We start from the raw sequence: 57,567 nt of genomic DNA on the forward strand, positions 1-57,567 counted from the left end.
ATAAGCTTGCTGGAACATAGCCTTTCCTCCTGACCCAATGAATCATCAATCTAAAAAGCGCGAAATGCCAACAAATATCACCCTCTTTAACGATTCAAAATAATCGCCCCACGCTCTAATACGGACACCGGAATTGCCGACATAAACTGTGTAGCCAACACATGCTCCTCTCCTTCAATCTCGAAGCTCGGATTGAGCCGCTTCGCCGGGATGGGGGCCAGCGCTTTAATAATGAGCGGGATGACAATACGTGTTTTCAGCTCATCCAGTAGATCAGCCTGTACGTCGAGCGCATAGCCGCCACTCGGATTGGAGTAAACGTCATATCTCGCCATTAGAATTGGCGATAACGTTCAAGAGGTAAGCCATTTGCTTCGACGTAAGCATTAGAACTTTGCATCGCTGGACGATTATCTTCTTTCCAAAGTGCTGACTTGGCAGCAGCTAGCGCCTGCGCAATTCCACTCTCGGCTGCACGCGAAATATTTATCTTATGTCGGCGCGCTTCAGAAAGAAGCTCACTATCGATTGAAAGATTGGTTGCGCGCTTGGATGTCCGGGTAGATTCCAGTTGTGGCATAGGACATGCTCCTTTGGTCGATAGTTATATGCGCATATTTATGTGCATTCAACCGGAATCTGTATGTAACTCGTAGTCAGATAATAGCTCCGGACTGGTCGCATTTATGTGCGTGGCCACTGTCTCACATTGTATCGCCCCGCGTTCCAATAAAGACACGGGGTTACTCGATATAGGAACGACTGACGCGATCCGGTCGGGAGCGAGATACGCGAAACTCTGGCTGGCAATCTCGACGACAGGCTAGCTGCAAGCGTCTCTTACGGTTGGAAGCACCTTGGTGCAGCAGTATTCAGCCTCGGAAACGTGACGATCGCAGTTCTCGACCAACGTGTCTAATTCATGGAAGGAAATATAATACAGGACGCGTCGCGAAATGGCGTTAGACACTTGTGAGCGGGTTGATCTCCCATCGGGAGCTTAGCTCTAGCCCCAATCCGCCCAGTTTCTTCGACAAATGTGTGCAAGCACAGCGTTACGTCACACTTGATGACTGCTTGAAGAATATGTTCAACCAAATCCCTTGATCGCATATCAATTGCCACATGGCAGTTCGAGGAATGCATGGTCGGCACGTTTTCCAATTTTTGGGGGGCATGCCGCGGGTCGGGCCGACGCCGATCGCAATCTCCACGTGGCAACGCCGGTAGTTGATCATTTCAGGAGCGTTGAAGGGGATGAAATCGGCGTGGTTGTCCTTGGTTGAGAAAGATCGAAAACGGTTTAATAAACAAAAATCGAACAGGCGGACAGAATAAGTCGTTGGACGCACCGGCCACCATTCTTCACCTTGTCCTCAAACAAAAGGGGAGTGACTGATGGCACGTTCGACCAACAGAAAATTGGCTTTTCTGGCAAGCCTAGCGTTCAGTGTTTCGGCAATGAAAGTTTTTGCGGCCAACGCTGCGGAAATCACCGTGATGGGTTATCGCGGCGCATTCCAGGACAATTACGTCAACGCCGTCATCGAACCGTTCCAGAAGGAACATCCCGACATCAAGGTCACTTATTACGGGGTGCAGAATGCAGCGACATCGCTCGGCAATATGCGCGCCCAGAAATCTTCACCTCAAACGGATGCGGTAATCTATGACCTTTCGGTCGCCAAGATTGCCGATGAGGAAGGGCTGGTCGAGAAACTCGATCCGGCGTCTCTCAAAAATTATGCGGATATTGCCGATCTTGGTAAGGAACTCGCTGGCGGCGCAATTCCGATCACATATGACACGCTTTCGCTTCTTTATAATCACGATGCATTAGCGGAAAGTCCACCGGATAGCTGGGAAGCGCTCTGGGACAAGCAGCAAAGCGGTAAGGTCATCATCCCGGCACAGGGCGGCGGCGATATTCAAGCCATCCTGCTTACGATCATCGCGAACCGTCTCGCCGGTGAAGATGATTATACGAAGACCGTGGAACCGGGCGTCGACAAGCTGGTGGAACTTGCACCTGCCGTGCAGACATGGGAACCGAAACCCGATGCCTATACGCTGGTTGCAAACGGCACCGCCACGTTATCGATCGGCTATAATGCTCGCGCCCAGTTTTACTTCGACCAGACCGGCGGAAAGCTTCAATCCGTTGGACCGAAGGAAGGTACGGCCGCGCAGGTGAATGTCATCAGTGCGATTGCCAATGGCAAGAATATGGATGCAACCAAGACATTCATCGATTATGCAATAAGCCCCGAGGCACAGGCCCGCTTCGCCGAGATCATGTTCTATGCGCCGTCGAACACGAAAGCGGACGTGCACGACGAAACGAAAAAGCGCATTCCCTACATGGATACAGCTCAACGCGAAAAGCTCATTCCGGTCAATTGGATGACAATCGGCGATATGCGCGACAAGCTGCTCAATCCCTGGCGTCGTCAGATCATTCCGGCTGGTCGTTAAAACCCTACCTCACCCTGAAATTAACACTCTCGCCCCGCCTTGTCCGGGCGGAACGACCCCTCACAGGTTTCGATATGGTAGCAGAAAGCTCATTTCTACAGTTGAAAGCCCTCACCAAGCTTTACGGTAACAACTACCGAGCCGTGGACGATCTTCATCTCGATCTGCCGCGCGGAAAACTGCTCGGACTCCTCGGCCCGTCGGGCTGCGGCAAGACGACGACATTGCGCATGATTGCCGGTCTAGCATCGATCTCGGACGGCAACATCCTGATCGATGGCAACGATATTTCGCACAGCCCACCGCATCAGCGCGACATCGGTCTGGTTTTCCAGAACTACGCTCTGTTCCCGCATATGACCGTGGCCGAAAATGTCGCTTTCGGCCTCGATATGCGTAAGATCGGCAAGGCCGAGGCAAAACAGCGCGTCGAAGAGGCGCTTGAGATGGTGCGGCTTCCGGGCTACGACTCGCGCAAGCCGAAAGAAATGTCCGGTGGCCAGCAACAGCGTGTGGCACTGGCGCGCGCTCTGGTCATCCGTCCTCGTATTCTTCTTCTCGACGAGCCTCTGTCCAATTTGGATGCGAAGCTGCGTGACGACATGAGGATCGAAATCCGCGAGATTCAGAAGCGCCTCGATATCACGACGGTTTTCGTCACTCATGACCAGGTCGAAGCGCTCACCATGTGCGATGTCGTGGGTGTGATGGATAATGGCAAGCTGGCACAGCTCGGTTCGCCGGAAGAAATCTATGAAAAGCCGTCCTCCCTGTTTGTGGCGAAATTCGTCGGGCGCGCCAATGTCCACAATTGCGAGGTCGTCGACGAAAATGTCTGCCGTCTGGGCAGCGCCACCTATCGCTGCAACACGCATAGAAAGTCACGCGGGACCGGGCAAATCGCCATTCGACCGCACCGCATCAACCTGACGCCCAACCGTGATCGCAATCTTGTCAGTGTTGTAACCAACAGCGCACATGGGGTGGTGGAACGCACAACCTACATCGGCGACATCGTTCAATACGACATTGAGATCGAGGGCGCGTGCCTGAAAGTGGAAGTGCCGACAGCCAGTGCGGGACACGCATTCCATACCGGCGACCGGCTGCTATGCGAATGGAAACCGGAAGACATGCTGGTTTTCGGGAGCTGATGTCATGACGGCGATCACATCAACCGAAATTATTCCGGCAAAGTCATCGAAAAGCAGACGCTACGGCCTCGTCGCCATTGCGCTTCTTCTGCCGATGGCGCTGATCAACTTCATCGCATTCATCGCTCCGGTTGCGCATCTGGCTCAAATATCTTTCCTGCAGAGCGAAAGCGGCGGTGTCCTGACAGACCGCTACACGTTCGAAAACTACATCAAGTTCTTCACCGACAGTTTCAATTGGGGGCTAGTGTTCAACTCGCTCTGGCTGAGCGCGGTGATCACACTGGCAACGCTCATCTGCGCCTATCCGATTGCGCTTTTCCTGCACCGTGTTTCGCCGGTCTGGCGCAACTTCCTTTTCGTGGTGACGGTCTCGCCGCTACTCGTCAGCAGTGTGGTGCGTACCTATGGCTGGATGGTACTTCTCGGCGATCAGGGGCTCGTCAACGGAGCTTTAATGAACCTTGGCATCATTTCCTCCCCCATCAGGCTCGTCAACAATACGCTCGGCGTATTCATCGGCATGGTCGAAATCCTGATCCCCTATATGGCGCTGTCGCTGATTGCCGGTTTCGGGCGTCTGAACGCCTCGCTTGAGGAGGCTGCGGCATCACTCGGTGCCAATGCCTTCACGCGGTTTCGCCGGATCATCCTGCCGCTCACCTTGCCGGGTATCGCACTTGGCTGCCTGCTTTGCTTCGTGCTGGCGATCAGCTCCTTCATCACGCCGAAATTGCTGGGTGGCGGGCGCGTGTTCCTGCTGGCGACGGAAATCTACGATCAGGCTGTGATCCAGCTTGAATGGCCGCGCGCCGCCGCAACCTCCGTCATTGTCCTGATCATCTTCGGTCTCGCCTTGATGGTCTATTCCCGCATCGCACGTCGCATCGACTGATTGGCAAAGGAGAAACGAGATGGTTGGTTCAACTTCATTGCCATTCCGCCTTCTGGTCGGCCTGCTGTATCTGTTTCTGCTGGCCCCCATTCTGGTGGTCGTGCCGCTATCGTTCAGCAACGATAACTATCTCACTTTCCCGCCGCAGAGCTGGGGCGTGCGGTGGTATGCGGAAATGCTGCACCATGAAACGCTCATTCAGGCGTTCTGGATTAGCCTCGGCATTGCATCGGTCGTCACCGTCCTGTCGCTTCTGGCAGGTATCCCGGCGGCCTATGCGATCCGCCGATATCAGTTCCGTGGACGCGAAGCTGTGCTGAACCTCTTCACCGCGCCGCTGCTTCTGCCGTCCATCGTGCTTGGCCTTGCCATTCTGCTGGTCTTCGTGCGGCTGGAACTGCTTGGCACATTTACGGGCCTTGTGATCGCCCATCTGATCGTGACGACCCCTTACGTCATCCGCATCATGATAACGGCGTTCTCGACCCTGCCGCCATCGGTCGAAGAGGCCGCCACAATGCTGGGCGCATCGCCATTCACCGTGTTTCGTCGCATCACCCTGCCGTTGATGATGCCGGGTCTGGTTGCAAGTGCAGCTTTGTCCTTCCTCCTGTCATTCGACGAGGTGGTGATCTCGCTCTTCATCACCGGGCCGCGCATGACGACGCTGCCGGTGGAAATCTTCAACTATGTCGAAAGCCGCACCGACCCGATGACAGCAGCCATTTCGGTGGTGCTGATTACGGCGACGCTGCTCATCATCTTCGTCATCGAACGCACACTCGGATTGTCACGCGCAATCGGCAAATAACCTCCCAACTGAAAGTGACTGCAAGCATGGAAAATATCGCCCTCTGGATGTCGCAACCGCATTTCAGCTATCTGGAAATTGCCCGGACCTGCGGCTTCTCATCCTTCGTTCTCGAACTCGAACACGGAACATTCGATCTGTCGACGCTGGACCAGTTTCTGGCTTTCACCAAGGCGCAGGGTCTCTCCACCCTGACTAAGGTGCTGGCACCGACGCCAGAGGCGATCCAGCAGGCGCTGGACTTCGGATCGGACGGCGTCATCGTTCCGCATATCCTCGGCGTGGAACATGCGCATCAGGTGACAAAAGCTGCGAAATATCCGCTGGTTGGCACGCGCTCTTATACCGGGGGCCGTATTTTCGGCTATGCCCGCCCGGCGACCGATGCCTTCGAAAAAGAGAATAAGCGCACCAAATGCTTCGCCATGGTCGAGACGGCGGAAAGTCTAGCCGACGTCGAGAAGATCATTGCGCTCGATACGGTCGATGGTTTGTTTCCCGGCCCCTCGGATCTGGCGCTTGCGCGCGGACGGGGAGCCTACGCTTTCAATGATGACGACAAGGCCGATCTGCGCCGCTGTGCAGCCGCTGCACGCGCTGCCGGGAAGCCATGGATCATGCCCGCCTGGACCGAAGCCGAGCGGCGCTTCGCACAGGAAGAGGGTGCCGCGATGCTGGTCGTCGCCACCCAGAACATGACGCTTCGCCAGGGCATGGTCTCGACTGTGAACATGCTGAAAAGCGAAGCCCTCGTTGCCTGACGATTACCTGAACTGAATACCCATTCATTCGCTGGAGGAAAAAATGAAGATTAGCCTGATCCAAACGAGCCCGCAGACCGACAAGGCAGAAAACCTGCGCATTACGCGGGGATTGATGGAAGATGCCGTGCGCACGGATTCTCCGGACTTGATCGTGCTGCCCGAATATTTCGAATATTACGGTGGTACTCCGGAAGAAAAGCTTGCGGCGGCAGAGAGCGTTCCCGACGGTCCTGCCTACAAGATGGCGCAGGATTTTGCCCGCGAGCATAAGGTCTTCGTCCATGCCGGAACCCTGATGGAAAAGGTTCCAAACGAAAAGCGCATCTACAATTCCACCTTTGTCTTTAATCGCGAAGGCAAGGAGATCGCGCATTATCGCAAGATCCATATGTTCGACATCGTCGGACCGGACGGGACGGCCTATAAGGAATCCGCAACCGTCAAGCCGGGCGAGAATGTCGTCGTCTATGACCTCGACGGGTTCAAGATCGGCTGCGCGATCTGCTACGACATTCGCTTTGCCGAGCTTTATCTGGAGCTGGAAAAGGCCGGTGCCGATGTCGTCGTTCTTCCCGCCGCATTCACACTGCAAACGGGCAAGGATCATTGGGAGGTACTAGCGCGTGCCCGTGCTATCGAAACCCAGACCTATTTTGCCGCCTGCGGCCAGACCGGCAGCACGGTTTCGAACGGCGAACGGCGTCATACCTATGGTCACTCGCTGGTCTGCGATCCGTGGGGCCATGTCGTGGCGCGGGCGTCCGACGGCGTCGGCTTCGTGACGGCACGCGTCGAGCGTGCACAGATCGAGCGTGTGCGTTCGCTTATCCCCATGGTCAGCCATCGCCGCATCGGCAAGCAACTGCAAGCCTGCGCATAGGAGGCGTTATATGTATACGATCAATCCCATGCCGGAGCAGGTTGCTGCGGGTGACCTCCAGCTCCTGTCGGGGGTCGAAACGGCCACTGTCGGCCACTGGCGTTTCTTCGGCTTCATGCACCGTTCCATCCAGCCGCTCCTCCCGAAGCGCCGTGTGGTTGGCACCGCCGTTACCATCGCCATACCAGGTCCGGATTCTACCCTGCTTCACCACGTAACCGGAATGCTCCGTCCCGGCGATATTCTGGTGGTGGACCGGATGGGTGACGACCGCTATGCGTGCTGGGGCGGCGGTGTGACCATCGCAGCAAAGGCCTCGGGTGCAGTTGCCGGCATCGTGGATGGTCCCTGCACGGACCTGACGGAAATCGAGGATTCCGATTTTCCGATGTGGGCAAGGGGCATCTCGCCCATCACCACCCGGCTCTATGATCTGGGCGGCGGCATCAACATTCCGGTTTCCTGCGGCGGTGTCGTCGTCAATCCCGGTGATGCCATTCTGGCCGATGAGAGCGGGGTTCTGGTCCTGCCGCGTGACGAAGTGAACAAGGTCGCCTCGCGCGCGCTCGACATACAGGACAAGGGCAAGGTGCGGGAGGCTTCGGTGAAGACCGGTCTCAAGCTCGGTGACGTGTCCGGTGCCACCAATAAAATTCTCGCCCACGCGGGAAGCTGATCCGATATGGGCCGGTTTCGACCGGCGCCGATCATTTGTGGGATGGAACATGACTATTTGCTTATTTTCATCCCGCAAGTGCCTTAGAAGGAAAGGATGAATCTGGTTGCCCGAAGCGCAATAAGGGACTTCAAGAAACGCAGGCGTGCGGGTAATTGAAATGGGAAGGGACATATCCGTCCATGAATATCCGTTTTCTGGAAACGGTGATCTGGTTGTCGGAACTGCGTAATTTCCGGGCGACGGCGGCTCGCCTCAACATGACGCCGGCAGCAATATCCAATCGTATCGGCGCGATGGAGCAGGAGCTCGGTTTCCGGCTCTTCGACCGTGATGCCCGCGATGTCAACCTGACGGCGGAAGGCGAAGCTTTTGTCGAGGGCGCGCGCGATGTGGTGCGCCGTTATCATGATCTGGTGGAAAGCCTGAGCCCGCAAAATGGGCTTGAAGGAACGCTGAAGATCGGCATCGTTCCAAGCCTTGCCATGACAATATTGCCGGGCATTCTCGATATTGTCCGGCAACGCTACCCGCAGATCCGTATCTCGATTACGACCTCGTCATCAAAAGGGATCGTGCAGAAGCTGGAGCAGCGAGAGCTCGATATCGTTTTCGCCATAAGACCTGAGCCGACACCCAACTTGCGTATCGTCGACATATGCACTTTCGGCATGTTCTGGATATCGCGCAGCAATCAGTTTCCGGGCGGGGCTGAAGACGTGCTGTCACGGGATGATCTGCTTGGCTGCAATCTCATTTCCTATGAGAGCGGTTCCTACAATTATCAGCAGATCATCAATTATTTCACGGAAGAGCGCCTGAAAGACGCGACCGTTCACTATTCCAACTCGCTCACCACAACGATCAACATGATTTCGGCAGGGGTCGGGATTTCCGTCATTCCGCCGGTGGTGATCCAGAAAGAGCTGCGGACTGGCGAGCTGCAGGTGCTGAATACCAATGCTGCTTTCCCGGCGACGAGCTATAGCGCTATCTATCTGGAGAGCGCGGCAACGCGCCTGATCACGCTTGTGGCCAATATCGCCCGTGAAGCCGGGCGCAACTTCAGCGACGATTTCAGCGATGGCCTTGCTTTTCAGGACTAGGATCGCTCCTGGGGTGTCTCAACCGAAAGGAAGTATCGCGTGCTGTCGAAGAGGTGCATCATTGCTTCTTTGTAACTTCGGGCACTGGGTGCGGTTGTAGCAAAGGCAACCGGTCCTATTGCCACCAGTTTGCGGGCCAAGCAACCAATGTCTGCTTTGCGCGCAATGCACAAACCCGTTACGCGGGAGGGGCACTTTTCCTTGATAAGGTGTATTATTTTAGCCTTCGAGCGTCACCCCCGATCATACCACTTCGCCAGCGCATGCAGCAAGACATGCTGATGCGCGAATTGAGATCCCATATGCAACATGAGAACGTTCGACATGTTCGGCGCTGCGCTGCTTTTCTCGGGCGCCCTTCGGACACAGCGACTGCGGAAGAGGTTCGGCACTATCTGTTACATCAGCATAAAAACGGCATGGGGACCGCCACGATCAACAGCACGGTTTCGGCACTGCGCTTTCTGTTCACTCATACGCCGTTATCGCCGGACATGTTTACACTCACGTTAAGGTAACGGTGCCCTATTTCTTATTGACCCAACACCCTGAGTTTACTTCTACTTTCGGTAGAGTCTGTTGTATTAATGCGCTGAGCCCCAAGATTGGACAGCCGGGAAAATAGTGCGGAAAACTCTCATTATAAACAGGCCAGTGTTAAGGGGGCAGAGCAGTGGTTGATCTCCAATCACGCGGGTAAAAGAGTTCTGTTTTCAGCCTGCCAAAGAAGCTTTCGCATGCCGCGTTATCTGGCGAACACGCCTTGAGGGACATCGAGCGCACCAACCTCGCGTCACTGATCCTCGATAACCTATATCAGAGTCCATTGACGAAGCGTTCGCAACGGAATTAATCAACCCTTAGTATTCAATACAGAATGTGTAGAAGACTTTAAGCGGTTGTCCTTCAGTCCACCGTATTCTGCGCGCCAGCGGTAATATGTGATTTACGTTACGCCTACCGATCCGATCGCCTCAACTGTCGATTTTCCCTGCGCATTCAGCACGTCAACCTGACGAAGCTTCGTGACGATCTCTTCCGCCTTGTGTGTTCCACTGGGTAATCGATTCACTGGACCGATTGCTTATACAGTTCTAATCTCTGCCATTTCAATGTCCTTCTTCGGCTCATATGGCATACTTCAAAAAAGATCACTTTTCAGGGGGCAGACCAAGCGACGCAGGCTTTTTCACCAAAACCGGGGAGGGCACACTGACGCTGAACGGTTTGAATACTTATTCAGGTCCAACTACGGTTAGTGAAGGCAAGTCGGTTGTCGGTGACGACGCACATGGCTCGGCCAGGCTGGGGAGCATTGTTACATTGAACAAGGGTGGCATGCTGGGCGGTATTGGCACTGTGGGTGGCATTATTGTAAATGCTGGGGCAATTGTTTTGCCGGGAAACTCGATAGGCACATTGAGTGTTGCGGGCAATATCAGCTTCGCCGGGGGCCCAATTTACAGCGTTTAGATCGACGCATCAGATTAAAGTGACAGGATTGATGCACCCGGGCAGGCAACTCTTTTAGGTGGCACCGTCGCTGTTACAAAGGTTTCAGACTCTTATCTTCCCGGAAGAAGCTACACGATCTTGTCTGCTTTAGGTGGGGTTGAGGGAACCTTCGCCAATATTGCTTATATCAAGTTTCATGCTTGGGCAGTTTGATGCCACCGCACGTGGGTCCTTGGGCTGGCGCCATGCTTTTGGCAATACTGAACCACTCGCCAGCCAGCCTTTTCTCAAGGCGATGCCTTTATTGTTGCCGATGTGCCGATCATGGGGGATGCAGCACTTATCGCGGCTGGCCTCGATATATCAATCACAAAGAATGCAAATTTGGCACTTTCTTATCAAGGATATGCCGCAGCAAAATCAGTCGAACACGGTTTGAGGGCAACGCTGGAAGTTAAGTTTTAGAGGGTACGATCTTACTGAAGAACTGATAAGTCGACATTTAGCACGTGTCGAACTTGGCAGGCGCGCCTGAAATAACTTTCACAACTGCTTGCGAATCGCATAAGTAACGGCTTATGTGATTGCATGATTGAGAATGAAGTATTCCGAGCGCTGGCAGATCCCAATCGCCGCGCAATTTTCGAGAAACTGGCTAGAGGGAGCCTGAACGCCAGCGCCTTACGCCAGGGCATGGAGATCAGTCAGCCTGCGATGTCTCAGCATCTCGCGGTTCTGCGGGGTGCCAAACTTGTGAAGGAAGAACGACAAGGCCGCTTTGTGAACTACGAGGTGGATCCTGAGGGACTGGCCTTCATCGCACAATGGTTAGCTAAGTATCATGCCTTCTGGCCTCAACGGATTGAAACTCTTAAGGCTTTGCTGAAGGATATGGACCAATGAACGATGAGAAGGCCAAGCAGCAGACTGCCTGTATCGACTTGGAATTTGATTTAGACGCATTGCCCGAAAAGGTCTGGCGTGCGATCAGCATTCCGGAAATTTGGGAAAGTTGGTTTCCGAAAGACGCTTTGATCGACACCGAGTCGGCCGTTATCAAGCCTGGTGAAGAAGTTCGGTATAGAATGCGTGATGACGCCCCACCTTTTCTTGAAAGCATAGTAACATTTACAATCATCCCGAATACGTCGGGCGGCACACATCTGCGGATTGTTCATGAATTGACTGACAAACGACTTTATCGAACGAAGAAACAGGCGGCGAACAACAACGGTTCGCCTCTCATGCTCGCGGCTTGACGCGGTACGACCTCACTTTAATTCAGAAAGTTTAGGAGTTCGCCAATGCGCGAAGCGATGCAGCTTGTCCCTACTGTCATTGAGCAATCCAGTCGTTGGGAGAGGTCTTTTGACATTTACTCTCGCCTTCTTCGCGAGAGAATTATCTTCCTTAACGGCGAGGTCAACGACACAGTTTCGGCTTTGGTCTGCGCACAGCTACTTTTTCTCGAGGCCGAGAACCCGAAGAAACCCATCAATCTCTACATTAATTCGCCGGGCGGCGTCGTCACAAGTGGCTTGGCAATTTATGATACCATGCGTTTTATCCGTTCACCTGTTCATACGCTTTGCATGGGGACCGCCCGTTCGATGGGATCGTTTCTGCTGATGGCGGGTGAGCCGAATGAAAGAGCCGCGTTGCCCAATGCCAGTATACTCATCCATCAACCTTCTGGCGGCTTTCAGGGGCAGGTGTCCGACATTCTCATACATGCCGAGGAGACTCTGAAGATCAAACAACGCATGACACGTCTATACGCGGAGCATTGTGGTCGCTCCTATGAAGAGTTTGAGCGTGGAATGGACCGCGACCGATTTTTAACTGCAGAAGAAGCGTTGGAATGGGGTATTATTGACCGTATTCTAGAAGCCCGTGAGGGAAGAGAAACTGTGTAATCAATATCCTGGTATTGGCTATATTGGCGACCGGCCATGATGCATCAACAATGGGAGCCAAGCGCACCGCTGCGCCTGACTTTATATACACAGTGGTACGCGTTTTCTCTTGTAACCAAGTGAGGCATGGGCGCGAATTCTTATTCGCCCGGCTCAATTGCACAAGAAGCGCAGTATTCCTCGCTTTGTGTCTCTCCCGAGAGGCTGACTTGGCCAAGCGCGACGATTACAGCTGCCATGAAACTCGCCACCACTGAAACCCAAAACCCATTTGCTGCTCCAAAATGGTCGACAACCAACCCCGAAACGAAAGCGCCAAACGCCATTCCGATGCCTATGCCGGTCATAACCCAGGTTATTCCTTCGGTTAGCATTGTTTCAGGCACCCGACGCTCGATCAACCCGAAGGCTGTGATGAATGTAGGAGAAATGGCAATGCCGCTGATGAACACAGCCGTTGCGAGAGCCAATGTCGATGTTCCCGCAAAGGGTAGCGGCAGGGCGGTCAGCGCCAGAATGCTCACGGCAATCATCAGCTGGCGATGCAGAGGCATGCGAAGCGCAAGAGCTCCCAGCGTTATTCCGACGATGAATGAACCGATGGCATAGACACCGATAACAATACTGGCTGCTTTGGGTTGACCAAGTTCTGTGGTGATTGCCACGGCACTGACTTCGGCTGTTGCAAATGTGGAACCGACAAATATGAGCGCGAGCGTGATAATCTGAACCGGACGCGACCAGAGCGCCGAACGCTGCGTGATAGTTGGATCAATTGACCGAACTGGTGGTTCACTTGATCGCTGGAGAATGAAGGCAGTAGTTCCAACCGCAAGAAAAGCTGTGCTTATAAGCATTCCCGCTTCGGGAAACAGTGACACGGCCAATGCAACAGAAAGCGAAGCTCCTGAAATGTAAACAAGTTCATCCGCAGCTGATTCGAACGCAAATGCGGTATTTAGTTCTGGGCGGTTGCGGAAAATTTCTGTCCATCTAGCCCGAACCATCGCGGGGATACTAGGCATTGAACCTGCAAAGAATGCAGAAGCAAATAGCGTCCAATTGGGCCAACTCTGATTTGTAGCAGCTATTAGAAAGACAAAAGCTATTACCGAAATGACAGTAGTGGGTATTACGACTCCACTTTGACCAAAACGGTCGACGAGTCGCGATATTTGCGGTGCCGCAAATGCATTGGTTAGCGCAAACGTGGCAGAAACCGCTCCCGCGAGCCAATATTCCCCATGGGTCTGGGCCAGCATGGCGACAATACCAACTGGTGCCATCGCAAAAGGCATGCGCGCGAAGAATGCTGCGGTTGAAAAGCGCACAGCGCCTGGAGCTCTGAAAATTTCCCTGTATGGATTAGACATCAGTGCAGCCTCTAATTGGTGATACATATAACTTGCATACGGTATGTATGTTAATTACATAGTTGATACGCCGCGTATGTCAACTAATATACGTGGCGTATGAGAATAAGGGAGCGACTATGCGCAAACCGCGGAGCGAAATGATTGTCGAAACAAAGGCGAAGCTCGTCGCTGCGGGCCGCAAGGCCTTTGGTGCAGTTGGATATGCAGAAGCATCGATGGATGACCTCACGGCATCTGCTGGGCTAACACGGGGTGCTCTTTATCATCACTTTGGCGACAAGAAAGGCCTGCTGCAAGCTGTAGTCAACGAAATTGATTTGGAGATGGCGACAAGATTACGTGCGATTTCTAAAAACGCCTCCGATCCGTGGCAGGGCTTCGTTGATGAGAATGCGGCCTATATTGAAATGGCGCTTGAACCTGAGATCCAGCGCATTATGTTTCGCGACGGTCCGGCGGTATTTGGCGACCCCTCAGGATGGCCAAACGCCAGCGGCTGCATTAAAGCCATGGCTCAAAGCCTTGATGGATTGCTTGCAGACGGCATCATTGTCGAAATTGATACCGAGGCAGCAGCGCGGCTTATCAATGCTGCAAGCAGCAGTGCGGCCCAATGGATTGCTAATTCGAGCGTTCCTGAAATGACTTCAAAGCGCGCTGTCAAAGCGTTTCGGACGTTTTTGGAGGGCTTGCTAATCACAAATAATCGAAAATTATTGGGGCATTAATCACAGGCTCTACTTCATTAACCGTAGGCGGGTCTGAGTTATCTGTTTGTTGCTCTTGGAGTGATTGAGTTCTCAAATATCGATCCTGCATTGAACTCACAAGCTCACGGTTGCAGATCGCTCCATTTTTAAACACTATGATCTGCGAGAACAGGGACGACAGTAGTGGCTGCATCCAGAAGATGCGACAGGTTGCTGCCGCATCTTCTAAGCCTGGCTCCCAGCTTACCTCATAACGACCTAGTTGCGAGGTTGTAGCAGCGCCAGTATCGCTGTTGCTGCCGCAAGAATAGCGGTAAGTGTTAAGGGTGCCGTGGCACCAAAAGTGTCCACGACGTAACCACCGACAACCGCGCCGATAGTGATGGCAATCTGGAAAGAGGTAACCATTAGACTCCCTGCTGCCTCGAGCGCGTCAGGAGCTGCCCGGGATAGATTGGTCGGTAGCACCACCGGTGCCATACCGAATGCAAAACCCCATAATGTGGCAAAGCCAAAGGCAACACCGATGTGCGCGCCCCACAGCACCAAAGCAAGCGTGGCCAATGCCATTAATGCCGCTGTGGTTACGAGGGCTGTACGGATATTGGTATCGGCCATGCGGCCCCCGGCCATGTTGCCAATCACTGCGGCGATGCCGAAACCGAGCAAGGCCAGAGCGATTGGGCCTGTCGTAAGGAGTGTTACCTGTTCGAGAAAAGGGCGCACATAGACAGAGCCGGCAAAATGCCCCGTCATGAGCAAAAGAATAGCAAGCATGCCTAGTTGAATGCCGCGTCGTCGTGTCAACCGAATGACATCAGTAAGGCTGTTGCTTGTGCTTGCGGGCAAGGTCGGCAGGCTTATCCATTGAAGCAGCATCGCAAGCGCGGCCAGCCCGGCGGTCATGGCCATGGCACTCCGCCAGCCCAGCCAATCGCTGATCAACGCACCCATCGACGGTGCGGCGATTGTGGCAAGCGAGACACCAAGTGTAACAATAGCCATGCCTCGGCCCGTTGCGTTGGTGCCAACGAGCCTCGCTACCACAGCAACTGAAAGTGCCCAAAATGCACTAAGAGCGATGCCCAGTCCAGCACGGCCCAACAGTAGCAGCCAGAATTCGGTGGCAAGTGCTGCAAGAATATTGGATCCGATGGCGAGCGCACTGAGACTAACCAGCACGGCCTTGCGGTTTAACCGCCCGATGAGAACATTACTTAACATCGCAGTTACCGCGCCGACGGAAGCAGTGGCGGTCACGACCTGTCCAGCAGTGCCTTCGCTGATGCCCAGATCGCGTGCCATCGGGGTCAGCAGACCTGCCGGCAGAAACTCAGCCGATACCAATGCAAAACTGGTGGCAGCCATTGAAAGGACCGCGAACCAGGTTGCAGCGCTCCATGCTGTTGGCGCTACAGCACTAAGGTCTGTTACCGCATCATTGAGTTGAAGTGTAGTGTCTGTCATTGAAGTATCTCCAGAGTGTGGAGAACTTCATAAACGAATATTATCGGATGATATGCATCCTATAATCCGAATTGCATGTCCGTTCGTCCGGAAATCGTGCGGCGCACCACGCCCGGCGAGACGTTTGTGATACGTTTAAACGCTCGAGAGAAGGATGCCTCGGATTCATAGCCCAAACGTGTTGCAACTTCGGCAACCGACATGCCGTTTTGCCCCAACAATTCCCGGGCGAGCTGCATACGAAGCCGTGCGAGATAGCGGGCCGCTCCTTCGCCCAATATCATACTGAAGCGATCAGCGAAAACCGAACGCGACTGGCCCGCCAGACTTGCAAGGCTTTCCAGAGTCCAGTTATGTCCGGGGTCTCGGTGCATTGCAGCTAGAACACGGCCGATATGTGGGTCGCGGATAGCGGCCAGCCAACCTGTAGTTGAAGCTCCGGTACAATTGACCCAGCACCTTATGAGCCGGGCTGTCAGCAGATCCGCCATACGTGACAAGATGGTGGCACTACCCATCTGTGGTTTTGCGGTTTCCTCAGTCATCGCTGCAAGCAAAGGACCAACGATTGGGTCGTTGCCTGCAACATCGCAGCCCTTAATTATGGGTGGCATTAAAGAAATCAACGGATTGAGCGCGCAAGCGCCTAAAGCCATGGAGCCGCAAAAAAGGGTGCTGGTCGCACCCGAACCTTCCCGCACCACTTCACAGACCTTGCTCTCCAATCTGGTTATCTGGCACTCGACAAGCGAGTCCCCCACGATATCCGGTGCACTGGCTAGCCGATGTGCGACGCCTTGTGGCAGCAATACCAGATCGCCATCATGCAAATCCTGCCATCCGTCTGTTGGGGTATGAATCCAACATGGGCCTTGGCTAACGAAGTGAAAACGCAGTAGCGGCTGTTGTGGAAAGGCGATGCTCCAGGGATGTCTAAGCTCGCAGCGGCCATAATTGACGCCATTCAAGCGAAAGTCTCTTAGGACTTCGCTCAGCGCATCCATTGGAATATCTGGCAATGACGATGGTTGGGACGAATGATCAAGCATACCAATAAAATACATGCTAAACGTATGGGTGGCAACCGAAATCATATTAGGGTGGGATCGAGATTTCTTGCCAACCAGTGAACCGAGCCAATCGAAAATCCAAGGTAGGCTTCTTGCGTTTTCACACATAGGGTGACCACTGCAGAATCAATTTTCCTACTCCACCTATCAATATGTTCTGTTCAAATTGTCGTTATATTGGTGGGTGCCCGGTTCGTTTTACGAGTATTGTTGATTGCAGTCGCGTTGATTTTCCGTACTGGGGGTATGATCATGCTCCCAATGCTCTCGACACAGTTATTGGGAACCTGGGATCCTAGCAGTCTGGTGGTCAAAAAGCTGCTCCTGACAATTGCTAGCATTATCTACAGGTACCAGCTGATCCTGATGTGCAACGAAGCAACTTGAGCGCGGTACACCGAGACCGAACTTACCATCCAGCGATTACTTTCGGATCTGTGGGAAGGGCGCACCACACTTATATCACTCATCAACTTGCAAATTATTTTACGAATGCCGACCGGATGGTTGATGTTGACAGCGAATGAATTGCCGAAGAGGGAGGTAGATCCAATTGTTCACTCTTCCTCAGGGCCGCTTCTAAAAGTTTCGACCGCACAGCATTTTGGTCGTTCGTCCGCACAATGACGATAAATTGTTGGCGAAATAATCTATCTGTTGAAACTTTGGTGGCACAGATGTGGCTTGAATAAACAACTATCCGCGTTGTTGCTAATCACTGGAATTTCTTTTTGGAGACACTTTGTTGCCCAGCACGCTCATAAATCCGAAGCCTTCGATGCAGACCAATTTGTTGTTGCTTATTTTTATATTTTGCAATTATTATAGGTTGAATTTCCTACATCCATCTGACTTGTAATAAATGGACAAGTGATCGATGTGCTACATGCCGATACGTGCTGGTGGCAATCTCTGCGATTTGAATGCAAGTGAGCAATAAAAAAATCGGGAAGGAACATTCTATGAGAACGTTGATCTATAGTGCCTTGACTGTTTCAGTTGTTGCAATTGCCGTAGCAGGTTGCACGTCGGCTGAACAAAGGACGGCGGGTTACGGTGTGGGTGGAGCAGCAATAGGTGGACTTGCGGGTGCTGCTATCGGCGGCAATACGCGGGGCGCCTTAACTGGCGCGGCGATTGGCGCGGCAGCCGGTACTTTGATTGGGGTCGCACAAACACGAAACGGCGTTCAGTATTGCAGGTATCGTGACCGGCAAGGTCGTGTATTTGAGGCGCCCTGCCGCTAGGTTAGATCAGCTGCTGGTCTTAGAGTAGCCATCGAAGTTTGATTTTGGCACGACTTGAAGGAATAGTTTCGTTTGTTTCAGCGTTCGATGACGCTTTTTGATTCAAATGCCAGTTCAAGACGTCAGTTGTCGTGGGAATTGACGATGTTACGCTCCGTTGCCGTTATTTTCACGTTTGCGGCTTTAGTTTTATCCGGATTGGTGCTTGCATACGTCCCTGCGTTTAGTCAGCAACAGTTGGCTCTAGTAGGTGTGCGAGTAATAACGGTCAAAGGATTCGTTGTAGTGAGGGGACGCGGTTATTAAGAACGCGTGGCTTCCGTAATGTTCGTGCCTTAGATTGCAGAGGAAGCCATTTTCTCTATCGGGGAAGTCGTTTTGCACGCACTTATGATGTTACTGTGCGTGCACGCGGTGGGAGGATAACGAATATACGGTTGTTACGAGAGCGTCGCTAACGGCAAAGGTCCCCGTCTGGGAGTTTTGGTCGATGACAATGGATCATGTGGAGCAACATCGAATTTAAACGCATCCTGGGCAAGTACGTATGTAAAGGAAGTGAATGAGGCTAACATTCGCGTTTATGCTCGGTTTGCAAATTCTGACGGGATGTTCGGGTCCCCGGGCGGTTACCGGTTTGGGAACAACTACCTCAGGTTATGCCAATTCGACAGAGATCGTACCGCTGTTGATAGCCACCGCGCGTAGTCGTTCTGACGATACAGCTATCATTTACTCACGTAGTCGATCTGAAGATGTGAATTTTTCGACTATTGATGTCGCCATCCCACAGAAACATCGAAAAGGAAATGTCGAGACCTCATCATCTAGCCCCGATCCAAGAAGGCATTTTTCTGCGGTGAATTATTCCAAGCTTGCAGACGGCCAGGCGATGATTGGCAAAATTAACGACCGATTATCTCTCCGTCCTAGCTCACAAAGAGAATTGTTCATCTTTGTTCACGGCTACAACAACAATTTCGCTGAAGGAATTTTCCGCAACGCGCAGATTGTCCATGATTATGACATTGGATCACTTCCCCTCCATTTTTCTTGGGCTTCTGCAGGCAACTTCAAGCGATATCTTTTTGATCGGGACAGCGCGTTCATCGCGCGAAACGCATTAGCAGAAACTCTTGAACTGGCATCACAAACAAAAGCCTCCGGGATAATCATCGTCGGGCACTCTATGGGAGCTATTGTGGTGATGGAGGCTCTGCGCACGTTATCAATCGGCAAACGGACCGATGTACAAAAACGTATAAGAGGGGTGCTTCTTGCCGCTCCCGATCTTGATCCGGACCTATTTCGTAGTCAGCTGTCAGACATTCGGAAACTTCCACAACCGTTTACTATTATCGTATCACGTCGTGATCGGGCACTCGATATATCCAGGCGGTTGTCTGGAGGTGATGCGCGTATAGGTAGTGGTGTCGACATTGCATTGTTGCAAAACAAAAACATACAGGTCCTTGATACTTCCCAGGTCGATGGAGGCGGCCACGCAATCTTTGCTAGCTCCAGCACACTGATCAAACTTCTCGGTTCGGGCCATCTTCTACATCGCCTCATTACAGATGAATATGCAGGTTTGGATGATACATTCGTAACGGCGGGACAAAGCACATTTGAACAGGCTTCTCTAGCCCTACATCTTCCTGCTCGGATAATTGATCGGATGAGTGCGCGTTAAGTATTTGGTATTGCGGACATAAATGGTTTCGAACAATACTCAATTGGAGAGGCCGCCGTTCTCTACGATGAAATCTATAACCTTTTCGAGCTCCTTATCCCGAGTGAGGTCAGTAAAGGCAAAAGGGCGGCCGGTTCGCATCCGCTGCGCATCTTTTTGCATTATTTCCAAATCTACATCTACATATGGGGCGAGATCACTTTTGTTGATCACAAGAAAATCCGACCGGGTAATTCCTGGCCCACCTTTGCGTGGAATCTCCTCGCCTTGACATACTGAAATGACATAAATTGTCAGGTCGGCCAGATCGGGAGAAAACGTCGCTGCAAGATTGTCCCCGCCTGATTCAATGAACACAATGTCGAGGTCAGGAATTCTTCTGTTCATTTCCGCGATTGCTTGGAGATTAATTGAAGCATCTTCCCGAATTGCCGTGTGGGGACATCCCCCTGTTTCAACACCCATAATTCTGTTCTCGGCAAGAGCTTGCTTGCGTACGAGAATGAGGGCATCCTCCTTGGTATAGATGTCATTGGTAATGACCGCGATTGAATAGCGATCGCGCAAGGCCTTGCAGAGCCTTTCGGTCAATGTGGTTTTACCTGAACCAACAGGGCCGCCTATTCCAACACGTAGTGGACCATTTTTTGATGCCATGTTCTAATCCTCAATTCTGTATGTACGTTCGTTCGGTTCACGTGTAATCGCATTGACTATAGAACCTGTAAAAAGTGATCCCCTTAAATAATGAAGGCAGTTTGAACGACCTCAGTGGGGCGAATTCGTTGTTCGAAGAGAAGTACTGACACCTGCAATTCGGAAGAAAGCTCGATCTTCAGTATGTATAAGCTGGATTATTCGTGACGATGGATTGAAGTTTCTTTGTCCCCGTGGCTCGCATAAGCGCCGCGTACAGGATTAAAAGGGGCACTTATTTCGTGAACGGTTGCACCCAGCCCCTCAAGCATGGATTTAATGACGTGATCATTCAGGATGAGGAAGTGGTCGGTGAAAATTGCAGCTGACAAATGACGATTACCTATATGCCACGCCAGTTCAATCAAGTGAGCCGGATAGGAAGATTGTACCACGAGGAGAGGCTCAACAGCAGCTGATACTTTCACCACCGAACCATCTTCGAGCAAAAGTTCGTCGCCATCGACAAGTGCAACGGTCTCTATTAAATCCAGAAGGATCTTCTTTCCGCTAAGAAGAGTGAGTGCCTTTCGACGTAGATGGCGTTCGTCATGCTTAAGAACAACCGTATCCCGCACAACAGCGTGAAAGTTTAAATTTTCGTTTGGATTATGTCTGATTGCGGTCACAACTTGCATGGGCGCTTCCTCAGATTCCAAAAAATAATGACGGCTGAATTTATTCGTGATTATATATTGATGCAAGTACAGATTTAAACTTGTCGTAATCATCACGTCGAGTTATTGTGAAAAATAGTTTATTGCCTGGATCTATTTTCGACGTCGTTCACGCATTGAAGTTGTTCTAAGCGTAGAAGTGGCATTTTTAAATGGTTGAAGGTTGGCATGCCAGGCTCGAACTTTGGTTCGAGCAAAACCATCAGGCGACCCGACTGGTGCGGCGGCGGCACGTTGGCCCTCTGGCCGTGCAGCGCCCGTTTTACCCCGAACCTGACGGCGTGGCGCATGTCTATCTCTTGCATCCGCCTGGTGGGGTGGCAGGCGGCGATGAGCTCAGTATACGGTGTTTCCTGGGGCCTGATTCACGCACTGTACTCACGACTCCCGGTGCAACCAAATTTTATAAGAGCAATCAAGGATGCAGTATTCTTAAGACGGAAATTGATGTGGAGACGGAAGGAATATGCGAATATCTACCTCAAGAAACGATAATCTTTGATGGTGCAAACGCTTCAATAGACACCACGATCAGCCTGACTGGGAATGCAATCTATCTGGGGTGGGAGTTTATTAGCCTTGGTCGGCCTGCATGTGGCGAAATTTTTGGAACCGGTCAATTCCGTCAGCGCACAAGAATAGTGAAAAATGGTCACTTGATCTGGTTTGAGCAATTTCGTCTTTCAGGAGGGGACATTATTATCAACTCCTCGTTTGGTTTGGCTGAGCAACCAATCTTGGGAACGATGGTTTATACTGGCCCGATGACAGAGTATGCTATTGATCGAGTGCGTGAAGCGCTCGGCAAAGAGACAGCCCGGCTTTTTTCCGTCTCTCGGTTGGAGAGAGTTGTTGTCTGCCGATATCTAGGACGGAGCATGTCAGAGGCTAAGGCAATTTTTCGAAAAGCTTGGGAAATACTGCGAGAGGCCGGGTTGGGAAAGCCGGCCGCCGCTCCGCGCATTTGGGCTACATAATAAGTTCGAGAGGGTGAGCGAATGGAACTATTGCCACGCGAAAAAGATAAACTTCTAATTTTTACGGCGGCGCTTGTTGCGGAAAGACGGAAAGCCAGAGGACTGAAGCTCAACTATCCAGAAGTCATAGCTCTTATTTCTGCCGAAATACTGGAGGGAGCCCGAGACGGAAAAACAGTTGCTGAACTTATGTCATTCGGCGCGACATTACTCACACGCGACGATGTGATGGATGGAGTACCTGAGATGATACATGACATTCAGGTCGAAGCGACATTTCCAGACGGTACCAAACTAGTGACCGTGCATAATCCAATTCCTTAGGGGACGAACATGATACCCGGTGAATACTTTATCGAGAACGGAACAATTGAGCTCAATAGTGGTCGCCAAACACGAAGTTTAATGGTTGAGAACGCGGGGGATAGGCCGATCCAGGTTGGATCACATTATCATTTTTACGAAACCAACGAAGCGCTTGTCTTTGACCGGGAAAAAACTCGAGGTTTTCGGCTTAACATTCCTGCGGGAACTGCTGTCCGTTTTGAACCAGGCCAAGACAGGCAAGTCGAACTGGTTGCTCTGGACGGTGCAAGAGAAGTCTATGGCTTCAATGCCAAAGTAAACGGTAAACTGTAGGAGAGGTGGATGGGGACGATCTCAAGACAAGCCTATGCCGAGCTTTATGGCCCCACGAAGGGCGACAGGCTTCGTCTCGCCGACACAGAACTCATCGTCGAGATTGAAGAGGATCGCTGCGTTTACGGGGAAGAAGTAACCTTTGGCGGGGGCAAGGTTATCCGTGACGGCATGGGGCAAGGCCAGAGGGTGGCTGCGGAAACAGCTGATTTGATTATAACCAATGTGATCATTCTCGACTATTGGGGGATCATTAAAGCCGATGTTGGCATTAAGAATGGACGTATCTCGGGCATTGGTAAGGCCGGAAACCCCGATATTCAGCCAGGTGTCGATATCGTCGTAGGGCCAGGAACTGATGTAATCGCCGGGGAAGGCAAAATTCTTACTGCGGGGGGGATTGATACTCACATTCATTTCATTGCTCCCCAGCAAGCCGAAGAGGCTTTGTCCAGTGGCACAACAACACTTGTGGGGGGCGGAATAGGCCCTACCGTAGGCACTCTTGCAACGACGGTTACCGCGGGTCCATGGGCAATACATCGTATGCTTGAAGCAGTAGAAGCACTTCCAATTAATGTCGGATTGCTGGGAAAAGGAAATGCGAGCAGGCCCGAACCACTTCATGAACAGATTCGGGCAGGTGCGATTGGGCTGAAGCTACATGAGGATTGGGGGACAACGCCTGCTGCGATAGACAATTGTCTGAATGTTGCTGAACTAGAGGACATTCAGGTTGCTCTCCATAGTGATACGCTTAACGAAAGTGGCTTTGTAAAAGATACCTTTGCTGCGATGAAGGGACGAACGATCCATAGCTTCCACACAGAAGGAGCAGGTGGAGGTCATGCACCCGATATTATAACAGCGGCCGGCGAAGAAAATATTCTTCCCTCGTCAACAAACCCGACCCGTCCTTATACAGTCAATACCGTTGATGAGCATCTGGACATGCTGATGGTGTGCCATCATCTGAGTTCGAAAATTCCTGAAGATGTCGCTTTCGCGGAGTCGCGCATCAGAAGAGAAACCATTGCAGCTGAAGACATACTTCATGATCTGGGGGTGTTCTCTATGATGTCATCGGATTCTCAGGCAATGGGCCGGATAGGTGAGACAACGCTACGTTGCTGGCAGACTGCACATAAGATGAAGGTGCAGCGCGGTCCGTTATCCCAAGATAGTAACCGAAATGACAACTTTCGAGCCAAGCGCTATATTGCTAAGTATACGATTAATCCCGCTATTACACATGGATTTGCACATGAGATTGGTTCGATCGAAAAGGGAAAACGTGCGGATCTGGTATTATGGAAACCGGACTTTTTTGGCGTGAAGCCAAGTATCGTGATGATTGGTGGCATGATTGCAATTGCGCCTATGGGCGACCCCAATGCGTCGATTTCGACCCCGCAACCCGTTCATTATCGCCCGATGTATGGCGTGTTGGGGCGCGCACTTGGTTCAACCGGCGTGACATTCGTCTCTCAAGCGGCTCTCAATGATGGCATTGGTGACCAACTTAGACTGAGCAAGCAACTTGTTGCAGTCAAAGGTATACGATCTATACGAAAGAAGGACATGATCCATAATGGTCTTACCCCCAAAATCGAGGTTGACCCTCAGAACTATCAGGTGAGGGTGGATGGCGAACTGATCACTTGCGAACCAGCTGACATTCTCCCGATGGCGCAGCGTTACTTCCTGTTCTAGAGCATTGCAGAACGGTTCGGGAGTTTTTTCGCAGTTGGACTAGCGTAAAAGAAAACGCATCCGATGTCCGCGGCGAAGGCGATGTGCCAGCTAAAAATTGAGCATTTTATTGTTCAGTGTTTTTTTAGGCGGCATGCACTTTAAATCGTTTACCGCTTAGTGAGCCAAGTGTTTCGAGTTTCAATTCCAGGATTGAATTATATTAAGTCGTCGCATTGGTGAAAAAGAAAAGAATTTGGACGCACACGCCAATCAACTCGACACACAATTGGCTTCTATGGCGAACGAATATTTCTTATAGCAACTCCATAAGCTCGTTCGATACACGCGATTGGTGCCAATACCGCAGTAATTATACTAGAAACAATCTCGGGCAACCAGCAGAGTTTCATGCGCATAGCTTGTAATGCAAACCGGTAATAGATCACCAAAAGAGGATAAATATGATGCAAATCAATGTTTCTCGTGATCACTCTTTGGGTTCTTTTTTTGACACAGTTCTGCGCGGCATCGGTCAGGTCGTGTTTCAAAACAATCCGCTTTCTGGGCTGATTATTTTATTAGGTATTCTGATCAATTCTTGGATTTATGCGTTAGTCTGTATAGTGGGTGTTGTCGCTAGCAGTTCTACTGCAATTCTTCTGAAAGCAGACAAGCAACTGATCCGGGATGGATTGTTTGGCTTCAATGGTGCTTTAGTTGCTCTCGCTCTGATAGCCTTTACGAGTGCAGACTTTCGCAACGGAATGCTACCTTCACCGGCCATGGCTATATATTTGATCGTGGGAGCATCCTTTTCGACTATGGCTTTTGCCAGCATCGCCGTAATACTTGGAGGTCACAAAGTTGCACCACTGACGATGCCCTTCGTACTTGTGGGATGGCTGTTCCTGTGCGCAATCCTTAAGTTTGACGCGATAGAGGCTGGTCCTATGGCAAAGCCAGTTTCTCCAGAACAGTTTTCATATGCTGCATCTTACATGCTTCCAACGTGGTATATGGGTATTGGAAACTCTATAGGACAAATTTTTTTTCAGGATAACTGGATCACTGGCTATATTATTCTCGCAGGAATCGCAGTCAATTCACGCATAAGCGCCTTTATGGGGCTGCTTGGTGCTATAATTGGAGCTTTGGTGGCCGCAGCTTTTGGTGGTCCGGAGGGAGCGATACGAGATGGGCTTTTCGGCTATAATGCGGCCTTGACTGCGATGGCGCTTGGTGGCTTTTTCCTGGTTTTCAACTGGAGCAGTTTTTGTTATGCGATCTTTGGTGCTGTTGTTGCGACGTGGCTTTGGGCATCAATCGCGATTTTCCTCAAACCTATTGGAATGCCCGTCCTTACCTCGACATTTGTTATCGTAACGTGGATCATGCTCATCGGTCAGAACGCTTTTAAAGTACTGACACCTGTCGCCCCTGAGGATGCAACTACGCCCGAAGAAAATCGTAAGCGATACCTTCAAAAGCTGCACCTATGATCGGAATAGACGACTATAAAGTGTCTCATGCCATGCACTCGCCATTGCGAGGTAAGGGGCTGTATTTCCAATTTCGTCATCGTTGAGCCCAAACGCGGTTTCGATTGCTCGCTCAATTGAAACCGCGGCCTCTATCAGGATCTTTTGACCGGCGGTATGACCAAGGGGTATTATGCGGATTGCGACGGTGACTTGTCCCTCGATCACACTCCACATCAGACCACGCAAAGCATCTAGGGGCGATAAGCACCAGTGATGTGCGGCTATCGCGAAAGCTGAAGGAAAAGCCAAGCGACATTGTGGAGGGAGATTTCGGACTCGCCCGACATCGAGTTCTCTGAGCATGGCTAACAATGACTCCCCCATCCGGCGGTCTTCCAGCTCGATTTCTCGGCTCTCCCGACTTGCTATCAACCAATCATTTAATCGGAAGAATTCCGTTTCCTCGCACCGTCCCAGCGCGTTCATAATTCGTATGAAAATGGGAGCGTCGAGCGCCGCAAAACTGTGTTCAAGAAGACCAAAGACCCAAAACGCGCAGCTCTTTTTATCTTTGACTATGCCAGCCTGAACCGCCCATTCTAGCCCGCGAGAGTATGAGAACGCTCCCACCGGGTGATTGGGGCTTACAAGACGCATGAGGTGAATCAAGCATTGTCCCGACGCGTGTCCAAGCAAATCCATATCAACCTGATCTTCCACAGAGACTTAAGCTGTTCATTTTTTCCTTCAATGAATGAAATCCATATCAGGAAGCGATCAGATACAGTCCTGCGAGAGCAGTTAAACCGCCTGCCATTCGCATGAAAACCTGACCAGTTCCCCCGCCAAGCATTCGACTTATTGTAATCCCGATGCCGATGCCGACTGCGTGTAACAACATGGTAGCAAGTGCAAAGCCTGCGCCATAAGACAGGAACGCTGCTCCGCCAATTTCACCTCCATGGGCATAACCGTGAAAGAAAGCGAAGAAGCCAACTAAAAGAGCTGCAGTTGACGTTGAAGCATGGAAGGCTACAGCCACAAACAGACCAAGGATAATGACTGACGCAAGAATGACGGGTTCGACAAACGGCAACGAAATACCACTCAGTGCCATCAGGAAACCCAGCAGCATCACGCTCACGAAGCTCATAGGAACCAGGATGAGCGCCTTACCACCGAGCATAGATGCCCAAAGTCCCACCGCCACCATCGCCAGGATGTGGTCGACGCCAAACACAGGATGAGTGAAGCCTGCAGCAAAGGAACCATGTTCCGCTGGATTAAGATGCGCAAAAGCCGGGCTAATCGTCACTGTGGAGACGATCATAGCGAGAACCAGAGATTTTTTCATTGTCGCTTCCTTTAAATGGAATAATCTCAGAAGGAACCAAACATCGATCCAAGCACGAAGACCGCAATAAGAGATATGATCACTCCGACAATCACAGTCATAATCATGTCTAAATAACTTGAAGAGTGGGTCTGTCTGCTAATTTGCAAAAGTAGAAGTACGGTCCCGTTATGAGGTAGGGCATCAAGCGTCCCAGCACTTATCACCGTGAGACGGTGCATAAGCTCCGGATTGATACCATACTCGATTGCAAGTTTCATATATTGCTCGCCCAGAGCGTTAAGGGCGATAGCCATGCCTCCCGATGCCGTACCAGTGAGTGCTGCGAGCGCATTCATTGCAACGACGAGAGAGACGAGTGGACCGCCGGGCACTTCTAGGACCGCATCGCGGACCAGAGAAAATGCGGGCATGGCTGCTACAACTGCACCAAACCCGACAAGGCTTGCAATGGTTAGAATTGGAAGTACCGACGAATTGGCACCAGCGTCCAAGCTTTCCCGAAGCGCCTGTAGGCGACCAAAATTGAACGCTATCAACGTAACTATAGCTGCGGTAAGGGCAATGAGAACCGCCCATAGACCAATGGCCGACGAGACATTAATGCCCCAAGGTTGTTGCTCGAGAAACGAAAAGTCAATGCGCGGAAGGATGATCAACGCCATTAAAAAGTTGATACAGATGACCACGAGCAATGGAAAAAGTGCGATAAAGAAGGGGGGCTGCCGTTTCGCACGGACACCCTTGTCAAGTTCAGCAGGATCGAAATCACCTGAAAGTGTCGACCGCTCTCTGGTTTTCTCCGTGATTTCAATGTCGCCACTATCATCTATATAGTTTTCGCCTGCAATCCTGGCTTTCGTTTCGGCGCGTTGCAACCACCACATGCCAAAAGCCAACGTAATCAGGGAGGCGATTATCCCCAATCCAGGTGCGGCGAAGGTTGTCGTTCCGAAATAGGGCATGGGAATAGCATTGTTGGTGGATGGTGTCCCAGGCATCGCAGACATTGTAAAAGTGAATGCGCCCAGCCCTATTGCGGCAGGCATGAGCCGTGCAGGTATATTTGCAGCCTTGAACATTTCACGCGCCATAGGCACCAGAACGAAGAATGCCACAAATACGCTGACACCACCGTAGGTCACTACAGCCGATGCCAGTACGACAGATAGCATAGTTCGCTTCACACCCAGCCGTTCGGTCATGTAGTGCGCTATTGCGGTGATGGAGCCGCTATCATCCATCAGCTTGCCAAAAATTCCACCAAGCAGAAAGAGGGGAAACCATCTTGCGACGAAACTCGCCGTGCCTGTCATGAAGGTTGAGGTCCAGTTAGCTAAAAGTGGTTCACCGGAAATCAGCGCTGCAAGTAACGCAGCCACCGGAGAGAGCAAAAGGACACTCCACCCGCGATATGCAAACCACATCAGGAGCGCGAGCCCCATCAATATTCCAAGCAAACCCATGTTATCTGACCCCTCAGTCGATACAAGAGAGTATGCAATCGAAATTTTCTTGATGAAACAACTTTCATTGAAATAATTCAAGTATCAAAATGCGATTAGCTTTTTAATTATTGGTTTTTTATGGCTTTTTAAATGATAAAGGTATGATGTAAGTCAACAAAATTTTTTGCAATATTGTGGGTTCTATCAGAACTTAGAACCGCAAATTTGAAAACTACAAACGCTCCTAGTGCTGATAACGTAATGCTGTGCTCTTCGCACAGGAGCGAAAACGGACCGGCCCTGATTGCTCGACTTTAGTACAGTAATTCTGGAGAGCCCACCGAATGTCAGAAATTGTTGCAATGCAATCCATTATGTTCAATCTTGGCATAGCGCTGCTTCTAGGCTCTGCGATTGGTCTGGAGCGACAGTTAAAACAGCGCCATTCTGGGCTTGTGACGCATGGGCTTGTCGCGCTCGGAGCTGCAGCATATTGTTCCCTACCGGAGGCTTTCGGGTTTCAGGCCGATCTGAGAATGGGATCGCAGGTCGTAACGGGCATCGGATTTCTGGGGGCTGGTCTCATCATCAAGGACGGTGCCAGCGTTAAAGGCTTGAGCACGGCTGCGACCGTGTGGAGTACAGGAGCAGTGGGGGTGCTCACGGGTTATGGCCTTTGGTTTCTCGCTGTTGAAACTGCATTCTTCATTGTATGTCTGAATATCTCTTTGCCGAGAATTGCGAAGCTCGTTGATCGTTATTCTTTTATTACGCCCGAGACTGAGCGGTTTTACCTTGTCAAGTTTAGGTGTTCTGCCGAAAGCGAGATTGCAGTAAGGGCGGCGCTGATACAGTCACTCGACCTCATGAAGCTACGATATCATGCAATTAAAAGCGAACTCATTGAGAGCAGCGATGAAGTCGAGATCGACGCCACATTGTTTGCCGACAAGGAAGATGATCGAGTTGTTGAGGCGTTGGTGACGCAGCTCAGTTTGCGTTTGAGCATTTTATCTTCAAGCTGGGTAAAATTGGAGAATAGTGGCTGAAAGTCTGATTTAGATTTCTATATTTTTCAGCATGTACTATTACATTGTATCGTGTTCTTATGTGTTTCTGGATCAATATTTGGAATTTGAAGTAGTGATACAGCCCGCTTGGGGCGCGAGGGGTCGAGGATGGACGCTCATCAACTGCTGAAAATCAATCGTAAATTTATTGAAAAGCGCAAATGGAAGGGATTTCTTGGGCTTGGAATATTATTTTTAGCGGGTGGATTTCTCTGTTTGCTCTTGCCTGTTTTTTCCGAATTTGCCGCAAGCACAATCTTCGGCTTCGTTCTTATGGGAATAGGTGCGGTCAAGATCATCCAGTCGCTTTGGGTAAAAAGCTGGGCAGGCTTTGTTTGGCAGGAGCTGTCTGGCGCGGTGGAGCTGGTTGGTGGAGTAATGATATATATCAATCCACTCAAAGGCGCTCTTGCGATTACGCTTCTTATTGCCATTGTTGTATTCGTACACGGTTTCCTCCAGATTGCCATGTCATTTAAAATCAGACCAGAACGCGGCTGGTGGTGGTTTACCTTGTCTGGATTGATCGCACTGAGCGCGAGCGCGGCCCTCGTTCTCAAGTGGCCACTGACGCGGGATCTTCCATCAGGATCCATCGCGGGAATAGCACTCTTAATTGCAGGAATTGCGTATCTTGGCAGTGCTTTAAGTACCCGCAATGCGTGAACTAACCACCATAATCGTGGGATTGCGAAAGGATACGTAAGTGACAAAGAGGTTTTTGGGTGCTTCAATACTCGCTGTATTAATCGCTTTGTATCCGCTTTTTGTTTCGCGGATAGCGATTGCGCAGCAAGTTCAAGCACCGCCAGTTATTACCCAGACAGTAGAAAAGGCGTCGTCGGCTGCGCCGTTGCGGTTCAATGGGCAGATAGAGGCAATTGAATCCGTCGACATTCAGGCACGCATTACGGGCTTTCTCAAACAAAAAACATTTGAACAAGGGGCGGCGGTTAAGGCAGGTGATTTGCTCTTCGAAATTGAGCCCGATCAGATGGCGGCCGCTCTCGCTCAAGTTGAGGCACAGGTCGCGCGCGCCCAAGCTGCACAGAATGCGGCTCGCCAGTCCTTGTCTCGCACCCGAACTCTTGCCAATCGCAATACGGCCTCTCAAGCATCCCTTGATGATGCACAGGCGAGCTTTGACATCGCCTCCGCCGATGTTCAAAGCGCTGAGGCTGCACGCAATACGGCTAGACTGAACCTTTCCTACACGCGGGTCAGGTCGCCTATAAACGGAACAATAGGGCGCTCACTGTTCACTGTCGGCAATTTGGTGGGTCCAACTAGCGGTCCGCTCGCACGGATCGTGCAATTGGATCCTGTTCGGATTGTGTTTTCTATAACTGATCGGGCTCTCACTGATTTGCGCCAAAAAGAGGCACAGGGCGGTAGAATTGATCCTGAAAGCTTCAGGCTTACACTGAAGCTTTCGAACGGAACCGAGTATGAAGAGGAGGGTCGCATTCAGTTTATCGACAACGAGGTCAACGTTCAGACTGGAACGGTCGCTGTACGCGCGATATTTGGCAATAAGGATCATCTTCTGGTTCCGGGACAAATTGTTGCGGTTACCCTGCTAGATGAAACGGCCGTTGATCTGCCGATTATTCCCATGTCGTCCGTGTTGCAGGACCGAGAAGGAAAGTACGTCTTCGTACTCAATGCGGGTAACACAGTTTCCCGACGCGCAGTCATAACAGGCGCGCGACTGGGCAATAACTGGTCTGTTGCTGAGGGTTTAAAAGCAGGAGAGACAATTGTCGTAGAAGGCCTTCAGAGAATTATGGACGGCCAGAGCGTTGAACCACATGATCACATCGCTGGCGAAGTGGGGACCGGACAATGATATCTGAGATCTTCATAAGACGGACCCGACTAGCCATCGTTATTTCGCTGTTCATTTCTATCGCTGGCGCGATTGCCATATTTTCACTGCCTATACAGCAATATCCACAAATTGCTCCTCCCACGGTCACGGTATCGGCTTTTTATCCCGGAGCCAGTGCTGAAGTGATTGCGGATGTCGTGGGTGGGCCGCTCGAAACAGCGATTAATGGCGTCGACGACATGATTTATATGTCATCCACAAGTTCAAATGCCGGACAGTACACATTGTCGGTGACATTCGAGGTCGGCACGGATCCAGAGCTTGCTCAAGTCAATGTGCAGAACCGAGCACAACTCGCAATTTCACGGTTGCCTGCGGCAGTTGCTCAGCAAGGTGTTTCCGTTCGCTCTCGCTCACCCGATTTTGTATTGGGTATAGCTTTTTATTCGCCGGACGACAGCCTGAGCGCACTTGAGATCACTAATTTCACCACGGCTACGATAGTAGATGCGGTCTCGCGGGTGGGAGGCGTGGGTGAGGCGAGTGTTGTCGGAGCGTCAGAGTATTCGATGCGCGTTTGGCTCAATCCTCAAAGAATGGATGCGCTGGGAATATCAGTCGATGAGGTTTCGTCTGCAATTCAGCGCCAGAATATTCAAGCGACACTTGGACAAGCAGGTGCGCCTCCGATGCGGGCCGGATCTGAACTTCAATTTACATTGATTGCTGAAGGCCGTCTCAGAAACACCGATGAATTCGGAGCTATCATTGTTCGCAATGGTGCAGACGGTGCCAAGGTGTATCTACGCGACATCGCTCGGATTGAACTGGGAGCGCGAAACTATGCGTCCAGAGCAAGTTTTGCCGGTCATGAATCCGCGATGTTACAAATCAACCAGTCGCCTGGTGCAAATGCCATCGACACAGCAACAGCAGTACAAGCCGAGCTCGAGCGACTGTCCGCCAGATTTCCTGCTGGTTTGCAATACCATATCGTTTACGATGCGACCCGATTTGTGGAAGCCAGTCTACAATTGACAACCCGAACGCTATTCGAAGCATTTGCAATTGTACTCGCTGTCACATTCATTTTTCTACAAGATTGGCGCGCAACACTTATTTCAGCACTTGCGATCCCGGTTTCAATGCTTGGTGCTGTTGCAGTACTTTTGGCCGCAGGATATTCACTTAACATGATATCGTTGCTGGCTCTGGTTCTTGCCATTGGTCTCGTTGTCGACGATGCTATCCTAGTTGTCGAGAACGTTAAACACGTGTTGGACGATACCCCGGATATTTCTGTCGCTGATGCGACGCGCAAGGCGATGGGTCAGATCACTGGACCAATTGTTTCGACGACACTTGTGCTGCTAGCTGTCGTGACACCAACAGCATTTTTGGAGGGCATTGGAGGGCAACTCTATCGACAATTCGCAGTTACGATTTCATCAGCTCTTGTCATTTCTTCGTTCGTGGGACTCACACTGAGCCCAGCTTTGGCTGCTCTCTTACTCAGGCGCGGTGCGAGCGGTTATAAGCGTGGTCCCTTGGCGTGGTTCACCCGCTTTATGGAAAAAACCCGCGCCAGTTACGGCAAATTTGTAGGTCTTCTGGTGAAATACTGGTTTGTTCCACTCGCGGGAATTATCGCGTGCTTTGCTGCAGCCTATCTCATTTTTGTCAATTTGCCCGCGACCTTCTTGCCCGACGAGGATCAGGGCGCGCTGTTTGTGGATATCCAGCTACCAAGTGCAGCCTCGCTCGATAGGACCAACCTGGTTGTTGAGAGGGTTCGCAAAGTGCTGAGCGAAACAAAAGGTGTTCAAGATGTCATCACGGTTGCTGGTTTTAGTATTTTGCAGTCGACCAGTACACCTAATGGAGCTATGGCGGTGGCCGCGCTGTTACCTTGGGAGGATCGCGAAACTCAAGCGCTGCAGCTTAACAGTATTATCACTGCTTTGCGAACTCAGTTTGCACGGGTTCCGGGTGCGAACATATCTGTTTTCGCTCCACCGGCAATCGCCGGAATTGGGTCAGTAGGCGGCCTTGACTTTCGGCTACAGGCCCTTCAGGGTCAGCGGCCTGAGGAAATCGCTCAGGTTACAAGTTCTCTCCTTGGTTACTTTAATCGCAGCCAGAAAATTGGCGGAGCGGCTACAACATTTAATGCGAATGTGCCGCAGGTTTACGTAGATGTTGATCGTTCGCGCGCCGAAGCGCTTGGATTAAGTGTTTCGGATATTTACGCGGCAATAGGTGCAAATTTCGGTTCAAGGTACGTCAACGACTTTACCCTCAATGGACGCGTATTTCAGGTCAATCTCCAGGCGGATTCAGACTTCCGAGCGCATAGCGAAGATATCCTTAAACTTCACGTCAGCAATCGCAATGGAACCTTGGTTCCGCTAAGAAGCGTCGTGTCGTTAACAACAGTATTGGCACCATTCGTTATAACACGCTATAATCTCTCGGTGTCGGCTCAGGTAAATGCTGTGTCGGCACTGGGTGCAAGTAGCGGGCAAGCCATGGCGGCAATGGAAGCTGTGGCGTCGGATACTCTTCCTCAAGGCTATGGATATGAATGGTCAGGTTTGTCGTTCCAAGAAAGCAGAAGCAGTGGCCAGGAAACAATCATTTTTGCGCTGGCTTTCCTTTTTGCCTATCTTTTTCTTGTTGCCCAATACGAAAGTTGGGCCTTGCCAGCAGTGGTCATTCTTTCGCTTGGAGCAGCATTGTTAGGCGCGGTTGCTGCACTGAAGTTGTTTGGTCTTCAAAACAGTCTGTACGTTCAGATTGCCATGGTGTTGTTAATTGGCCTAGCAGCCAAAAACGCCATTCTGATTGTAGAATTTGCCAAGGAGAAACGTGAATCCGGTCTGACTGCGATGGATGCTGCTCGCACAGGTGCGGAACAGCGTTTTAGAGCCGTTATGATGACCGCCGTTTCGTTCATTCTGGGAATTCTACCGTTGGTTTTTGTGTCTGGTGCTGGTGCTGGTGCTCGTCAGGCGGTTGGTGTGACGATTTTTGGCGGCATGGTAGCCGCGACGACGATCGGCTTGCTGCTGACGCCTGGTCTTTACTTTATAATACAACGAATGACGGAACGACTGGGCAGTCAAGGTGAAACGCAAGGTAAAGTCGACGCCGAAAACCTGTAGCCCTTTATAATTGGCCTTTATAAGTATTTGATAGGCGTACTGTACGGTATCGCTAACGCTGGAACACATCGCTTTCTCAGGACTCAAGCCGCTATGTTTACGACCAATGTTAGGTGTGAACCTGAGTTGACAAATGACACCCTTTTAGCCTCGTGCAATCTGTTAGAGCATATTGCCGGGGGGCGTGGACGAATTGGCTGACGTATTGATCGACGCTTGATTCAAGGCTGCTTTTTGGAAGCGGTTATGAGCCGAGGTGATTTGAGCGGATCCGAATGGCGTGTCTTGAAGGATTTGCTTCCGATTGAAGCCGTCAATCGGGGACGCGGGCGTCTCCCGGAGCAAAATCATGCAATCATCAACGGCATACTTTAGAACTTCGTTGCGGTACCCCGTGGCGGGATGTTCCACCCAAATACGGCAATTTGTGTACGATCTATCGGCGGTTTCGGAGCTGGAGCGATGCCGGGGTCTGGGAGGCCATTTCAGTCAACCTTGCCAAGATCATTGCTGAAAGTCGCCACTACAGCATCGATAGCACCATAGTTCGCGCCCATATTTCAGCAGCGGGGGAAAAGGGGATTCATCGACGCGCTCTTGGCCGCTCGCGTGGCGGGTTCACCAGTAAACTTCACTGTCTGGCTGATGCCTGAGGAAGACCGCTTGTCTTCCACCTGACGGTTGGCAAGACAGCAGATTGCAAGGCTTATGACACGTTGATCAACTTACCCGAGCAAGCGCCACAGGCGCTTCTTGCTGATAAGGGTTATGATGCGGATGTTATTCGTAATGATCTTGCCAGTCGCAATATCGAACCCGTCATTGCCGGCAGAGCAAACCGCCGCGTGAAGATCGAATATGATCGCACGCTGTATAAACAGCGCAACTTAATCGAACGGATGTTTGGCAGACTTAAAATCAACCGGGCCATTGCCCCCGATACGACCAACTCGCAGAGAGTTCATCAGCATGGTCCATATTGCAACCACAAGATACTGGCTCAAATTTGTCCACGCTGTCTCGCATATGGACAGAATATGATTGGCGCGATTTAATTCATCAGCTTTCGGCTTTAAAGGTCTTAGCCTTCTTAAGAAGCTCGGTACGATTGCGGCCTATTTTCTCAATCAGTTCTTTGGCCTGTAATGGTGAAAGATCCGAATTCTCAGTTAAGTATTTGACATCGCTGTCTTGTGTCAGTGGATCGGTATTCTGTTGATATTTGACCATGACTTATCCTGTCTGTGAGTGAATTTTGAAACAACCGGGCCAATCAACTAGAAACATACCAGATAGCGACGCCCCCCAAAATTAGCAGCCACCATATCACAAAGGGCGCGACCGGCTTTTTAATCTTTGTATGGCCGCAAAAACTCACTTCTTCCACCAGGTATGCCGAGCTTAATGGCTCCCTGACATTTCTGAGCGCTTCACTCCGCTTGGCCTTCTTAGTCATAATTTTTCACCTCAAGAGTGAAACCGCTGAACCCAGAAATTGTTCCGCAATGGTGAAAGTCGTGAACAAGGGTAAGCACACCACAAAAGAAACGCTATGGATGACGGTTCGTAAAACGGTGAGATTTTTTCGAAGTTTTACCTGAACAAGAAGAGGTCCGCGTCACGGTCTAGCTGACCATCAAGTTGAGCTGATAAGATCTCGGCAGCAATTTTGCTAAAAGTTATGCCATTTCCTCCATATCCCATTGCAGCATAAACATTTGAATGTCCGGGTACCGCACCGATCATAGGAATGCCAAGTGAGGTCGAGCCAAAAGCGGCAGCCCAATGGTATTCCGGCTCGCCAATGTCGCGGCCGATAAGTGCTTTCACTTTCTTTGCAATTTTGTGACTCTTTTTGACTAATTTCTGTTCATTCTGATAAGCGCCGTCAGATTTTTCGTCCTCTCCGCCAGCGATAACGCGGCCATTTTCAGCAGTACGGAAATAAAGATACGGGTCTGAAGCCTCCCAAACGAGATGGTTTGCAAGCCAAGCGGGCAATTGAATATTAGCCGAGCTGGCTATAGCCCAGGTCGATATGATTTGGTGATCCTTGTTAGCCAAAGACTTGAGGAACTCATACCCTGTACAAAAGATCACACTTGAAGCGGTGATGATCGAGCCTGCGGCAGTCGATAAGGCTACTTTATCCGAGACACTGACCAGATCCGTAATTTCGGTGTTTGCAACCACTTCAACACCTTGTTTGATGCATGAACGAAGAATACCGGCGGTGAGTTGTGCCGGGTTGGCTGAAGCCGAGATGTCGCTTACAATCGCGCCAGTTCTATCAATTTGATACTGGTCTTTCAGACGCCGGTCATCAAGAAAAGTCGCGCCAATACCGATAGAATTTCGTGCTTCGGCCTCTGACTCCAATGCGCGCATCCCATATTCATCACCGGCAAGGTACAGGGCCTTTTTGGGCTGTAAATGGCATGAAATACTATGCTCGCGGATCATGGACACGAGTGATTTGACCGATTGCGCAGAGCGTAACCAAATTCGTTCCGCCTCCTTTTCTTTAAGAAATTTCTTGAGCTTGAAAAGGGGGACATCAATTTCGTGCTGGATCATGGCTGTGCTCGCCATACTGCTCCCGAGCACTGGCGCTCGTCGGTCAATTATAACAATACTTCTTTTGCCATTTGAAAGGGCTTGAGCCACAAGTGCCCCGCTAATGCCCGCACCGACAATGATGACATCGTAGTGCCGTTTGGATGGAATTGTCTTCGTTCTGACCGTTATATGCGGTGTGGTCTGCCAATAAGGCAGAGATTCTCGCAACACTCGCTGCTCGGTCGCTTTTTCATGAACCAATGTGAATCACCTTTTAAACGTGCCACGCCTCTCACAACGATTTCCATTCCAAATGGTTCAACGAAGAATTGGATTCCACTTACCAAGTAGTGAGGGAATTAAAGGGATTCAGCAAAGCGGTACCTTAAAAGGCAGAAATGACTTTTACTCTTCCTGTTATTGACGGATATCGAACGGCGCTACGACCCGCCGAAGAAAGTCAATGAGTTTGCTTGCAGCCAGAGATCTCGGGTGATTTTTAGGCGTAAGAAGCCAGAGATCGATCGTGGTTTCGGGAACGATCCGTCGCCGTATTAGTGTCTCTGTAGTGAAATCCAAACCGACAAAAGACGGGACAATCGACACACCGACACCACTGGCCACAAAACTACAGGCGGTTTCAGAAAGTGGAACTTCAATTCGGTTTCTCTTTTGCACACCTTTGATCTGAAAAGCACGGTCAATCGTCATCAGCGAACAGTCGTCGCGAGCAAGAGATATAAAGGGATCATCGCTCAAGTCTTCCAGATCAATAACGGCTTTGTGCGCAAGAAGATGACCTGCTGGCAATACGCAAACCATTTCAAAGCGTATTAAACGTTCTGCTTGAACATTCGGGTTCTCGAACGGCAGTACACTCAAACCGATATCAACTTGCTGTGCTGCAACAAGATCGATAATGCGCGGGGATGGCAAACTGCGCATTGTAAAATGAATGTCCGGCTGATCAGCGAGCAAGGGTGCCAGAGATTGCGCTAGAAACCGAGTTGTTAGCGCAGGTGGAGCGACAAGAGTTATCTCTCCCCATTCCTGATTACGGACAGCGTCGGCCAATCGCGCTACACGTGCCGTACCTGAAAACATCTTTGCAACCTCAGTGGCGAGCATGCGTGCTTCCAGTGTCGGTGTGAGCCGTCCGTTAGTGCGAACGAAAAGCTGAAAGCCACAGGCATCCGAGAAACTGCGCAGCAGCTTGCTGACTGCTGGCTGTGATATCCGCATGCGTTCTGCGGCATGTGTTACCGAACCAGTTTCTATTGTGTTGTGAAACGCTTCCAGCTGCCGGATATTCATGTGCGTACTTTCATCGGGAATCGACCATATGAGTTCTGGTTATAATGATAGGATAATTTGATATTTGACAATTATGGTCCAGCTCGCTTTTCTCCTGGCAAAACATGAGGGACTGATCGCTGCTGCGATTTGTTCAAAAAAGGGGAATATGCATGAAATTGGTCCGCTCTTCGGTATTGACCTCTGCAATACTACTTGCCCTGACGCTTTCAGCTCCTGCTAACGCAGGAATTTTGTCGGTATGCGTTGAGGGATCACCGGAAATCTTTAATCCGCAACTCAGTAGCAATGGCACCACGTCGAACGTTCTCGGTAATATTTACGACAATCTTGTATCGGTTAAGGCAACCAGTTCCGATATTGAGCCGTCACTCGCTGAAAGTTGGACAGTTTCGGATGACGGGCGGTTATATACGTTTAAGCTTCGCAAGAATGTGAAATGGCAATCCAATGCCCAATTTACGCCGAGCCGGGAATTCAACGCTGAAGATGTGGTCTTCACATTTGACCGGATGATGAAGGCAGACAATCCCTATGCGAAGATCAATGGCGGCAATTATGTTACGTTCAACACCAAGCTTGCCGATATTTTGCAATCGGTGGAAAAGATCGACGACTACACCGTTCTATTTACGTTGAAGGAACCTTTGGCTCCATTCATCGGGGTCATGGCGCACCAATCGCTGGCAATCACCTCAGCGGAATATGCAGATGTCCTGATCAAGGCGGGAAAGCCTGAAACTTTCGACATGGATCCGATAGGAACCGGCCCTTTCGCCTTACAAGCCTACCAGCAGGACGCGATTGTCCGCCTTATACCGTTTAATGAAACCTGGGGAGCAGTAATCGGTGATAAGGCGCGTACACCGTTGGTCGATGCGTTGATCATGGCAATCAGCACCGACGCATCGGTCCGATTGCAACGCGCTCTGGCGGGCGAATGTCAAATAGCGCTCTACCCCAATCTGGCTGATCGAGAAATGATCGAGAAAAGTGATACACTGGATCTCAAACAGACCCCCGTAGCATCAACCGGCTTCATTGATTTCAACTTCCGAGATGAGAAGTTTCAGGACAAGCGAGTGCGAACAGCTCTCGCCGAGGCGATCAACGTGCCAGCCCTGGTCGATGCTGTCTATAATGGTATGGGTGTTGCTACTGGAGCACTCATACCACCAGTCTTGTGGGGACATGCAAAGGACCTGCCACCGCACGAGTATAATCCAGAAAAAGCCAAGGAACTGCTAGAAGAAGCCGGTTATCCAGATGGATTTTCAACCCAGATATGGGCTGTTCCTGTTTACCGACCCTACATGCCCAATGGTCGCCGTGCTGCGGAAATGATCCAGGCAGATTGGGCAAAGATCGGTGTTAAGGCTGAAATTGTTACCTATGAGTGGGGTGAGTATGTCCAGCGTGCCCGAGCGGGTGAAGCTCCGGTTGCTATGTTTGGCGGCATCTATGATTTTCCCGATCCAAGTCAGATTCCCAACAATTATTTCATCTGCGATTCAGAGGACAAGCCGAGCCCATCGAACGTGGGCGCGTGGTGTGACAAGGAATTTATCGGGCTGATGAACGAAGCGGGTCGTGTTAGCGACAAGGAAAAACGTATTGAGCTTTACGACAAGGCGCAGAAGCGTTTCCATGAGGAAGCACCTGCGGTCATTCTCGGTGGTGCAGATACACTGACAACCGTTAGCAAGAATGTGAAGGGCTTTGAGCCCGCAATCTTCGGTACGAGCAGGTTTTCCGGCGTAACCGTTGAATAAATAGAAATTCGGAGGCTTTCTGGAGATTTCAACCGGACGCCGCTTTAAACTACGTATTTGAACGGGAGTGAATATGAAAGTCCTGATTATCGGTGCAGGCATCCTTGGTGCGAGCACCGCTTACCACCTTGCACGCAAGGGTATCGATGTTGAAATTGTTGATGCCCAGCAAGAAGGAAAAGCGACGCTTGCGGGGGCTGGTATCGTCTGCCCATGGGCAACCAAGCTTGAGGATGGCCCATTCTACGATATGTATGCCGCCGGTGCCGCTTATTACGCAACATTGGTAAACGGACTCAAATCCTTTAATGAAACTGAACTAGGTTACGGCAAAGTTGGCGCACTCGTCGTTGCGGAAGACAGGCTGGAGTTTGAGGCTGCAGCTAAACGCATTGCTCATCGCGTTGCAAGTGTTCCAGAAGCGGGCATCATTGAACATCTAAACTCTGCGGCAGCTCGTGAAAAATTTCCACCTCTGCGGGAAGGAATGGAAGCAATATTCATTCCTGGTGCTGCTCGTGTGGATGCCCGGTTGCTTGCTACAGCGATGTTGCGCGCTGCTGCGACGCTTGGTGCTAAAATCAGGCAGGATCGCGTTGCGCTTTCGTTGAGGGAAGGAAATCCGATCTGCAGTGCTAGTGACGGAACCGTGCTTGAGTTTGACGAAATCGTTGTTACCGCCGGCGCATGGGCGTCGCAGCTTCTCGATCCGCTGGGTCTTAGCCATCCAGTTGAGCCGCAGAAGGGACAAATTGTTCATCTCCGTCTCCCGGGCGTTCAGACTGCGAGCTGGCCGGTGCTTCTGCCAATGGGGAGCCATTACCTGCTGGCGTTCGACGATTCTCGCGTGGTTATCGGCGCAACGCGTGAGGACAATTCCGGTTTTGATTACCGGGTGACAGCGGGTGGTGAGGCAGAAGTGCTGAATGCCGGGCTCGCAGTTGCGCCCGGGCTTGCTAACGCAACGCATATAGAGACGCGCATTGGTTTTCGTCCTGCATCCAAGAGCATGAAGCCCATTCTGGGTCGTGTTCCTGGTATTGCAAGTCTGACGATAGGGAATGGTTTGGGCGCTGCAGGGCTCACCATCGGACCATATGCTGGCAAGCTGCTAGCGGATTTGCTGACTGATGTCCCGCTTGAGATCAATCTTGGATGTTATGCGCCAGCGTAACGTCCTCACAATCCACTCAATGAAACTGTAAGAGAGGTAAAACCATGGTAACTCGTTACCGGAAGCATCGCATTATGCATGCAGCGGTTGAACATAACGGTTTGATCTTTGTAGGTGGCCATGCAGCAACTGATATTTCGCTGGGCATGAAAGAGCAGACGCAACAGATCTGCACTAAGTTGGACGGCATTCTGGCGGAATGTGGCTCCGACAAGACACAGATTATCTCCGCACGCATTTATCTTAGTGACATGTCAAAAAAAGAAGAAATGAACGAGGCATGGCTTGACTGGCTTGACGGAGATGATCTGCCTTCGCGTGCGACGATAGGCGTGGCAGATCTTGGGGATCCAAAACGATTGATTGAAGTCGTGGTGGTTGCTGCCAAAAACTAAAATTGTCGATCAACTCTGGCCCGCTTGAGCCTGTGCCGAACCCGTCGACACCGTCGGCGGGTTCCTTTTTTCTTCTGATGGCTACTGAAAGCGCACGATCGAAGGCTAAACTAAAATCCTGTCGTTGTTTGATAGTGTTCTGAACGCGCTCCACAACACCCTTGTATTTGACCTATGAGACCGCCCAGTGCCGTGGCCGACGAAACAAGACCACGGCTCCCCAGAATCGGGATCACACAAACAGCACCGGCGAATTTGATAGCCCTACCAGTTATTTTCAACGGGAGCCCTCTGACGGTCTTTGCGGGGTTTTCTCGATAACGTGCTGAGAACTCGGTGATATTATGATCGCGATTTCGTCGAAAGTGATAGGCGAGGGTGAGGCGTGAAGCAGGGACAGTTTCGTACACGATCGCATCGTGCGCCCAACCGGTTTTGGCCCCCAGGCTCTTGGCTTTGGCCCACAAGTTCCAATCTTCGCCCCCGGAAAGATCAAATCTTTGGTCGAAGCGAAGGCCTGTGTCCCTGAAAAAGCTTAGTCGACCTATCCAGCTACCCGTCGCGATCTTAATAGTATGACCCTGACCTGACAGCGATTTTGTTTTGCACTTGCGTTCTGATTTTATACCGCTGTGTTTGATACCGGACCATACGACCTTCTGCATAAGAGTCAGATCGCTCCCATAAGGCACAGGGCGGACCGGTGACCCGACTATATCGAGATCAAGCCTGTCACGCTCAGCGAGCAAATTGATGAGCCAGTCTTTTTCAACCTGCTCGTCGTCATCGACATATGCCAGAAAGTGATATTTTTTACTAACTGCGTAATCCAGTGCGAAGTTTCTAACCGCACAAATGCCAGGTGTGCCTTTGTTGAAATAGGCAACTTCATTATCTGCGACACAGGAACGGAAGTGGTCGACGATATTGCCAAGAGAACAATGGTCCTTGTTCTCAACGATCAAGAAAGAAACCGTATCGGCTGTTGGTCGGGTCATGTCACTTAAGGAAGCGAGCAAATTGGCCAACATCTTTGGCCTGTCTCGTGTTGCAACGGAAACACAAATATGACGCCCCATTCTCAATCTCGCTTCTAATTCATAGAATTGCCCAGCGGTGATTAAATCGGGAAGTTCAAAATTAGCGATCCCTGAAACTTGGTATTTTGTGAGATAGCATAGACTGCGTCACATAGAACGGATGTCACAAAATACCTGATTTCGGGGATATGCAACAGGTTCTGCTAATTTTACTTGGGTCACTCACCCTAAGGGTATTATTGGAGAAACATCATGAACATGAGATCATTTATTATCGCGGCTGGGCTCGTGCTTTCCAGCGTTGGTATTGCGAATGCTGCCGATGTCATTCAAACACAAGAACCTGTGCCCACACTTGCTATTCCTGTTTTCTCTTGGTCGGGTGGTTATATCGGCGGCCAAGTCGGATATGGTTGGGGAAAGTCGAGGCTTGGTGATGACGAAGGGTCTGTTTTTATCAAGCCGGATGGCTTTCTAGGAGGTGTTTATGGGGGTTACAATTTCGAAACCGAAAGCAACGTAGTTCTAGGTGTCGACGGGGATGTAACCTTCAACAACCAGAAGGAAAGTATTTCAGATGATGATGAGTTTCTCACCGCCTCTATTGAAAGCAAGCTTCGTTGGTCAGGTGCTGTCCGTGCACGGGCAGGTGTCGCAGTCGACCGCTTCATGCCATATATTGCCGGTGGTGTAGCGTTCGGTAGTGTGAAGAATTCTGTTTCTCTGACCGATGGGGTCGATAGCATCAGCGTCTCGCAAAGCAAAACTCTGACGGGTTGGACAATCGGCGGCGGTGTTGACTACGCTGCCACTGATAATGTGATCCTGCGCCTTGAATACCGTTATACAGATTACGGTAAAAAGAACTTCAGCGCTGGCAATGATGATTTTGGCTTTGATTCTGTTCAAAATAAATTTAAGACAAACGAAATTCGGCTTGGCGTAGCATACAAGTTCTAGTACGCGGCAAAAAGCTCAGATTTGAGGATGTCGCCCGTATATCGGGCGATATCCGAACGGCACCACAGTTAATGTATCAATTTATCTATCAATACTATTGAGTTGTGGATATTGAATTTTAATAGAAGTCTTAAACAATGTCTGGTCTGAAAGGAGATGCCGATGCCACTTAGCACGCTTGCCACCGATATTGTGCTTCCCGCACCGGTACTTCTGGTTGAAGATGATATGGTGGTTCGACGTCGGCTTGAGGGGCTGCTGTTTCAGTTTGGCTATCAACCTGAGACCATTATCTTTGCCGCATCGTTGGCTGAGGCGCGCGCCTGTATGGCGGATCAGCCCGTTGCTTTAGCTTTGGTCGATATCGGATTGCCTGATGGCAGTGGGATTGATCTGATTTGCGACCTTCATGCTTCAGATCCCGGGTTGGCTATACTGGTGATTTCGGCGTGGTGCACGCAGGATGTAATTCTTTCTGCCTTGCGGGCGGGCGCAGTAGGTTATGTTCTTAAAGAACGTGACGATTTGGAAGTGGCAATAGCAATACGCAGTGTTTTACGCGGTGGCGCGCCTATCGATCCGTTTGTCGCAAAACGTATTATCGAGGAATTGCCTGCTCAATCGCCAGAACGGACGGCAGACGATGGTATGCAAGCGCTGACTGCGCGCGAGAGCCAGATATTGCTTTTGGTTGCCGAAGGACTTGGTAATAAGGACATTGCAGAGCGCCTCTGCCTGTCGCGGTACACTGTTGAGTGTCATATTAAACGGATTTATCGCAAGCTTGCTGTTTCCTCAAGGACGCGGGCAATACACACCGCAAGACAGCGCGGATTGTTGGCGTGAGGTGGCTGCTATTTCTGTGTTTTTGTATTTTTGCGGCACCTGCTTGGGCTCAAGTGAGTTCTACTGCGTCAACATGCTCGGTGCGCATAGTCAGTGTCAAAGCGGCTGAGGCTACTCCCGACGGAGGTAGAGCAGAGGATTCACAATGGGAACAGGTGACTCTTCCAGATGACTGGAATTGGCGACATTCTGAGGGAGCCAATAACATCTGGTATCGTATCGACTGGCAACAAAATTGCCCTGTAGGGGGCCGTGAGCCTGTCGCCTTGCTACTGCGATCCATCGTTGTGTCTGGAGAAGTTTACGTCAACGAACATCATCTCTGGAGCGATGAGCAATTAACGGAACCGCTATCGCGCAGCTGGAATATGCCCCGCTATTGGCGGCTGCATGATGGTTGGTTATACGACGGTGTAAACACACTCTGGATCCGAGTAGTCGGCATAAAAGGTCAGACTCTGGGGTTAGGGGCTGTTGTCATTGGTCAGTCCAACAAAGTTTATGAGCAATACGAAATCCTGTGGTGGCACCACCGCACATTATACGTCGCAAACATTATTGTATCGGCCGTCATCGGAATTTTGTTCTTTTGCATCTGGATCTTTCGTAGGGATCAAAGCGCATACGGATGGTACGCATTTTCGTCCTTATTCTGGGTCGTTTTCATATCGAATATTCTGGTCACTAAGCCCTGGCCCTACCCTGATACCCTAACGGCGGCCAAAGTGAACGCAATTGCCCTGCTGCTATGTGTGGCCTGTTTTTGTTTGTTCACACTGCGTTTTGGCGAAAGGCGATTGAAACGCTATGAGCGCATTCTATGGGGGACGACAGCATGCCTTATTATCGCGCTCGTTATCACGCCCGCTTACTCTATCGGTTATGTTCAGATCCTCAGCTTTTTGTTGGCAACTGTGGCGTTTCTGCTGAATTGTCTGCAGTTTCCTCTCTATGCTCTGCATACGCGCCAGCGTGAACATTTAATGCTGGCTGTTTGTCTTTTGGTTTTATTCGTAACAAGCCTGCATGATTTTCTGCTGATTTTTAAACTCATTCCGGGTGAATTTACCATCCTGCCTTATGCGAACATTGTGATTACTCTCTGTCTATCCGGCATCTTGGGATTGCGTCATGCTCATAATGTCCGACGAATAGAACAGTTCAATGTTGAGCTAGCAGACAATGTTGAAAAAGCGCGCGCCGAACTCGCAACAACCCTTGAGCGTGAATATGCGCTGGCGCTGACCAATACCAGACTTAGAGACAGGTTAGATATTGCACATGATCTTCACGATGGCATCGGTGGGTCACTCGTACACATGATGGCTTCCGTGGAGCAGGGCCAAGGCCCTGTCAACCGACCACAAGTCGTTTCGATGCTTAAACTGATCCGCGACGATCTGCGCCAAACCATTGATAGCAATTCCAGCCCCAGCATCAAGGTTCCAGCCACACCGTTGGAATGGATGGCTCCCTTACGACATCGTTTCACCGCGCTCTTTGATGAACTTGACATAAAATCTAAATGGTTGTTTCCGGATCGGTGGCTCAAACCGCCCAACACGTTACAATGCTTGGCGTTGACCCGAATTGTTGAGGAAGCACTGACCAACGTTATAAAGCACAGCCGCGCTAAAATGGTGACATTGTCAATGATACAGAGTTCGCGCGACACACTTGAATTGCACGTCGAAGACAATGGTATCGGCTTTGATGTCGAGGCCGTACAACAAGCCAATATCAGTATCGGTATGCGCAGCATGGCCACTCGTATGGCACGCGTTGGGGGAAGGATCGAGTTTTCGTCGAAGCCGGGACGAACTCTCTTGAATGCGGTGCTTACGGTTGAGTGTTGAGAAAACATGCTCGCCTGCGGCTTTATTCATACATTGCGGACCATTGGATGAACTCAGTTCGCATGGTTGTTCCGAATGTTGTTTGAAAGGGGTACGCCTTCTGGCGAATAAAGACGTTCTCACAGATTGTATGCGATCGCACTCGAGAATTTCGCGAGTGACTTTCTAACAGTTCTGATTACAAGTGCGAAAGCGCATTTCAATCGACTGAAAGAGATCAGTGCACTAACCGTTTGTTTTAACGACTATCTTGTACGAAAACCGTTTCACAATTTTTGGGCTACGCTCTCGGCACGTAAACTGGCCTCATCTTCCGGGACGCGAGTGGCTGTTTCTCTCAAGATTAGCTCAACGGGCCAGAGTTCGTGAATATCGGATGGAGCTTTGTCATCAAGGATATCCATGAGCATATCTGCGCAACGTTTGCCAGCAGCGCGCATTGATGACCGTGTTGCTGTGAGTGATGGCACCATATTCTCTGCGCTCAGGAACGAAATCACGTCATCATGTGCAATGACGGAAATATCTCGGCCGATCACTAAACCGAAAGAACGGGCCGCTCGATAAATGCCCAAAGCGGTCATCATCGATCCTGCGACAAACGCTGTAGGGCTTAGATCGCGCTCGAGGACTTTCTGCGCCAAACGATAACCGATCTCGTCTGTGAAATCGCCGTGCTCGACGAGGCTTGGATCATATTCAATCCCCTTTTCTTCAAGCGCTTTACGGTATCCCATGTCCCTATCAAGTGAGAATGTAAAGCCTTGGCGTCCGTTGATCATAGCGATACGGCGATGGCCAAGATCAAGCAGGTGGGTGGTGGAACGATAAACTGCGCCTTCGTTGTCGATATCAAGCCATGCATGTGGAATATCGATTTTCGAACGACCATGAACGAGAAAAGGCATGCCTAATTCATTTAGCAAGCGAATGCGTTCATCATTCGGCTTGGGTGAGGTCACGATTATGGCGTCGACGCGTCGGCTAGTGGCAAGGCGGCGGCAAAGTTCCACCTCATTTTCCGTGCCGTTATTTGCGATGGGGCTGACGAGGATATCCACCTCATCTTGACTGAGCCTTTCAGCCATACCGCGCATGAACTCGGCGAAGTGAAACTCACTATTGCGCCCCATCACGACACCAACAGCGCCTGCTCGACCTGTTACAAGTCGTACAGCGTTGACATTCGGGCTATAGCCCAGTCGCACCGCTTCGTCTCTGACGCGCTTGCGTGTCGTTTCAGCGACTTCCGGATAGCCGCTTAGTGCGCGACTGACTGTTGTGGCGGAGAGACCGAGTTGTTTGGCAAATTCACGAAGCTTCATTGGATCTAACGGTTTGGAGCACTGATAAGACTGGGTATTATAGTCGCTTCCTTGCGGTTAACAATTGGCAGTTCCCTGTGACGAAAGCTGCTTGTTTAACTTATGACGCATAACCAAACCGATTTCAAGTTATGGCAGCTATTCTGTCGGCCATAAACCAATCACAGTGAGGCAAGTACGCCCTATAAATTGCAATGCTTATATTATATCATTGATAATATGTAGTATTTGGAATTTCCTCTTTCTCTCTCCCTTTATGTGAAAGACAGCCTTGACAGAATTGCGGCCTTCTGCGACCTTTTTACTATCCAAACCGTTTTCGATTTCGACAACCGCTTACTGAATGGATGGGAGGAGGGAGCAATGAAAGCTCTTAAGGGTCTACTGACGGCATGTGTCGCTTTTGGCTTTGCCGCTGCATCTGCTCACGCAGCCGAAATTTCGATTGCTGCCAATTCAACTGGCAATAACATTAAGTTCTTACAGGATCAGATTGCAAAGTTCGAAAAGGATACTGGCAACAAGGTTCATATTGTCTCCATGCCACCATCGAGCAGCGAACAGTTTAGCCAGTACCGTTTATGGCTGGCCGCAGGCAATGTAGATATCGATGTTTATCAGACAGACGTGGTTTGGGCGCCGCAGCTTTCTGACCAGTTTGTTGATCTGACTGAAGCTACAAAAGACGTAACGGGAAGCCATTTTCCTTCGATCATCGCGTCCCAGACGGTGAATGGTAAGTTGGTAGCTTTGCCCTTTTATACCGATGCGCCCGCACTTTTTTATCGCAAGGATCTTTTGGAAAAATACGGGAAATCTGTTCCAAAGACGTGGGACGAGATGACTGTTACAGCCAACGAAATCATGGAAAAAGAGCGGGCGGATGGCAAAACGGATCTATGGGGCTTTGTCTTTCAGGGCAATGCTTATGAAGGCCTGACTTGTAACGCGCTCGAATGGATCAAGTCTTCGGGTGGCGGCCAGATTGTTGAAGCTGACGGAACGGTTTCGATCAACAACGAACAGGCTGCAGCCGCAATTGATCGTGCAAGGGGCTGGATCGGTTCGATTTCCCCGCTGGGAGTTCTCGCCTATCAGGAGGAGGAATCCCGTGGCGTTTGGCAGATTGGTAATGCAGTGTTCATGCGCAACTGGCCCTATGCATACGCGTTGGGCAACAGTGAAGATAGCGGTGTAAAAGGCAAATTTGATGTTGCGCCTCTACCTGCCGGTGCCGAGGGGGAGCCTCCATCCTCTACACTTGGCGGATGGAACCTAGCAGTATCAAAATATTCCACAAAGCAGGATGCAGCGATTGCTTTGGTGAAATTTTTGGCTTCACCGGAGGTTCAAAAGGTGCAAGCCGTGGAAATCTCACGATTGCCAACCATTGAATCGCTTTACGACGATAAGGAAATTATTGCAGCACAGCCGTTCATGGCAAATTGGAAACCTATTTTTCAAAATGCAGTGCCGCGCCCTTCGGCTGCGACAAAAGTAAAATACAACGAAGTCTCATCAAAATTCTGGACGTCCGTGCATAAGACCCTTTCGGGTAGTGGTACGGCTACTGAGAACCTTGAAATGCTTGAGGTCGACCTGTCGGAGCTTGAAGGCTCTGGTTGGTAAGCACTTATCAGGCGGCGTTCGGATCAATTCCCAAGCGATCCGAACGCAGAATTTTCAGAGCAGTCCGCACCCGAAGGAAGATCATGACCGATACTTCTGTTGATGTTTCAAGAGCGCCGACCGAACGCCGACGACATTCGGACTTGCATACGAAACGCATTCGTTCGGCCTGGCTGTTTCTTGCGCCAACGCTGATTGTTCTGGCGCTTGTGGCTGGATGGCCATTGCTCAGGACCATTTATTTCAGTTTCACAAATGCATCGCTCACAAGTCTTGGAGCGGCGGAGTTCGTCGGTTTTAAAAACTACTTCACTTGGGTCACGTTAAAAAGTGGCCGCACGGTATATCGGGGTCTTTTGGCCGATCCAGCATGGTGGGGTGCTGTGTGGAATACGATCAGGTTCACACTGTTTTCGGTTAGTCTCGAAACCTTTTTCGGGTTGATCGTAGCACTGGTGCTTAATGCGAGATTCCCTGGGCGAGGCCTTGTGCGAGCGGCGATCCTGATACCATGGGCTATTCCAACAATCGTCTCAGCTAAAATGTGGGGCTGGATGCTCAATGATCAGTTTGGCATACTGAACCATATCTTCCTCAATTTCGGTCTTATTAGCCAAAAAATTGCTTGGACGGCAAATCCTGACACGGCGATGATTGCGATCCTGATCGTTGATGTTTGGAAAACCACGCCCTTCATGGCCCTGCTCATCCTTGCTGGATTACAGATGGTTCCTTCTGACGTATATGAGGCCGCAAAAATCGATGGTGTCCATCCGTTGAAAGTGTTCTGGCGGGTGACGTTACCACTAATTCGTCCAGCGCTGATGGTTGCGATCATCTTCCGCATGCTTGATGCTTTACGTATTTTTGACCTTATCTATGTCCTGACACCCAACAACGCGCAAACCAAAACAATGTCTGTTTTCGCTCGCGAGAATCTTTTTGATTTCGATAAGTTTGCCTATGGTGCAACCGCATCAACGATGCTGTTTCTCATCATCGCGGCCATCACTGTGCTTTACATGTTCTTTGGACGTGTAAGCATCGGTGGAAGAGGAGAATAGTCATGCATCATCTTAAAATGCTTGGCTTTTATGTGCTGGTTGCGATCATCATTCTTGTCGCAGTATTTCCTTTCTATTACGCGATTATAACAAGTTTCAAATCGGGAACAGCGCTTTTTCATGTGGACTTTTGGCCGACGAGTTTTTCGATAGGTAATTATACTGGTGTCCTAATTCAGGGCAGCTTTGTTCGAAGCCTCGGCAACTCATTGTTTGTTGCAACGATCGTCGTCGCCATTTCTTTGCTACTTGCCGTCACCGCGTCCTATGCACTTGCCAGAGTGAATTTCCGGGGGCGGGGCTTGTTGTTGCTTACCATTTTGTCGGTATCGATGTTCCCGCAAATTGCGGTGCTCGCAGGTTTGTTTGAACTCATTCGCTTCCTGGGGATATTCAATACGCCACTGGCTCTGATTTTCTCCTATATGATCTTTACTTTGCCATTCACTGTCTGGGTTCTTACGACTTTCATGCGCGATCTACCAGTAGAGATCGAGGAAGCGGCGATTGTCGACGGCGCATCGCCATGGATCATCATTACGCGCGTGTTTATGCCGCTGATGTGGCCAGCACTGGTTACAACAGGGCTTCTGGCGTTCATTTCTGCTTGGAATGAGTTCCTGTTTGCACTCACTTTTACATCATCTGCAGGCCAGCGGACTGTCCCTGTTGCAATTGCACTTTTGTCTGGCAGTAGTCAGTTCGAAATCCCATGGGGCAATATCATGGCTGCATCGGTCATCGTAACAGTTCCTCTCGTCATCCTTGTGCTCATCTTCCAGCGACGGATCGTATCCGGTCTGACCGCAGGTGGCGTGAAGGGATAGGAGTTTAAATATGGCACAGCTTCAATTGCGCGATGTGCGCAAATCATTTGGGAATTTTGAGGTTATAAAAGGCGTGGATATGGACATCCGTCCTGGCGAATTCATGGTCTTTGTTGGTCCTTCCGGTTGTGGAAAATCGACACTGCTGCGCCTTATTGCAGGTCTTGAGGAGATCACCTCAGGAAGTCTCTCTATCGACGATACGGTGGTTAATAGTCTCAGCCCATCCAAACGTGGCATCGCTATGGTGTTTCAATCTTATGCGCTGTACCCACATATGAACGTCTATCAGAATATGGCTTTTGGCATGCAGCTTGCTGGCAAAGACAAACACGAATGCCGACACCGTATCCAACAAGCGGCTGAAATGTTGCAACTGACGCCGTATATCGAACGCTTGCCGCGCCAGCTCTCAGGTGGTCAGCGTCAGCGCGTTGCAATAGGACGCGCCATCGTTCGGGATCCGAAAGTGTTTTTGTTTGACGAACCTCTATCCAATCTTGATGCAGCACTTCGCGTTGCGACCAGGCTGGAAATTGCCAAGCTCCATCATAGTATGCAAGACACCACGATGATCTATGTGACACATGATCAGGTTGAAGCGATGACATTGGCTGATCGTATCTGCGTGCTGCGTGATGGACGGGTCGAGCAGATAGGGACGCCGCTCGAACTTTACGAAAAGCCAAATTCGCTTTTCGTTGCGGGATTTATCGGCTCACCCAAAATGAACTTGCTCAATGGAAAGCATGCGGAGCAATTCGGGACACATACGGTTGGCCTGCGACCGGAGCATCTCCAGATCGTTTCAAGCAGTGGTCAATGGAACGGTCAAGTGATCCACACCGAAGTTCTGGGGTCAGATACGTATGTTTATATTGATCTTGGCCTCGAAGAACCGCTTGTGGTTCGTGAAAGCGGGGTGTCGATCCGCAAGGCCGGTGATTTGCTATCAATAGCGCCGACCGGTGAGCGTATCCATCGATTTGATGAAAACGGGCGCGCTCAGGACGGATAAGCAGCCTTTCCAATAAAAAATCGTTTCTTGGAACAATAGCGTTCAAGCGTTGGTTTCATCAACAGGCGTGCGCGTCCAAGCTCTAATTGAAACAAAGGCTGATAAGCCGCAAGCAAGGAGAATACCCGTGTTTATCCGCACTATCGTCTGGGGTGAAAATATTCATGAGCAGATTAATGAAACTGTGCGCTCTGTTTATCCTAAGGGGATGCACAACACGATTGCAGATGCGCTGAATGCCGATAGCAGCATTGAAGCGACAACAGCCACCTTGCAGGAACCGGAACATGGTCTGACAGAGGAACGCCTTGCCAACACGGACGTGTTGATGTGGTGGGGTCACAAGGATCATGGTGGCGTACACGATGAAATTGTTGAGCGCGTTGCCAAACGCGTGTTTGAGGGTATGGGGCTGATCGTGCTTCACTCAGGCCATTTTTCGAAAATTTTCAAACGGTTGATGGGGACACCCTGCGCGCTGAAATGGCGTGAAGCAGGCGAACGTGAACGTGTCTGGGTCGTCAATCGTGGACATCCCATTGCACAGGGGCTGGATGAGAATTTTGTACTTGAAAATGAGGAAATGTATGGTGAGCAATTTTCAGTCCCTGAACCGCTCGAAACTGTATTTATCTCGTGGTTTTCGGGCGGTGAGGTATTCCGTTCGGGTCTGACATGGCGCCGTGGTGCAGGCAATATCTTCTATTTCCGCCCCGGCCACGAAACCTACCCGACATACCATGATGCAAATGTGCAAACCGTGCTCCGCAACTCAGTCAAATGGGCTTACAATCCCCAGCCTGCCTGGACGGATATTCATACGGCGCCAAATGTCCCTGTAGATCAGGCTTTGGAACCAATTGTGGAGCGCGGCCCTAAACTTCATAAGGCCGGCGAAGCCGGTTATCGTTGAGGTGCATGATGCGTCTTCTTATTCTAGGAACTGGCGGCATGGCAAAGAACCATGCCGAGGCCTTCAACGCCATAGTTGGCGTCGAGGTGGTTGCAGCTTGTGACGTTTCGGCAGAACGTGTTGATGCATTCTCCGAAAACCATGACATTCACAACCGCTTTACGCGACTTGAGGATGCTCTTGATTGGAACCAGTTTGATGCCGTTGCAAATGTAACTCCAGACGCGATTCATCATCCGACGTCTTTGGCGCTTATTGGTGGGGGTAAGCACATCTTTTGTGAAAAGCCGCTCGCTGAGAGCTACGAGAAAGCCGCTGAAATGGCTGATGCTGCAGAGCAGGCAGGCATTATCAATATGGTCAATCTCACTTATCGCAATGTGGCACCATTGCAGAGAGCGCGAGAAATCGTGATGTCAGGAGAGATTGGTCAGGTGCGCCATTTCGAGGCTTCTTATCTGCAAAGTTGGCTTGTGTCGAAAGCATGGGGTGACTGGAAAACCGAGAGTAAGTGGCTCTGGAGACTGTCCACGCGCCATGGTTCCAACGGCGTTCTTGGCGACGTCGGCATTCATATTCTTGATTTCGCATCCTATGCAATCGGCAGCGATGTTGAGTGCGCATCAGCGCGACTGAAAACCTTCGATAAGGCCGAAAACAACCACATCGGCGAATATGTGCTTGATGCAAACGATAGTTTTGTGATGATGGCGGAGTATTCGAACGGGGCACTGGGCGTGATACATGCCAGCCGTTGGGCAACGGGGCATCTTAACGAATTGCGATTACGCATTCACGGAGACAAGGGTGCGTTGGAAGTCATTCATACACCCACGGGTTCGACCCTCCGTGGCTCGATCGGCGAAGATATCGAGAAGCCGGTCTGGCACGATATTGAAGTAAATCCGGTTGAAACGAATTATCAGCGTTTTGCCCGCGCGGTAGCTGACGGTATAGGGTTGGAGCCAAATTTCCGCCATGCTGCAAATCTCCAACGTGTCCTCGATCATGCGATGAGTGTTGATCAGCCTTTGCCGCAGGTGGTGAACATGTGATTGGTCTAAGGGGTGCCTGAACCTGTATCGCGCAGCTGAAAGAAACGGCGACATGGCCGGTGTTATTATGTCCGAGATCGTGATCCTTGCGCTCGATAGGAACACAGGTGGTTGCTAAAAGACCATAATTGTTTCACATAAATTAAGGTCTGGATATTCTGCTTCGAGAAAATGGGGTGCAAGTTGGTACGCAAGAAGTTTGGCTTTCTCTTCCTGTTCCTTGCGATAATTGCGTCGCCTTCCCACGCTTTTGAGGCAGGTTCTCCTCCCGATCTGAAGCCTTTGCCGCAACAGGTGGAGGCTGCGCGTCTGACGGCGGAATTCCTTTCGCGCTTTCATTACAAACCTGTTGCATTGGATGACGCTCTGTCCGTCAAGATCATGAATCGTTATATCGATTCTCTTGATCCAGACCGGTTGATTTTCCTGCAGTCGGATATTGATAGCTTCAAAACGAGAAGCATGGAGATCGATGATGCGATCAATCAGGAAGATCTGAGCATTCCGTTCGCCATTTTCAATATTTATGGACAGCGGATAGTGGATCGCATGACTTATGCGCGCAGTCTGCTCAATCAGAAGTTCGACTTCAGTGTGCAGGAAGACTATCCGCTTGTGCGCGATAAAGCAGTCTGGCCGCAATCAGAAGCAGAACGCAATGATCTGTGGCGCAAGCGCGTCAAAAATGATTGGTTGCGTTTGAAACTGGCTGGCAAAGACGACGCAACAATTCGTGAGACACTTGGCAAGCGATACGAAAACTCTTTGGCGCGCACATATAAGTCGAAAGCCGATGATGTTTTTCAGATATTCATGGCCGCGTATACGACTTCTGTCGATCCTCATACCGACTATTTTGGTGCAAATGCATCGGCAGAATTTGATATCGCGATGAAGCTTTCACTTGTCGGCATTGGTGCTGTTCTGCAGGAACGCGACGACTACACAACTATCCGCGAACTCGTTGCCGGTGGTCCGGCCCAGTCGTCAGGAAAACTAGCGGTCGGAGATCGTATCGTTGGCGTGGGCCAGGATGAAAACGGGGCGATAAAGGAAGTTGTCGGATTGCGTCTTGATGAAGTGGTGCAACTGATACGCGGTGCCAAAGGGTCAGTTGTACGTTTGGATATCTTGCCTGCGGATGCTGGACCAGATGGCCAACATCACATCGTGAACCTTGTTCGTGACAAGATCAGCCTCGACAAACAGGCTGCGCAAAAGACAATTCTATCAGTCAAAGATGGTACGACTACGCACAGGATAGGCGTGATCACGCTACCCGCGTTTTATGAGGATATCGAGGCACGCCGCAAAGGTGACAAGGACTATCGCAGCGCCAGCCGCGACGTTGCCAAACTTGTAACTGAACTGAAACAAGACAAAGTCGATGGCCTTCTGATCGATCTGCGCAACAATGGCGGCGGCTCCTTGACCGAGGCGATCGACCTTACTGGTCTCTTTGTTGGCAAAGGCCCCGTGGTTCAGCAGCGCAATGCAAAAGGCGAAGTGAAAGTAGAGATTGATGATCTTCCGGCCCCTTTATGGAATGGACCGCTTGGAGTTCTTATCAATCGTGGGTCAGCGTCCGCGTCTGAGATTTTTGCAGCGGCGGTTCAGGATTATGGTCGCGGCGTTATTATAGGTGAACCAAGCTTCGGCAAGGGCACAGTGCAAACCGTGGTCAATCTTGACGAAGTGGTACAGAATCCTCAGCCGAAATTTGGTGAATTGAAGTTGACCGTTGCTCAGTTTTTCCGGGTGAATGGCGGCACCACGCAGTTGCGTGGCGTGACACCTGATATCAGCCTTCCGGGAACGTTTAATATCAAGACCACCGGTGAATCGAGTTTTGATAATGCCCTGCCTTGGAGCCAGGTGAAGGCTGCAAAATACAAGACGTTTGGCAATATGGCAGCGACGATATCGCAGTTGCAGGAACGTCACGACAGCCGGGTAAAAAGTGAACCTGAATTTCAAAGGTTTGTGGAAGATATTGCAGTTTTGAAGGCTCAGCGCGAAAAGACGGTCATATCTCTTAATGAGGCCACCCGGCGGGCTGAAATTGCAGCTGAAACAAATCGCTTTAAAGCGCAGGGTGAAAACACAGACGAAGTTAATGCGGATAAGGATGATGGTCTACAGTCCAACGAGCGGAGCCTGAGCGCTGATATCGCCATTGAAAAAGCCCGCAGGAGCGCGAAAGATGTTCTGCAAAATGAAGCCGCGGCTATCGTCGGTAATCTGGCGGATTTGCAGAAAGCAGCGTCGAAATAGGCGTTGGATAATGGTAGCGCTTCATATATTGGCGTGCCAGCCGTCACAAATCATGCACTACGAGAATAATTAGGTGTGGCTTGTTAAATATGTCCTTCAAAGCAAAACTGGAATTGGTCCAGCTTTGCTTTGCCCGGCTGATAATCGTTGATAGAAATCTGGCGTATGTCTCACAAAAGTGGGGCTGGAATAGCAATTAGATGCCGCTGGCGTTTTGTTCTACAACACCGCTGAAGCTGCAAGAAGCACCGTGATAATAAGAACATCCACCAACCTCTTGCAGTTCCATCGTATACTCATTGAGAACCGTTATGCTGATTTCGCAATAGCGCTTGTTTTAAGCAGTTTCTTTGTAAGCGTACGCTGATCCCCACCTTCCAATTACAGTTCTAATTGTCTCATTAGACTTTCGGGATGATCAGGACGGAGTTTCTCCATGGATGCTACATTGGAGGTTCTACCAGTTGGTGGCGGAAGCTGCGGGAACCGAAAGTGGTCGGATGAGGTGAAGGCGCGTATTGTGGCAGAAACGCTGCTGCCTGGCGCTACGGTGAGTTCTGTTGCGCGTCGGCACGGTTTGCTTGCAAATCATGTATCGACGTGGCGGACTCTTGCGAGAAAGGGGCGGCTTGTGTTGCCTGCGCCAGAGGATCCGGTGGAGTTTGCAACCTTAATGGTTGGGTCGACCACTAAGGCAGCGTGCATTGATGTTGATGTTCCCTCACGCCCGGAAATCGTCGCAGGCGCAGTGGTCATTCGTCTGGAGGCTGGCGCTTCGGCGGATCGGATCGCATCGGTGGTGCACGCCTTGGCTAACTG

Annotated in this window: 55 protein-coding genes and 1 pseudogene; 40 read left to right on the forward strand and 16 right to left on the reverse strand. The window is 50.7% G+C overall.

Going from position 1 to position 57,567, the window contains the following annotated elements:
• Positions 1–86 precede the first annotated feature (86 nt).
• Both OIV19_RS19065 and OIV19_RS19070 read right to left on the reverse strand, forming a co-directional pair.
• Positions 87–335, reverse strand: coding sequence for a CcdB family protein (locus tag OIV19_RS19065; protein WP_264232901.1), 249 nt, complete (start codon positions 333–335; stop codon positions 87–89).
• On the reverse strand, positions 335–580 hold the full coding sequence (locus tag OIV19_RS19070; RefSeq protein ID WP_264232903.1) for a type II toxin-antitoxin system CcdA family antitoxin: 246 nt from the start codon (positions 578–580) through the stop codon (positions 335–337). The genes OIV19_RS19065 and OIV19_RS19070 overlap by 1 nt, the downstream gene beginning before the upstream one ends.
• Before the next feature lie 818 nt (positions 581–1,398).
• Here OIV19_RS19070 and OIV19_RS19075 point away from each other — a divergent pair.
• The 9 genes from OIV19_RS19075 (at position 1,399) to OIV19_RS19115 (ending at position 9,279) form a co-directional block, all read left to right on the forward strand.
• Positions 1,399–2,475 (forward strand): extracellular solute-binding protein, encoded by a 1,077-nt coding sequence (locus tag OIV19_RS19075; protein ID WP_264232905.1) that lies wholly within the window; start codon positions 1,399–1,401, stop codon positions 2,473–2,475.
• A 74-nt stretch (positions 2,476–2,549) separates the two neighbouring features.
• On the forward strand, positions 2,550–3,629 hold the full coding sequence (locus tag OIV19_RS19080; protein WP_264232908.1) for an ABC transporter ATP-binding protein: 1,080 nt from the start codon (positions 2,550–2,552) through the stop codon (positions 3,627–3,629).
• Positions 3,630–3,633: 4 nt separating this feature from the next.
• Entirely contained in the window at positions 3,634–4,524 is an 891-nt protein-coding gene (locus OIV19_RS19085) for an ABC transporter permease (RefSeq protein WP_264232910.1), read from the forward strand.
• 19 nt (positions 4,525–4,543) lie between these two features.
• Positions 4,544–5,335, forward strand: a complete 792-nt coding sequence (locus tag OIV19_RS19090; RefSeq protein WP_264232911.1) for an ABC transporter permease — start codon at positions 4,544–4,546, stop codon at positions 5,333–5,335.
• 26 nt (positions 5,336–5,361) lie between these two features.
• Positions 5,362–6,096 carry an aldolase/citrate lyase family protein gene (locus tag OIV19_RS19095; RefSeq protein ID WP_125302779.1) on the forward strand — a complete coding sequence of 245 codons (735 nt, stop codon included), beginning with the start codon at positions 5,362–5,364 and terminating at the stop codon, positions 6,094–6,096.
• A gap of 43 nt (positions 6,097–6,139) precedes the next feature.
• A complete protein-coding gene (locus OIV19_RS19100) occupies positions 6,140–6,979 on the forward strand; it encodes a carbon-nitrogen hydrolase family protein (RefSeq protein ID WP_264232913.1) in 840 nt (279 codons plus the stop codon).
• Positions 6,980–6,989: 10 nt separating this feature from the next.
• A complete protein-coding gene (locus tag OIV19_RS19105; protein WP_264233000.1) occupies positions 6,990–7,655 on the forward strand; it encodes an RraA family protein in 666 nt (221 codons plus the stop codon).
• Between the two features lie 182 nt (positions 7,656–7,837).
• Complete coding sequence (locus tag OIV19_RS19110) at positions 7,838–8,761, forward strand: LysR family transcriptional regulator (protein WP_264232915.1); 924 nt, start codon at positions 7,838–7,840, stop codon at positions 8,759–8,761.
• A 263-nt stretch (positions 8,762–9,024) separates the two neighbouring features.
• A complete protein-coding gene (locus OIV19_RS19115) occupies positions 9,025–9,279 on the forward strand; it encodes a phage integrase N-terminal SAM-like domain-containing protein (protein ID WP_264232917.1) in 255 nt (84 codons plus the stop codon).
• 428 nt (positions 9,280–9,707) lie between these two features.
• Here the strand turns inward: OIV19_RS19115 and OIV19_RS19120 are convergent, their stop codons facing one another.
• Positions 9,708–9,833, reverse strand: a complete 126-nt coding sequence (locus OIV19_RS19120; protein WP_264233009.1) for a hypothetical protein — start codon at positions 9,831–9,833, stop codon at positions 9,708–9,710.
• Between the two features lie 59 nt (positions 9,834–9,892).
• Here OIV19_RS19120 and OIV19_RS19125 point away from each other — a divergent pair, with 59 nt between their 5' ends.
• The 4 genes from OIV19_RS19125 to OIV19_RS19140 all read left to right on the forward strand — a co-directional run bounded on the left by OIV19_RS19125 (position 9,893) and on the right by OIV19_RS19140 (position 12,132).
• Positions 9,893–10,234: an autotransporter-associated beta strand repeat-containing protein gene (locus OIV19_RS19125; protein WP_264232919.1), complete on the forward strand. Its 342-nt coding sequence runs from the start codon at positions 9,893–9,895 to the stop codon at positions 10,232–10,234.
• A gap of 570 nt (positions 10,235–10,804) precedes the next feature.
• Complete coding sequence (locus OIV19_RS19130; protein WP_264232922.1) at positions 10,805–11,119, forward strand: ArsR/SmtB family transcription factor; 315 nt, start codon at positions 10,805–10,807, stop codon at positions 11,117–11,119.
• A complete protein-coding gene (locus OIV19_RS19135) occupies positions 11,116–11,475 on the forward strand; it encodes an SRPBCC family protein (protein ID WP_264232925.1) in 360 nt (119 codons plus the stop codon). The genes OIV19_RS19130 and OIV19_RS19135 overlap by 4 nt, the downstream gene beginning before the upstream one ends.
• Before the next feature lie 45 nt (positions 11,476–11,520).
• The gene (locus tag OIV19_RS19140; RefSeq protein WP_264232927.1) at positions 11,521–12,132 is read left to right on the forward strand and encodes an ATP-dependent Clp protease proteolytic subunit; all 612 of its coding nucleotides are present in this window, start codon (positions 11,521–11,523) and stop codon (positions 12,130–12,132) included.
• Positions 12,133–12,272: 140 nt separating this feature from the next.
• Here OIV19_RS19140 and OIV19_RS19145 read toward each other — a convergent pair whose 3' ends face one another.
• Positions 12,273–13,505 carry an MFS transporter gene (locus OIV19_RS19145; RefSeq protein WP_264232929.1) on the reverse strand — a complete coding sequence of 411 codons (1,233 nt, stop codon included), beginning with the start codon at positions 13,503–13,505 and terminating at the stop codon, positions 12,273–12,275.
• A gap of 119 nt (positions 13,506–13,624) precedes the next feature.
• Between OIV19_RS19145 and OIV19_RS19150 the strand changes: the two genes are divergently transcribed.
• Entirely contained in the window at positions 13,625–14,236 is a 612-nt protein-coding gene (locus OIV19_RS19150) for a TetR/AcrR family transcriptional regulator (protein ID WP_264233001.1), read from the forward strand.
• A 240-nt stretch (positions 14,237–14,476) separates the two neighbouring features.
• Here the strand turns inward: OIV19_RS19150 and OIV19_RS19155 are convergent, their stop codons facing one another.
• Together OIV19_RS19155 and OIV19_RS19160 are read right to left on the reverse strand one after the other, a co-directional pair.
• Entirely contained in the window at positions 14,477–15,685 is a 1,209-nt protein-coding gene (locus tag OIV19_RS19155; protein WP_264232931.1) for an MFS transporter, read from the reverse strand.
• Between the two features lie 59 nt (positions 15,686–15,744).
• The gene (locus OIV19_RS19160; RefSeq protein WP_264233003.1) at positions 15,745–16,734 is read right to left on the reverse strand and encodes a cupin domain-containing protein; all 990 of its coding nucleotides are present in this window, start codon (positions 16,732–16,734) and stop codon (positions 15,745–15,747) included.
• Positions 16,735–17,717: 983 nt separating this feature from the next.
• On the opposite strand from OIV19_RS19160, the gene OIV19_RS19165 reads away from it, so the two are divergent.
• Positions 17,718–18,002 carry a YMGG-like glycine zipper-containing protein gene (locus tag OIV19_RS19165; protein ID WP_264232933.1) on the forward strand — a complete coding sequence of 95 codons (285 nt, stop codon included), beginning with the start codon at positions 17,718–17,720 and terminating at the stop codon, positions 18,000–18,002.
• Between the two features lie 562 nt (positions 18,003–18,564).
• Complete coding sequence (locus OIV19_RS19170) at positions 18,565–19,695, forward strand: alpha/beta fold hydrolase (RefSeq protein ID WP_264232934.1); 1,131 nt, start codon at positions 18,565–18,567, stop codon at positions 19,693–19,695.
• A gap of 39 nt (positions 19,696–19,734) precedes the next feature.
• Here the strand turns inward: OIV19_RS19170 and ureG are convergent, their stop codons facing one another.
• Together ureG and OIV19_RS19180 are read right to left on the reverse strand one after the other, a co-directional pair.
• Entirely contained in the window at positions 19,735–20,352 is a 618-nt protein-coding gene (gene ureG / locus OIV19_RS19175) for an urease accessory protein UreG (protein WP_264232936.1), read from the reverse strand.
• A gap of 197 nt (positions 20,353–20,549) precedes the next feature.
• Positions 20,550–21,029, reverse strand: a complete 480-nt coding sequence (locus OIV19_RS19180; protein ID WP_264232938.1) for an urease accessory protein UreE — start codon at positions 21,027–21,029, stop codon at positions 20,550–20,552.
• A 191-nt stretch (positions 21,030–21,220) separates the two neighbouring features.
• Between OIV19_RS19180 and OIV19_RS19185 the strand changes: the two genes are divergently transcribed.
• From OIV19_RS19185 to OIV19_RS19205, 5 genes are all read left to right on the forward strand, one after another.
• A complete protein-coding gene (locus OIV19_RS19185; protein ID WP_264232940.1) occupies positions 21,221–22,045 on the forward strand; it encodes an urease accessory protein UreD in 825 nt (274 codons plus the stop codon).
• A 21-nt stretch (positions 22,046–22,066) separates the two neighbouring features.
• Positions 22,067–22,369 carry an urease subunit gamma gene (ureA, locus tag OIV19_RS19190; RefSeq protein WP_264232942.1) on the forward strand — a complete coding sequence of 101 codons (303 nt, stop codon included), beginning with the start codon at positions 22,067–22,069 and terminating at the stop codon, positions 22,367–22,369.
• Positions 22,370–22,378: 9 nt separating this feature from the next.
• Positions 22,379–22,684 carry an urease subunit beta gene (locus OIV19_RS19195; RefSeq protein ID WP_264232944.1) on the forward strand — a complete coding sequence of 102 codons (306 nt, stop codon included), beginning with the start codon at positions 22,379–22,381 and terminating at the stop codon, positions 22,682–22,684.
• 9 nt (positions 22,685–22,693) lie between these two features.
• Positions 22,694–24,397 (forward strand): urease subunit alpha, encoded by a 1,704-nt coding sequence (gene ureC / locus OIV19_RS19200; RefSeq protein ID WP_264232946.1) that lies wholly within the window; start codon positions 22,694–22,696, stop codon positions 24,395–24,397.
• A gap of 446 nt (positions 24,398–24,843) precedes the next feature.
• A complete protein-coding gene (locus OIV19_RS19205; protein WP_264233005.1) occupies positions 24,844–25,878 on the forward strand; it encodes an urea transporter in 1,035 nt (344 codons plus the stop codon).
• On the opposite strand, the gene OIV19_RS19210 is transcribed toward OIV19_RS19205, so the two are convergent.
• The 3 genes from OIV19_RS19210 to OIV19_RS19220 all read right to left on the reverse strand — a co-directional run bounded on the left by OIV19_RS19210 (position 25,873) and on the right by OIV19_RS19220 (position 28,680).
• Entirely contained in the window at positions 25,873–26,562 is a 690-nt protein-coding gene (locus tag OIV19_RS19210; protein WP_319637622.1) for an urease accessory UreF family protein, read from the reverse strand. The genes OIV19_RS19205 and OIV19_RS19210 overlap by 6 nt on opposite strands.
• 64 nt (positions 26,563–26,626) lie before the next feature.
• On the reverse strand, positions 26,627–27,214 hold the full coding sequence (locus OIV19_RS19215; RefSeq protein WP_264232950.1) for a HupE/UreJ family protein: 588 nt from the start codon (positions 27,212–27,214) through the stop codon (positions 26,627–26,629).
• A gap of 26 nt (positions 27,215–27,240) precedes the next feature.
• Positions 27,241–28,680, reverse strand: a complete 1,440-nt coding sequence (locus OIV19_RS19220; RefSeq protein WP_264232952.1) for a GntT/GntP/DsdX family permease — start codon at positions 28,678–28,680, stop codon at positions 27,241–27,243.
• A gap of 326 nt (positions 28,681–29,006) precedes the next feature.
• Here OIV19_RS19220 and OIV19_RS19225 point away from each other — a divergent pair, with 326 nt between their 5' ends.
• From OIV19_RS19225 to OIV19_RS19245, 5 genes and pseudogenes are all read left to right on the forward strand, one after another.
• A complete protein-coding gene (locus tag OIV19_RS19225; protein ID WP_264232954.1) occupies positions 29,007–29,711 on the forward strand; it encodes an MgtC/SapB family protein in 705 nt (234 codons plus the stop codon).
• Between the two features lie 129 nt (positions 29,712–29,840).
• Entirely contained in the window at positions 29,841–30,398 is a 558-nt protein-coding gene (locus OIV19_RS19230) for an HdeD family acid-resistance protein (RefSeq protein WP_264232956.1), read from the forward strand.
• Positions 30,399–30,438: 40 nt separating this feature from the next.
• Complete coding sequence (locus tag OIV19_RS19235) at positions 30,439–31,581, forward strand: efflux RND transporter periplasmic adaptor subunit (protein ID WP_264232958.1); 1,143 nt, start codon at positions 30,439–30,441, stop codon at positions 31,579–31,581.
• Entirely contained in the window at positions 31,578–34,727 is a 3,150-nt protein-coding gene (locus tag OIV19_RS19240; protein WP_264232960.1) for an efflux RND transporter permease subunit, read from the forward strand. The genes OIV19_RS19235 and OIV19_RS19240 overlap by 4 nt, the downstream gene beginning before the upstream one ends.
• Positions 34,728–34,973: 246 nt before the next feature.
• Positions 34,974–35,768: pseudogene (locus OIV19_RS19245) on the forward strand (IS5 family transposase).
• Between the two features lie 18 nt (positions 35,769–35,786).
• On the opposite strand, the gene OIV19_RS19250 reads toward OIV19_RS19245, so the two are convergent.
• From OIV19_RS19250 to OIV19_RS19260, 3 genes are all read right to left on the reverse strand, one after another.
• The gene (locus OIV19_RS19250; RefSeq protein WP_264232965.1) at positions 35,787–35,957 is read right to left on the reverse strand and encodes a hypothetical protein; all 171 of its coding nucleotides are present in this window, start codon (positions 35,955–35,957) and stop codon (positions 35,787–35,789) included.
• Positions 35,958–36,320: 363 nt separating this feature from the next.
• Entirely contained in the window at positions 36,321–37,547 is a 1,227-nt protein-coding gene (locus OIV19_RS19255) for an NAD(P)/FAD-dependent oxidoreductase (protein WP_264232967.1), read from the reverse strand.
• Between the two features lie 156 nt (positions 37,548–37,703).
• Positions 37,704–38,600 carry a LysR substrate-binding domain-containing protein gene (locus OIV19_RS19260; protein ID WP_264232969.1) on the reverse strand — a complete coding sequence of 299 codons (897 nt, stop codon included), beginning with the start codon at positions 38,598–38,600 and terminating at the stop codon, positions 37,704–37,706.
• 152 nt (positions 38,601–38,752) lie between these two features.
• Between OIV19_RS19260 and OIV19_RS19265 the strand changes: the two genes are divergently transcribed.
• The 3 genes from OIV19_RS19265 to OIV19_RS19275 all read left to right on the forward strand — a co-directional run bounded on the left by OIV19_RS19265 (position 38,753) and on the right by OIV19_RS19275 (position 41,941).
• Positions 38,753–40,372, forward strand: a complete 1,620-nt coding sequence (locus OIV19_RS19265) for an ABC transporter substrate-binding protein (protein WP_264232971.1) — start codon at positions 38,753–38,755, stop codon at positions 40,370–40,372.
• 73 nt (positions 40,373–40,445) lie between these two features.
• Positions 40,446–41,546 (forward strand): FAD-dependent oxidoreductase, encoded by a 1,101-nt coding sequence (locus OIV19_RS19270; protein ID WP_264232974.1) that lies wholly within the window; start codon positions 40,446–40,448, stop codon positions 41,544–41,546.
• A gap of 44 nt (positions 41,547–41,590) precedes the next feature.
• On the forward strand, positions 41,591–41,941 hold the full coding sequence (locus tag OIV19_RS19275; protein WP_264232975.1) for a RidA family protein: 351 nt from the start codon (positions 41,591–41,593) through the stop codon (positions 41,939–41,941).
• A 110-nt stretch (positions 41,942–42,051) separates the two neighbouring features.
• Here the strand turns inward: OIV19_RS19275 and OIV19_RS19280 are convergent, their stop codons facing one another.
• Positions 42,052–43,020 carry a glycosyltransferase family 2 protein gene (locus tag OIV19_RS19280; protein WP_264232977.1) on the reverse strand — a complete coding sequence of 323 codons (969 nt, stop codon included), beginning with the start codon at positions 43,018–43,020 and terminating at the stop codon, positions 42,052–42,054.
• 213 nt (positions 43,021–43,233) lie between these two features.
• On the opposite strand from OIV19_RS19280, the gene OIV19_RS19285 reads away from it, so the two are divergent.
• The 3 genes from OIV19_RS19285 to OIV19_RS19295 all read left to right on the forward strand — a co-directional run bounded on the left by OIV19_RS19285 (position 43,234) and on the right by OIV19_RS19295 (position 46,643).
• Complete coding sequence (locus OIV19_RS19285) at positions 43,234–43,941, forward strand: outer membrane protein (RefSeq protein WP_264232978.1); 708 nt, start codon at positions 43,234–43,236, stop codon at positions 43,939–43,941.
• A 162-nt stretch (positions 43,942–44,103) separates the two neighbouring features.
• On the forward strand, positions 44,104–44,787 hold the full coding sequence (locus OIV19_RS19290; protein ID WP_264232980.1) for a LuxR C-terminal-related transcriptional regulator: 684 nt from the start codon (positions 44,104–44,106) through the stop codon (positions 44,785–44,787).
• A gap of 155 nt (positions 44,788–44,942) precedes the next feature.
• Entirely contained in the window at positions 44,943–46,643 is a 1,701-nt protein-coding gene (locus OIV19_RS19295) for a 7TM diverse intracellular signaling domain-containing protein (RefSeq protein ID WP_264232982.1), read from the forward strand.
• A 266-nt stretch (positions 46,644–46,909) separates the two neighbouring features.
• Here OIV19_RS19295 and OIV19_RS19300 read toward each other — a convergent pair whose 3' ends face one another.
• Positions 46,910–47,968: a substrate-binding domain-containing protein gene (locus OIV19_RS19300; protein ID WP_264232984.1), complete on the reverse strand. Its 1,059-nt coding sequence runs from the start codon at positions 47,966–47,968 to the stop codon at positions 46,910–46,912.
• A 363-nt stretch (positions 47,969–48,331) separates the two neighbouring features.
• On the opposite strand from OIV19_RS19300, the gene OIV19_RS19305 reads away from it, so the two are divergent.
• The 8 genes from OIV19_RS19305 to tnpA all read left to right on the forward strand — a co-directional run.
• Positions 48,332–49,597, forward strand: coding sequence for an ABC transporter substrate-binding protein (locus OIV19_RS19305; RefSeq protein WP_264232986.1), 1,266 nt, complete (start codon positions 48,332–48,334; stop codon positions 49,595–49,597).
• Positions 49,598–49,680: 83 nt separating this feature from the next.
• Complete coding sequence (locus OIV19_RS19310; RefSeq protein WP_264232988.1) at positions 49,681–50,661, forward strand: carbohydrate ABC transporter permease; 981 nt, start codon at positions 49,681–49,683, stop codon at positions 50,659–50,661.
• A 2-nt stretch (positions 50,662–50,663) separates the two neighbouring features.
• Entirely contained in the window at positions 50,664–51,488 is an 825-nt protein-coding gene (locus OIV19_RS19315) for a carbohydrate ABC transporter permease (RefSeq protein ID WP_264232990.1), read from the forward strand.
• Positions 51,489–51,498: 10 nt separating this feature from the next.
• Positions 51,499–52,506, forward strand: coding sequence for an ABC transporter ATP-binding protein (locus OIV19_RS19320; protein WP_264232992.1), 1,008 nt, complete (start codon positions 51,499–51,501; stop codon positions 52,504–52,506).
• 127 nt (positions 52,507–52,633) lie between these two features.
• A complete protein-coding gene (locus OIV19_RS19325) occupies positions 52,634–53,419 on the forward strand; it encodes a ThuA domain-containing protein (protein WP_264232994.1) in 786 nt (261 codons plus the stop codon).
• Between the two features lie 8 nt (positions 53,420–53,427).
• On the forward strand, positions 53,428–54,474 hold the full coding sequence (locus OIV19_RS19330; protein ID WP_264233007.1) for a Gfo/Idh/MocA family protein: 1,047 nt from the start codon (positions 53,428–53,430) through the stop codon (positions 54,472–54,474).
• 171 nt (positions 54,475–54,645) lie between these two features.
• Positions 54,646–56,748 carry a carboxy terminal-processing peptidase gene (locus OIV19_RS19335; RefSeq protein ID WP_264232996.1) on the forward strand — a complete coding sequence of 701 codons (2,103 nt, stop codon included), beginning with the start codon at positions 54,646–54,648 and terminating at the stop codon, positions 56,746–56,748.
• Positions 56,749–57,184: 436 nt separating this feature from the next.
• Positions 57,185–57,567: IS66-like element accessory protein TnpA (gene tnpA / locus OIV19_RS19340; protein ID WP_264232998.1), on the forward strand; the 383-nt coding region annotated here is incomplete at its 3' end.

Origin of the sequence: Brucella sp. HL-2 (genome assembly GCF_025846885.2) — a bacterium.
GTDB classification, from domain to species: Bacteria; Pseudomonadota; Alphaproteobacteria; order Rhizobiales; family Rhizobiaceae; genus Brucella; species Brucella quorumnocens.

Bases quoted from the DNA above. Each gene is read 5' to 3' on its own strand.
- OIV19_RS19320 (WP_264232992.1), top strand. From the start codon at position 51,499: ATGGCACAGCTTCAATTGCGCGATGTGCGCAAATCATTTGGGAATTTT.
- OIV19_RS19195 (WP_264232944.1), top strand. From the start codon at position 22,379: ATGATACCCGGTGAATACTTTATCGAGAACGGAACAATTGAGCTCAAT.
- OIV19_RS19185 (WP_264232940.1), top strand. From the start codon at position 21,221: ATGGTTGAAGGTTGGCATGCCAGGCTCGAACTTTGGTTCGAGCAAAAC.
- OIV19_RS19095 (WP_125302779.1), top strand. From the start codon at position 5,362: ATGGAAAATATCGCCCTCTGGATGTCGCAACCGCATTTCAGCTATCTG.
- OIV19_RS19225 (WP_264232954.1), top strand. From the start codon at position 29,007: ATGTCAGAAATTGTTGCAATGCAATCCATTATGTTCAATCTTGGCATA.
- OIV19_RS19145 (WP_264232929.1), bottom strand. From the start codon at position 13,505: ATGTCTAATCCATACAGGGAAATTTTCAGAGCTCCAGGCGCTGTGCGC.
- OIV19_RS19250 (WP_264232965.1), bottom strand. From the start codon at position 35,957: ATGGTCAAATATCAACAGAATACCGATCCACTGACACAAGACAGCGAT.
- OIV19_RS19335 (WP_264232996.1), top strand. From the start codon at position 54,646: ATGGGGTGCAAGTTGGTACGCAAGAAGTTTGGCTTTCTCTTCCTGTTC.
- ureG (WP_264232936.1), bottom strand. From the start codon at position 20,352: ATGGCATCAAAAAATGGTCCACTACGTGTTGGAATAGGCGGCCCTGTT.
- ureC (WP_264232946.1), top strand. From the start codon at position 22,694: ATGGGGACGATCTCAAGACAAGCCTATGCCGAGCTTTATGGCCCCACG.
- OIV19_RS19210 (WP_319637622.1), bottom strand. From the start codon at position 26,562: ATGGATTTGCTTGGACACGCGTCGGGACAATGCTTGATTCACCTCATG.
- OIV19_RS19220 (WP_264232952.1), bottom strand. From the start codon at position 28,680: ATGGGTTTGCTTGGAATATTGATGGGGCTCGCGCTCCTGATGTGGTTT.
- OIV19_RS19110 (WP_264232915.1), top strand. From the start codon at position 7,838: ATGAATATCCGTTTTCTGGAAACGGTGATCTGGTTGTCGGAACTGCGT.
- OIV19_RS19265 (WP_264232971.1), top strand. From the start codon at position 38,753: ATGAAATTGGTCCGCTCTTCGGTATTGACCTCTGCAATACTACTTGCC.
- OIV19_RS19080 (WP_264232908.1), top strand. From the start codon at position 2,550: ATGGTAGCAGAAAGCTCATTTCTACAGTTGAAAGCCCTCACCAAGCTT.
- OIV19_RS19090 (WP_264232911.1), top strand. From the start codon at position 4,544: ATGGTTGGTTCAACTTCATTGCCATTCCGCCTTCTGGTCGGCCTGCTG.
- OIV19_RS19300 (WP_264232984.1), bottom strand. From the start codon at position 47,968: ATGAAGCTTCGTGAATTTGCCAAACAACTCGGTCTCTCCGCCACAACA.
- OIV19_RS19170 (WP_264232934.1), top strand. From the start codon at position 18,565: ATGAGGCTAACATTCGCGTTTATGCTCGGTTTGCAAATTCTGACGGGA.
- OIV19_RS19230 (WP_264232956.1), top strand. From the start codon at position 29,841: ATGGACGCTCATCAACTGCTGAAAATCAATCGTAAATTTATTGAAAAG.
- OIV19_RS19155 (WP_264232931.1), bottom strand. From the start codon at position 15,685: ATGACAGACACTACACTTCAACTCAATGATGCGGTAACAGACCTTAGT.
- OIV19_RS19135 (WP_264232925.1), top strand. From the start codon at position 11,116: ATGAACGATGAGAAGGCCAAGCAGCAGACTGCCTGTATCGACTTGGAA.
- OIV19_RS19115 (WP_264232917.1), top strand. From the start codon at position 9,025: ATGCAGCAAGACATGCTGATGCGCGAATTGAGATCCCATATGCAACAT.
- OIV19_RS19160 (WP_264233003.1), bottom strand. From the start codon at position 16,734: ATGCTTGATCATTCGTCCCAACCATCGTCATTGCCAGATATTCCAATG.
- ureA (WP_264232942.1), top strand. From the start codon at position 22,067: ATGGAACTATTGCCACGCGAAAAAGATAAACTTCTAATTTTTACGGCG.
- OIV19_RS19280 (WP_264232977.1), bottom strand. From the start codon at position 43,020: ATGGGGCGTCATATTTGTGTTTCCGTTGCAACACGAGACAGGCCAAAG.
- OIV19_RS19205 (WP_264233005.1), top strand. From the start codon at position 24,844: ATGCAAATCAATGTTTCTCGTGATCACTCTTTGGGTTCTTTTTTTGAC.
- OIV19_RS19305 (WP_264232986.1), top strand. From the start codon at position 48,332: ATGAAAGCTCTTAAGGGTCTACTGACGGCATGTGTCGCTTTTGGCTTT.
- OIV19_RS19310 (WP_264232988.1), top strand. From the start codon at position 49,681: ATGACCGATACTTCTGTTGATGTTTCAAGAGCGCCGACCGAACGCCGA.
- OIV19_RS19215 (WP_264232950.1), bottom strand. From the start codon at position 27,214: ATGAAAAAATCTCTGGTTCTCGCTATGATCGTCTCCACAGTGACGATT.
- OIV19_RS19150 (WP_264233001.1), top strand. From the start codon at position 13,625: ATGCGCAAACCGCGGAGCGAAATGATTGTCGAAACAAAGGCGAAGCTC.
- OIV19_RS19290 (WP_264232980.1), top strand. From the start codon at position 44,104: ATGCCACTTAGCACGCTTGCCACCGATATTGTGCTTCCCGCACCGGTA.
- OIV19_RS19105 (WP_264233000.1), top strand. From the start codon at position 6,990: ATGTATACGATCAATCCCATGCCGGAGCAGGTTGCTGCGGGTGACCTC.
- OIV19_RS19240 (WP_264232960.1), top strand. From the start codon at position 31,578: ATGATATCTGAGATCTTCATAAGACGGACCCGACTAGCCATCGTTATT.
- OIV19_RS19085 (WP_264232910.1), top strand. From the start codon at position 3,634: ATGACGGCGATCACATCAACCGAAATTATTCCGGCAAAGTCATCGAAA.
- OIV19_RS19130 (WP_264232922.1), top strand. From the start codon at position 10,805: ATGATTGAGAATGAAGTATTCCGAGCGCTGGCAGATCCCAATCGCCGC.
- OIV19_RS19100 (WP_264232913.1), top strand. From the start codon at position 6,140: ATGAAGATTAGCCTGATCCAAACGAGCCCGCAGACCGACAAGGCAGAA.
- OIV19_RS19065 (WP_264232901.1), bottom strand. From the start codon at position 335: ATGGCGAGATATGACGTTTACTCCAATCCGAGTGGCGGCTATGCGCTC.
- OIV19_RS19125 (WP_264232919.1), top strand. From the start codon at position 9,893: ATGGCATACTTCAAAAAAGATCACTTTTCAGGGGGCAGACCAAGCGAC.
- OIV19_RS19275 (WP_264232975.1), top strand. From the start codon at position 41,591: ATGGTAACTCGTTACCGGAAGCATCGCATTATGCATGCAGCGGTTGAA.
- OIV19_RS19075 (WP_264232905.1), top strand. From the start codon at position 1,399: ATGGCACGTTCGACCAACAGAAAATTGGCTTTTCTGGCAAGCCTAGCG.
- OIV19_RS19180 (WP_264232938.1), bottom strand. From the start codon at position 21,029: ATGCAAGTTGTGACCGCAATCAGACATAATCCAAACGAAAATTTAAAC.
- OIV19_RS19140 (WP_264232927.1), top strand. From the start codon at position 11,521: ATGCGCGAAGCGATGCAGCTTGTCCCTACTGTCATTGAGCAATCCAGT.
- OIV19_RS19285 (WP_264232978.1), top strand. From the start codon at position 43,234: ATGAACATGAGATCATTTATTATCGCGGCTGGGCTCGTGCTTTCCAGC.
- OIV19_RS19270 (WP_264232974.1), top strand. From the start codon at position 40,446: ATGAAAGTCCTGATTATCGGTGCAGGCATCCTTGGTGCGAGCACCGCT.
- OIV19_RS19165 (WP_264232933.1), top strand. From the start codon at position 17,718: ATGAGAACGTTGATCTATAGTGCCTTGACTGTTTCAGTTGTTGCAATT.
- OIV19_RS19070 (WP_264232903.1), bottom strand. From the start codon at position 580: ATGCCACAACTGGAATCTACCCGGACATCCAAGCGCGCAACCAATCTT.
- OIV19_RS19315 (WP_264232990.1), top strand. From the start codon at position 50,664: ATGCATCATCTTAAAATGCTTGGCTTTTATGTGCTGGTTGCGATCATC.
- OIV19_RS19330 (WP_264233007.1), top strand. From the start codon at position 53,428: ATGCGTCTTCTTATTCTAGGAACTGGCGGCATGGCAAAGAACCATGCC.
- OIV19_RS19260 (WP_264232969.1), bottom strand. From the start codon at position 38,600: ATGAATATCCGGCAGCTGGAAGCGTTTCACAACACAATAGAAACTGGT.